The sequence below is a fragment of the Paenibacillus rubinfantis genome (assembly GCF_001486505.1).
Lineage (GTDB): Bacteria > Bacillota > Bacilli > Paenibacillales > Paenibacillaceae > Fontibacillus > Fontibacillus rubinfantis.
The window spans coordinates 1-56,106 of the sequence record NZ_LN909050.1; the positions used below are offsets into that span (position 1 = coordinate 1).

52 protein-coding genes, 1 tRNA gene, 1 rRNA gene, 1 other RNA gene and 1 riboswitch are annotated in these 56,106 nt (G+C 52.2%); of the genes, 15 read left to right on the top strand and 40 right to left on the bottom strand.

The genetic code is table 11. The features are described from left to right. Window positions 1-299: 299 nt before the first annotated feature. The 6 genes from BN3277_RS00820 to ffs form a co-directional block, all read right to left on the bottom strand. Window positions 300-563, bottom strand: coding sequence for a pro-sigmaK processing inhibitor BofA family protein (locus tag BN3277_RS00820; RefSeq protein WP_059040432.1), 264 nt, complete (start codon window positions 561-563; stop codon window positions 300-302). 24 nt (window positions 564-587) lie between these two features. Continuing rightward, window positions 588-878, bottom strand: coding sequence for a hypothetical protein (locus tag BN3277_RS00825; RefSeq protein ID WP_059040433.1), 291 nt, complete (start codon window positions 876-878; stop codon window positions 588-590). 149 nt (window positions 879-1,027) lie between these two features. Continuing rightward, on the bottom strand, window positions 1,028-1,627 hold the full coding sequence (gene recR, locus BN3277_RS00830) for a recombination mediator RecR (protein WP_059040434.1): 600 nt from the start codon (window positions 1,625-1,627) through the stop codon (window positions 1,028-1,030). A 27-nt stretch (window positions 1,628-1,654) separates the two neighbouring features. After that, window positions 1,655-1,966, bottom strand: a complete 312-nt coding sequence (locus BN3277_RS00835) for a YbaB/EbfC family nucleoid-associated protein (protein ID WP_059040435.1) — start codon at window positions 1,964-1,966, stop codon at window positions 1,655-1,657. 98 nt (window positions 1,967-2,064) lie between these two features. Then, complete coding sequence (gene dnaX / locus BN3277_RS00840) at window positions 2,065-3,831, bottom strand: DNA polymerase III subunit gamma/tau (protein WP_059040436.1); 1,767 nt, start codon at window positions 3,829-3,831, stop codon at window positions 2,065-2,067. 127 nt (window positions 3,832-3,958) lie between these two features. After that, window positions 3,959-4,225, bottom strand: an RNA gene (ffs, locus tag BN3277_RS24765) — signal recognition particle sRNA large type. Window positions 4,226-4,706: 481 nt separating this feature from the next. Here ffs and BN3277_RS00845 point away from each other — a divergent pair. Beyond that, entirely contained in the window at window positions 4,707-5,963 is a 1,257-nt protein-coding gene (locus BN3277_RS00845) for a stalk domain-containing protein (RefSeq protein WP_059040437.1), read from the top strand. A 946-nt stretch (window positions 5,964-6,909) separates the two neighbouring features. Here the strand turns inward: BN3277_RS00845 and BN3277_RS00850 are convergent. The 9 genes from BN3277_RS00850 to rpoE form a co-directional block, all read right to left on the bottom strand. Further along, the gene (locus BN3277_RS00850) at window positions 6,910-7,590 is read right to left on the bottom strand and encodes a DUF559 domain-containing protein (RefSeq protein WP_232436293.1); all 681 of its coding nucleotides are present in this window, start codon (window positions 7,588-7,590) and stop codon (window positions 6,910-6,912) included. A 107-nt stretch (window positions 7,591-7,697) separates the two neighbouring features. Continuing rightward, window positions 7,698-7,895, bottom strand: a complete 198-nt coding sequence (rpmE, locus tag BN3277_RS00855; RefSeq protein ID WP_059040438.1) for a 50S ribosomal protein L31 — start codon at window positions 7,893-7,895, stop codon at window positions 7,698-7,700. Window positions 7,896-7,995: 100 nt separating this feature from the next. Further along, window positions 7,996-9,264, bottom strand: coding sequence for a radical SAM family protein (locus BN3277_RS00860; RefSeq protein ID WP_059040439.1), 1,269 nt, complete (start codon window positions 9,262-9,264; stop codon window positions 7,996-7,998). A gap of 65 nt (window positions 9,265-9,329) precedes the next feature. After that, on the bottom strand, window positions 9,330-10,694 hold the full coding sequence (gene rho, locus BN3277_RS00865; protein ID WP_059040440.1) for a transcription termination factor Rho: 1,365 nt from the start codon (window positions 10,692-10,694) through the stop codon (window positions 9,330-9,332). A 112-nt stretch (window positions 10,695-10,806) separates the two neighbouring features. Further along, entirely contained in the window at window positions 10,807-12,063 is a 1,257-nt protein-coding gene (locus tag BN3277_RS00870) for a UDP-N-acetylglucosamine 1-carboxyvinyltransferase (RefSeq protein WP_059040441.1), read from the bottom strand. Between the two features lie 196 nt (window positions 12,064-12,259). Continuing rightward, window positions 12,260-13,114 (bottom strand): class II fructose-1,6-bisphosphate aldolase, encoded by an 855-nt coding sequence (gene fba / locus BN3277_RS00875; protein ID WP_059040442.1) that lies wholly within the window; start codon window positions 13,112-13,114, stop codon window positions 12,260-12,262. A 222-nt stretch (window positions 13,115-13,336) separates the two neighbouring features. Continuing rightward, the gene (locus tag BN3277_RS00880) at window positions 13,337-13,714 is read right to left on the bottom strand and encodes a response regulator (RefSeq protein WP_059040443.1); all 378 of its coding nucleotides are present in this window, start codon (window positions 13,712-13,714) and stop codon (window positions 13,337-13,339) included. Window positions 13,715-13,876: 162 nt separating this feature from the next. Continuing rightward, entirely contained in the window at window positions 13,877-15,478 is a 1,602-nt protein-coding gene (locus BN3277_RS00885) for a CTP synthase (RefSeq protein ID WP_059040444.1), read from the bottom strand. A 339-nt stretch (window positions 15,479-15,817) separates the two neighbouring features. After that, complete coding sequence (rpoE, locus tag BN3277_RS00890; RefSeq protein ID WP_059040445.1) at window positions 15,818-16,384, bottom strand: DNA-directed RNA polymerase subunit delta; 567 nt, start codon at window positions 16,382-16,384, stop codon at window positions 15,818-15,820. A 426-nt stretch (window positions 16,385-16,810) separates the two neighbouring features. On the opposite strand from rpoE, the gene BN3277_RS00895 reads away from it, so the two are divergent. Further along, entirely contained in the window at window positions 16,811-17,959 is a 1,149-nt protein-coding gene (locus BN3277_RS00895) for a S8 family peptidase (RefSeq protein ID WP_059040446.1), read from the top strand. Window positions 17,960-18,071: 112 nt separating this feature from the next. Here the strand turns inward: BN3277_RS00895 and argS are convergent, their stop codons facing one another. The 5 genes from argS to speE all read right to left on the bottom strand — a co-directional run bounded on the left by argS (window position 18,072) and on the right by speE (window position 23,034). Beyond that, window positions 18,072-19,751 (bottom strand): arginine--tRNA ligase, encoded by a 1,680-nt coding sequence (argS, locus tag BN3277_RS00900; RefSeq protein WP_059040447.1) that lies wholly within the window; start codon window positions 19,749-19,751, stop codon window positions 18,072-18,074. Beyond that, window positions 19,752-20,171, bottom strand: coding sequence for a YwiB family protein (locus BN3277_RS00905; RefSeq protein ID WP_059040448.1), 420 nt, complete (start codon window positions 20,169-20,171; stop codon window positions 19,752-19,754). A gap of 234 nt (window positions 20,172-20,405) precedes the next feature. After that, window positions 20,406-20,879, bottom strand: coding sequence for an IS200/IS605 family transposase (tnpA, locus tag BN3277_RS00910; RefSeq protein ID WP_059040449.1), 474 nt, complete (start codon window positions 20,877-20,879; stop codon window positions 20,406-20,408). A gap of 204 nt (window positions 20,880-21,083) precedes the next feature. Beyond that, window positions 21,084-22,013, bottom strand: coding sequence for a hypothetical protein (locus BN3277_RS00915; RefSeq protein ID WP_059040479.1), 930 nt, complete (start codon window positions 22,011-22,013; stop codon window positions 21,084-21,086). Between the two features lie 193 nt (window positions 22,014-22,206). Further along, window positions 22,207-23,034 carry a polyamine aminopropyltransferase gene (gene speE, locus BN3277_RS00920; RefSeq protein WP_059040450.1) on the bottom strand — a complete coding sequence of 276 codons (828 nt, stop codon included), beginning with the start codon at window positions 23,032-23,034 and terminating at the stop codon, window positions 22,207-22,209. Between the two features lie 208 nt (window positions 23,035-23,242). Between speE and BN3277_RS00925 the strand changes: the two genes are divergently transcribed. The 4 genes from BN3277_RS00925 (at window position 23,243) to cadA (ending at window position 28,602) form a co-directional block, all read left to right on the top strand. Beyond that, entirely contained in the window at window positions 23,243-25,318 is a 2,076-nt protein-coding gene (locus tag BN3277_RS00925) for a transglycosylase domain-containing protein (protein WP_059040451.1), read from the top strand. 89 nt (window positions 25,319-25,407) lie between these two features. Continuing rightward, the gene (locus BN3277_RS00930; RefSeq protein ID WP_059040452.1) at window positions 25,408-26,091 is read left to right on the top strand and encodes a DNA-3-methyladenine glycosylase; all 684 of its coding nucleotides are present in this window, start codon (window positions 25,408-25,410) and stop codon (window positions 26,089-26,091) included. 224 nt (window positions 26,092-26,315) lie between these two features. After that, window positions 26,316-26,681: an ArsR/SmtB family transcription factor gene (locus tag BN3277_RS00935; RefSeq protein WP_059040453.1), complete on the top strand. Its 366-nt coding sequence runs from the start codon at window positions 26,316-26,318 to the stop codon at window positions 26,679-26,681. A gap of 4 nt (window positions 26,682-26,685) precedes the next feature. After that, window positions 26,686-28,602 carry a cadmium family heavy metal-translocating P-type ATPase gene (gene cadA / locus BN3277_RS00940; protein ID WP_059040454.1) on the top strand — a complete coding sequence of 639 codons (1,917 nt, stop codon included), beginning with the start codon at window positions 26,686-26,688 and terminating at the stop codon, window positions 28,600-28,602. Window positions 28,603-28,870: 268 nt separating this feature from the next. Here the strand turns inward: cadA and BN3277_RS00945 are convergent, their stop codons facing one another. Further along, entirely contained in the window at window positions 28,871-29,383 is a 513-nt protein-coding gene (locus BN3277_RS00945) for a YwhD family protein (protein ID WP_059040480.1), read from the bottom strand. 145 nt (window positions 29,384-29,528) lie between these two features. Between BN3277_RS00945 and BN3277_RS00950 the strand changes: the two genes are divergently transcribed. From BN3277_RS00950 to BN3277_RS00975, 6 genes are all read left to right on the top strand, one after another. Further along, entirely contained in the window at window positions 29,529-31,529 is a 2,001-nt protein-coding gene (locus BN3277_RS00950; protein WP_059040455.1) for a M1 family metallopeptidase, read from the top strand. A gap of 53 nt (window positions 31,530-31,582) precedes the next feature. Beyond that, window positions 31,583-32,413 (top strand): hypothetical protein, encoded by an 831-nt coding sequence (locus tag BN3277_RS00955; protein WP_059040456.1) that lies wholly within the window; start codon window positions 31,583-31,585, stop codon window positions 32,411-32,413. A gap of 222 nt (window positions 32,414-32,635) precedes the next feature. Next, window positions 32,636-32,772, top strand: a riboswitch (cyclic di-AMP (ydaO/yuaA leader). Between the two features lie 4 nt (window positions 32,773-32,776). Beyond that, on the top strand, window positions 32,777-33,268 hold the full coding sequence (locus tag BN3277_RS00960; RefSeq protein ID WP_059040457.1) for a C40 family peptidase: 492 nt from the start codon (window positions 32,777-32,779) through the stop codon (window positions 33,266-33,268). 856 nt (window positions 33,269-34,124) lie between these two features. Next, window positions 34,125-34,616, top strand: coding sequence for a C40 family peptidase (locus tag BN3277_RS00965; protein WP_059040458.1), 492 nt, complete (start codon window positions 34,125-34,127; stop codon window positions 34,614-34,616). A gap of 262 nt (window positions 34,617-34,878) precedes the next feature. Next, entirely contained in the window at window positions 34,879-35,376 is a 498-nt protein-coding gene (locus BN3277_RS00970) for a GNAT family N-acetyltransferase (RefSeq protein WP_059040459.1), read from the top strand. Window positions 35,377-35,538: 162 nt separating this feature from the next. Next, window positions 35,539-35,898, top strand: coding sequence for a c-type cytochrome (locus BN3277_RS00975; protein ID WP_059040460.1), 360 nt, complete (start codon window positions 35,539-35,541; stop codon window positions 35,896-35,898). 74 nt (window positions 35,899-35,972) lie between these two features. Here BN3277_RS00975 and BN3277_RS00980 read toward each other — a convergent pair whose 3' ends face one another. Continuing rightward, entirely contained in the window at window positions 35,973-36,272 is a 300-nt protein-coding gene (locus BN3277_RS00980; protein WP_059040461.1) for a 4a-hydroxytetrahydrobiopterin dehydratase, read from the bottom strand. Between the two features lie 171 nt (window positions 36,273-36,443). After that, on the bottom strand, window positions 36,444-36,737 hold the full coding sequence (locus BN3277_RS00985; RefSeq protein ID WP_059040462.1) for a hypothetical protein: 294 nt from the start codon (window positions 36,735-36,737) through the stop codon (window positions 36,444-36,446). 190 nt (window positions 36,738-36,927) lie between these two features. Here BN3277_RS00985 and motA point away from each other — a divergent pair, with 190 nt between their 5' ends. Next, window positions 36,928-37,731 (top strand): flagellar motor stator protein MotA, encoded by an 804-nt coding sequence (motA, locus tag BN3277_RS00990; protein WP_059040463.1) that lies wholly within the window; start codon window positions 36,928-36,930, stop codon window positions 37,729-37,731. Further along, window positions 37,715-38,521 carry a flagellar motor protein MotB gene (motB, locus tag BN3277_RS00995; protein WP_059040464.1) on the top strand — a complete coding sequence of 269 codons (807 nt, stop codon included), beginning with the start codon at window positions 37,715-37,717 and terminating at the stop codon, window positions 38,519-38,521. The genes motA and motB overlap by 17 nt, the downstream gene beginning before the upstream one ends. Before the next feature lie 54 nt (window positions 38,522-38,575). On the opposite strand, the gene rluF is transcribed toward motB, so the two are convergent. Together rluF and BN3277_RS01005 are read right to left on the bottom strand one after the other, a co-directional pair. Beyond that, window positions 38,576-39,280 (bottom strand): 23S rRNA pseudouridine(2604) synthase RluF, encoded by a 705-nt coding sequence (rluF, locus tag BN3277_RS01000; RefSeq protein WP_059040465.1) that lies wholly within the window; start codon window positions 39,278-39,280, stop codon window positions 38,576-38,578. A 39-nt stretch (window positions 39,281-39,319) separates the two neighbouring features. After that, window positions 39,320-41,218 carry an ATP-binding protein gene (locus tag BN3277_RS01005; RefSeq protein WP_059040466.1) on the bottom strand — a complete coding sequence of 633 codons (1,899 nt, stop codon included), beginning with the start codon at window positions 41,216-41,218 and terminating at the stop codon, window positions 39,320-39,322. 355 nt (window positions 41,219-41,573) lie between these two features. Between BN3277_RS01005 and tadA the strand changes: the two genes are divergently transcribed. After that, window positions 41,574-42,071 (top strand): tRNA adenosine(34) deaminase TadA, encoded by a 498-nt coding sequence (gene tadA, locus BN3277_RS01010; protein WP_059040467.1) that lies wholly within the window; start codon window positions 41,574-41,576, stop codon window positions 42,069-42,071. A gap of 88 nt (window positions 42,072-42,159) precedes the next feature. Here the strand turns inward: tadA and BN3277_RS01015 are convergent, their stop codons facing one another. From BN3277_RS01015 to rrf, 15 genes are all read right to left on the bottom strand, one after another. Further along, window positions 42,160-43,236, bottom strand: coding sequence for a hypothetical protein (locus BN3277_RS01015; protein ID WP_059040468.1), 1,077 nt, complete (start codon window positions 43,234-43,236; stop codon window positions 42,160-42,162). A 105-nt stretch (window positions 43,237-43,341) separates the two neighbouring features. Further along, a complete protein-coding gene (locus tag BN3277_RS01020) occupies window positions 43,342-44,181 on the bottom strand; it encodes a YitT family protein (RefSeq protein ID WP_232436295.1) in 840 nt (279 codons plus the stop codon). A gap of 293 nt (window positions 44,182-44,474) precedes the next feature. Further along, window positions 44,475-44,630 carry a small acid-soluble spore protein P gene (locus BN3277_RS25245; protein ID WP_089153291.1) on the bottom strand — a complete coding sequence of 52 codons (156 nt, stop codon included), beginning with the start codon at window positions 44,628-44,630 and terminating at the stop codon, window positions 44,475-44,477. A 217-nt stretch (window positions 44,631-44,847) separates the two neighbouring features. Next, a tRNA-Ser gene (locus BN3277_RS01025) sits at window positions 44,848-44,936 on the bottom strand. 62 nt (window positions 44,937-44,998) lie between these two features. Beyond that, on the bottom strand, window positions 44,999-46,285 hold the full coding sequence (serS, locus tag BN3277_RS01030; protein WP_059040469.1) for a serine--tRNA ligase: 1,287 nt from the start codon (window positions 46,283-46,285) through the stop codon (window positions 44,999-45,001). Window positions 46,286-46,426: 141 nt separating this feature from the next. Then, window positions 46,427-47,005 carry a pyridoxal 5'-phosphate synthase glutaminase subunit PdxT gene (gene pdxT, locus BN3277_RS01035; protein ID WP_059040470.1) on the bottom strand — a complete coding sequence of 193 codons (579 nt, stop codon included), beginning with the start codon at window positions 47,003-47,005 and terminating at the stop codon, window positions 46,427-46,429. A gap of 419 nt (window positions 47,006-47,424) precedes the next feature. Further along, window positions 47,425-48,306, bottom strand: coding sequence for a pyridoxal 5'-phosphate synthase lyase subunit PdxS (gene pdxS, locus BN3277_RS01040; protein ID WP_059040471.1), 882 nt, complete (start codon window positions 48,304-48,306; stop codon window positions 47,425-47,427). 87 nt (window positions 48,307-48,393) lie between these two features. Next, complete coding sequence (locus BN3277_RS01045; protein ID WP_232436294.1) at window positions 48,394-49,803, bottom strand: D-alanyl-D-alanine carboxypeptidase family protein; 1,410 nt, start codon at window positions 49,801-49,803, stop codon at window positions 48,394-48,396. Window positions 49,804-49,951: 148 nt separating this feature from the next. Then, a complete protein-coding gene (gene guaB / locus BN3277_RS01050; RefSeq protein ID WP_059040473.1) occupies window positions 49,952-51,409 on the bottom strand; it encodes an IMP dehydrogenase in 1,458 nt (485 codons plus the stop codon). Window positions 51,410-51,783: 374 nt separating this feature from the next. Next, window positions 51,784-52,374: an ATP-dependent Clp endopeptidase proteolytic subunit ClpP gene (gene clpP / locus BN3277_RS01055; RefSeq protein ID WP_059040474.1), complete on the bottom strand. Its 591-nt coding sequence runs from the start codon at window positions 52,372-52,374 to the stop codon at window positions 51,784-51,786. 19 nt (window positions 52,375-52,393) lie between these two features. Then, window positions 52,394-53,215: an RNA polymerase sigma factor gene (locus tag BN3277_RS01060; protein WP_059040475.1), complete on the bottom strand. Its 822-nt coding sequence runs from the start codon at window positions 53,213-53,215 to the stop codon at window positions 52,394-52,396. 693 nt (window positions 53,216-53,908) lie between these two features. Beyond that, window positions 53,909-54,361: a hypothetical protein gene (locus BN3277_RS01065; RefSeq protein WP_059040476.1), complete on the bottom strand. Its 453-nt coding sequence runs from the start codon at window positions 54,359-54,361 to the stop codon at window positions 53,909-53,911. Between the two features lie 141 nt (window positions 54,362-54,502). Next, window positions 54,503-54,808: a hypothetical protein gene (locus BN3277_RS25400; protein ID WP_148500947.1), complete on the bottom strand. Its 306-nt coding sequence runs from the start codon at window positions 54,806-54,808 to the stop codon at window positions 54,503-54,505. Between the two features lie 206 nt (window positions 54,809-55,014). Next, window positions 55,015-55,305 (bottom strand): hypothetical protein, encoded by a 291-nt coding sequence (locus BN3277_RS01070; protein WP_059040477.1) that lies wholly within the window; start codon window positions 55,303-55,305, stop codon window positions 55,015-55,017. Window positions 55,306-55,838: 533 nt separating this feature from the next. Continuing rightward, window positions 55,839-55,955: ribosomal RNA gene (gene rrf, locus BN3277_RS01075) — 5S ribosomal RNA — on the bottom strand. Window positions 55,956-56,106 lie beyond the last annotated feature (151 nt).

Genomic DNA, 56,106 nt, shown 5'->3' on the forward strand with positions numbered 1-56,106 from the left:
CGCCGCCAGCGTTCGTCCTGAGCCAGGATCAAACTCTCCAATAAAGTGTTTGACTTGCTCATTTCAAAACTGACGAGATTTAAAATCTCATTTATTACTCACTCGTTGTTCAGTTTTCAAAGATCAAACGTTATAATTTCGTTATCGCTTCGTTTCAGCAGCGACCTTTATAATATATCACGTCGCCCATTCTTTAGTCAAGGTCTTTTTTATTGTCACCATCTGGAAGTCCTTGTCCGGCTTGTCCCGCCGGCGAAGCGATTTATAATGTACCACAGAAGAACAAGCGGAGTCAACCTTCAGATCATGGTTAATTTTAGGCTAACCAACAGAGCCACTCCAGGCAGGCCCAGGACCAATACCGTGCTTAACGTAACTGGATTTAAAGGGATATACACTTCGGTTAATAATCCCGAGAAATTGATCACATAGATCCCCAGTGCCGCTAGCACAATATGCAACCCAAACCGAGGAAGCCACACCCACCCGATTTTGCGCGAGAACAAAATATAAAGCAGTAACGCCAACGACACGGCAAGAACGCCGATCAGCACGAGCTTCATTTTTTTACCCTCCCCCCTCTAAATTCATGAACTTTCCCCAAAATAGGATCCGTTGCGAAAGGCGTCCCAATCTACCTGAGCCTGCTTCGCCGCCTTGAGCTGGATCTGGTATCTTCGCTCCGCCGCCTCCAGAGTGTAAATGGCCACATCCACCTCGTCATGTCCCACCGCTTCCTCAAAAGCGATACAGGCCCGCTCCCACTCTCTTAGCGCCTTGATAACTTCCTCGTACAACTCTCGCTTATATTCCAACGCAGCATCTCTTCGAATCAGGTTCGAGCGGCCTTCGCCTCCCCAGGGTTTTAATATCTTCAAGCCTGTCGCCTCCCCATCCGGTTTTATTTCATGTTTATCGGGAGAGGGACAAACTTAGAACCGCAAAAACGGCAAACAAAAAGAACTTTAAACCCAAGCAAAAGCGCTGGGCCTAAAGTTCTTTGGTATCCAAACGATAAGAAAAAAATCTAATTTAGTTCTCGACGCCCTTCCAGCGCCTTGGATAGTGTCACTTCATCCGCATACTCCAGGTCGCCGCCAACCGGCAGCCCGTGCGCAATCCGGGTGACGCGAATATCAAAAGGCTTCACAAGACGGGAAATATACATGGCGGTTGCCTCCCCCTCAATGTTCGGGTTGGTGGCCAGGATCAGCTCCTTCACCCGTTCATCGCTCAACCGGTTCAGCAGCTCCTTGAGCCGGATATCATCCGGTCCCAAGCCTTCCATCGGCGAGATAGCCCCTTGCAGCACATGATAGTATCCATCGAACTCCTTCGTCCGCTCCATCGCCACCAAATCCTTGGACTCCTGTACAACGCAAATAACGGAAGCGTCGCGAGTCTTGTCCTGACAAATTCGGCAGGGGTCCGTATCCGTGATGTTGCAGCAGACGGAGCAGTAATGGAGGTTACGCTTCACGCTTACCAGCGCTTTGGCGAAATCGATGACGTCATCTTCCTTCATGCGCAGCACGTGAAAAGCCAGTCTGGCCGCCGTCTTTGGCCCGATACCGGGCAAATGGGTAAAAGCATCGATCAGCTTCGCGATCGGTTCGGGATAATACAATGGGGCCTTCTCCTTCAGTTTGTAAAATTAGAACAGGCCAGGAATTTTCATTCCGCCCGTAAACTTGCCCATGTCCTGGTTCGCCAGTTCTTCGGCTTTCGTCAAAGCGTCATTGACCGCTGTGAGCACCAAATCCTGCAGCATTTCCACGTCGTCCGGATCCACCGCTTCCGGTTTAATGTTCAGGGCCAGTACTTTTTTATGCCCGTTCACTTGGACCGTAACGACACCGCCGCCTGCGCTGCCTTCGACGGTTTTACTCGCAAGTTCTTCCTGCGCTTTCAGCATTTGCTCCTGCATTTTTTTCACTTGCTTCATCATTTGGTTCATATTGTTCACGTTGATCACATCTCCTTAAGTTAGTCTGCATGTACGTCATGCGTTATATAGAAAAAACATAACCCCATTATTACGGTCTATACCTAGCCGGTGTTTAGTTATTCCTTGATGACGACCAGGTCATCCCCGAAAATATTCAACGCTTCGTCCACCCAAGGCTCTTTACCGGATCCGCCATCCTCTGGCGGAGGCTCCAGCTCGAACGGTTCGCCGCCGGGACGTTCACCCGCGCCTTGCAGCGCATCGGTCCAATCCTTCAGCATCATCGTGACCAAATGGTACGGTTTGCCCAATTGGCGCTCTATAACCGTTTCAATCACCTGCTTGTTAGCCGGCTTCTCGGTGGTCTCGCGGTGAATGTCGTTTTTGAATGCGACAAGCACGTTCTCCTCCGATACCGAAACAGGCTCCCCGTTCACAAACCACGCATGAATCGTAATTTTAGCATCCTTAACGGCCTGGAGTACTTGGTTCCATTTCTGCTGGATATCCATGAACTCTGGACTGTTACGGTTCGCAAGATATTGATCCATTCCAGCTGGAATTTTGGCCTTCGAGGCCACGCGTGGTGCGGGGCTTCGCGAAGGGCGATTCCCTCCCGCCGCCGTGCCTCCCGAAGCGGATCCACCTGCGGCAAGCCCGCCCTGCAGCGCACGATCCAGCTTCGCCTCCATTTCCGCCAGCTGACGGCGGAGTTGTTGGACCTCGGAAGCATCGGCAGTCGCCCCGGCCCCCGTTCCCGCACTGCGGGTCAAAGCCGGTTGCTCAACGGCGCCCTCTCCTCCAAACGTGCAGATCTTTAACAAAGCGACCTCGAACAGCGTTTGTGGTTGGACAGCGTATTTCATTTCCGTCTGATAGTGGTTTAGCGTATCGATGATGCGGAACAGTTGGGGTTTCGTAAAGCCCTCGGCAATCTCCGCAAAATCCTGGGGATCCAGCACGCGCTCCGTCAACTTGTCCGCCTTCGGTACCATCTTCACCATCAGCAAATCACGGAAATAGTACAGCAGGTTCTCCATGCATTTGTCCGCGCTTTTGCCTTCCTGCATAAAGCCATCGATCATCTGCAGCATGCCGCCGATATCGCCGGCCAGCAGTGTCTTGGCCAGTTCTGCGAACTGCCGTGAGGCGATGCCGCCGGTCATGTCTAGGACCTGTTGGTACGAGACCTTGCGCCCGGAGAAGGAGGCGATTTGATCCAAAATGCTTAAGGCGTCACGCATGCCGCCGTCGGACAATCTGGCGATATACTCGATCGCTTCCTTCTCCGCCTCGATACCTTCCTGCTCGCAGATCACCCGCAAGCGCTCGCTTTGCTCCTCCAGCGATACGCGGCGGAAGTCAAAGCGCTGACACCGCGAGATGACGGTAGCTGGTAAACGATGCGGTTCGGTAGTCGCTAATATAAACATCACATGCGGAGGCGGTTCCTCCAATGTTTTTAAGAGCGCGTTGAAAGCTTCCGTGGTCAGCATGTGGACTTCATCGATGATATAAACCTTCTGCCGCACTTCCGTAGGGGCATATTTAACTTTCTCCCGCAGATCGCGGATCTCCTCAACCCCCCGGTTGGAAGCGGCGTCAATCTCAAGTACATCCATGACGGCGCCAGCCGTGATCCTCCGGCACGCATCGCATTCGTTGCACGGTTCTGCCGCAGGTCCCTTTTCACAGTTTACGGCTTTGGCTAAAATTTTCGCGGCACTGGTTTTTCCGGTTCCCCGCGGACCGCTGAACAGATAGGCATGCGACAGCCGCTGTTCGCGAATCGCATTCTGCAACGTGCGGATGATATGCTGCTGCCCCACCATGTCTTGAAACGACTGCGGCCGCCAAGCCCGGTACAGCGCAATATGCTCCATTATGCGGCACCTCTTTCTTTCCTTCAAACGACGGTTGTCGTTTCCTTATTATACTATAGCCATTTGCTCTATGTACAAAAAAAACACCCCTGTCCGCAGACAAAGATGTATTCTTATCAAGTATTCACCGTGCACCTGTTATTGATCGTTGCGATCCGAGCGGCACCTTTACGGCATGACTCGGGACAGGCTGCCCTCCGGCACAGGAGTAATACTGCTTATGGCTGCTTCCTTCCGGACCTGACCAGGTTCGCAGGTACTCCTTGCGGAGGACCCGTCCGTCAACATCTGCCGTAAAGACCGGCCTCACATCGACAAGACCTCTAACAGGACTTCAACCTCGCTATAGCGGATTGCGAGTTACAGGGCACCGCTACCTCCCCATCTAGCACGGTGAAACTAAGTATAGCTCATGCCTGTACAAAATGCAACCGGAGGGAAGAAGTTGGCTGGGGTGGCTCATTTGAGCTAGTTGGTGTCTGGTTTGTACTTAATCAGCGCTTGGTCGGTGACTGGTAGGTGCTTTGTAAGTGCTAGTGTCTGGTCGCTGACTGGTGGGCACGATTGGTGCTTGGTCGTGTCTGGTCGGCGCGGTCGGCGTCAAGTATCTTTTCCCGATCCACATCTGTTCATTCTCGTTCTATTCCTGCTTAGTGCCTGTTCGTTTCCCGTTCTCCCCCTGCTCAGTGCGCGTGTCCTCGTTCTGTTCTCTTTCTGCCCTCTTCCTGTTTTGCGCCTGTTCCATATCCGATCAATGCCTAGTCTATGCCATGGCTATCACTAATTTGTGCCTCTCCCACACCATGCAACTCTAGTTCTAGTTTGATATATTAATAGAATAGAACACAGAGTATTAAGTATGAGAGGAGAAACAAATGAGATCCATTGGGAAACTCTTGCTGGTCGCCACCCTTTTCGCCGGTAGCTTGGTGGGAATGCAGCCGTCTCGGGCCGAGGCAGCAGCATCGGTGCAGATTCTGCTGGACGGATATCCGCTGGCCTTTTCGGGCGAACCGATGATTGTGAACGGCACAACGCTGGTTCCGTTCCGCTCCATATCCGAAGCGTTGGGGATTACGGTCACCTGGAACCAAACCTCCAAAACGATCACCGCCGTCAAAGGCACAGGGGCCGAAGCGATCCACGTACAATTAACGCTAAATAGCAAAACAGCGAAAGTGAACAACACTTCCGTTCCATTGGCGGTGGCCCCTCGGTCTGTCGAAGGGAATACGCTGATTCCGCTCAGCTTCTTCAGCCAACAGTTCGGGGCTCAGGTCGGGTGGGATCAAGCATCGCGGACGGTATCCATCGCCTCCCCGCAGGAACGGATGTATACGCTGGGCTTCTACGCCTTTGCCTCCTTCTCGGAGGTCGGGGCCGTTCCTAGTCTGGACGCCGTCGCTTTCGGCTGGAGCCGCATCGACGAGAACGGGAAGTTCACGCAAACAGGCGATCTGTTCAGACTGCCGCAACCTGCTGGGGAAGTTACTGCGGACAGCCTCGTGAACGACGCGGCCTCCGCCCGAACCTTACCGTATCTGATGGTCTACTCCAGCGACGTAAAGGGCGAACTCACCAAAATCGTCGAGGACCCAGACCTACGGCAGCAGGCGATCACCGATATGATCAACGCGGCAAAGGAGAAGGCGTTTCAAGGTATTATGCTGGATTTCGAAGGGCTTGGCTTAACGACGGAGAAAACAGCAACGCGGCAGGCTTTTAACAATTTCGTTAAGGAATTGTCGAAACAAACCCGGGCGGCAGGTCTCAAGCTGTCCTTGGCACTGCACCCGCTGAACTCATCCTATCAAGGTTATGACTATAAAACATTGGGAGCCCTGGCAGACGAAATCGTGATCATGGCTTACGATTACCTCCCGGGAGACAACAGCGGTCGGCCGCAACCTGCGGATAAAGTGGATGAAGCGATCCGTCTGGCTTTGAAAGAAACCAGTGCCAGCAAGCTGATCCTCGGTTTAAATCTGGACAGCGAAGATCAGAACACCGTCAAAACGCTGATCGGACTTGCTAAGCGCTATGATCTAAAGGGTATCGCCTTATGGCGGCTGGGCATTATCAAGAGCGAAGAGTGGACCAGCCTTAAGCAAAGTGTGGAGTTTAAGAAGTAGAAGAAAGAAGCAGTAAGCTTTCAATAATAAGCGGGTTGGGGATTTGAGGGCGGACATACCGATGTCGGCCATCGTCTCCGACCTGCTTTTTGTTTGTACGCCCCTCTCCGACCGCTAAGGGACCGGCTGAAATGTAAAAGTGCAGTTCCTTTCGCCAAATTGGCGTGATTTTGCCGGTTCAACTGTAAAAGTGCAGTCTAATTCCGCCTATTGCAGCCAAACCGCCCCTTTTCCACCTTTCTGAACTGCACTTTTACATCTCATCAAGCAAATTTCCTCATTTTAGCCCGAGTCAACTGCACTTTTACACTTGGCGACGGCGAGGGGACCCATCCGGGGGCGCTAGGAGTCACATGCCTAATTTATTCTTCTCTCTGGTCGGCTAGCAGCGACCGGCTGAAATGTAAAAGTGCAGTTCATTTCGCCAAATTGGCGTGATTTTGCTGGTTCAACTGTAAAAGTGCAGTCTAATTCCGCCTATTGCAGCCAAACCGCCCCTTTTCCACCTTTCTGAACTGCACTTTTACATTCCATCAAGCAAATTTCCTCATTTTAGCTCGAATCAACTGCACTTTTACACTTGGCGACGGGATAACGAGAGTTAGCCATGGGACACAGTGGGTTAGCGTCGGGCGAAGGGGTGGCATCCGTGCACCTAGGGACTAGCGACCAGCCAGCAAGGATCAGCACCGAGGTACCGAGAGCTAGCAGGCAGGCAGCAAGGGTCAGCACTGAGGTACCGAGAGCTAGCGAGCAGGCAGCAGGGGTTAGCACCGAGGCACCCGAGGGTTAGCGGACGGGAAGAAGGTTTGGCGTCAGGACTCCTAGGTCTGGCCACCGGGCATCAAGGTGGCGCCGAGGCATCAAGGGCTAGTTACGTTGCATCTACTGATGGCCGGCCCCCCCATAAAGTGATGCAAGGGGGTCAAGCCCATACGCTCCCCACTCACCAGTCAAACGCCTCCCAATCCCGGCGCACTACCTCATACGTCCGAACCCGGCCCGACTCCCCACTGGAGCGCGGATGCAGCCAGCCCAGCTGGCCCAGCTGCTGTAAATATCGCACCGCGGTCCGATGATTTACGCCCAGCTGCCTCTCTACATCCTTCGGACGAATGGGTTTGCCTAACTGAACCGCCTGTAGTAACGTTGATTTCAACGCCAACTTGGGAAGATCCGCCCTTTGTCCAGACACCTCAAATCGGCTCAACAACATCCGAAGCAGCATAATGCAAACCTCCGGCTGTCGTTCCACATCGTCATAGGACAAGGAAATGACCCGATAACCCATAGTTTGCAGAAAAACTTCCCTGTTCAACTCCCGGCTATACATCGTGCGATCCATATCGCGAACATGCGGCCCGAACCCTTTAACCTCAATGATGAGCTTTACAGCTTCCGTTAACCAAGCAAAATCCGCAAAATACGGCCGCCCTCGCCAATCGGCGATTTCGTATTCCGGATGGAGGTTGTCCAAATTCCCCCGCAAGGGCCACCATACGTTACGCAAAAACAACTGCTCCCCATGCCCATGTCCTCGCTCCAACCGATCTTTTCGTTCGCCGGAACGACGGTTGCGATGCATGTCCAACCATACCTGATGCACCTGATCAAAGTCCATTGCCATTCCCATCCCCCTCCCTCACTTTTACAATGTAAAAAAGAAAAAAACGCCTCCGCCCATCATCAGATCGGCAAAGACGTTCTTCGTCATTTCGCTTGGAAAAGGGTATCTTAGATACCGTATTTCTTTTTGAATCTATCCACACGTCCACCAGCATCCAGGAATTTCTGCTTCCCGGTGAAGAATGGATGGCAGTTGGAGCAAATTTCAACGCGCAGGTCTTGTTTCACGGAACCCGTCTCGAACGTGTTACCGCAAGCGCAAGTTACCGTAGTCACGTGATATTTTGGTTGAATTGCTTCTTTCATCACTTTCACCTCTTTCCGCCCTGAGCCTCAGTCGTGCCCAGAGTTATATGACACACAAACGCATTATAGCACGGGGCAACCTTTCGCGCAATTGCCTGTTTTATCCTCGTACCTTGACGCGGGCCAATTCAGTTGGCGGCACATGCGTATATGATCCGATCACAACGTCCGGAAGCTCCTCCTGAAAAATCTCGATCGCCTGCTTCATGCCGAGAATCTCCCCTTTCGCCTTCGGAATCAAGTCCAGATAGCTCTCAGGGTCAATGTTCAGGTTACGCAGCTGAATCAACTTCAACTTGGTGCGACGCGCGAATTCGATCATTGCTTCCACTTCTTCCTCACGGTCCGTGACCCCGGGAAAAATCAAATAGTTGATGGAGGTATATACCCCTTGGTCCGAAGCATACTTGAGTGACTTCTCCACATTCGCCAGCGTGTATCCACGTGGTTTGTAGTAGGCGTTGTAGTGATCGTCCAACGCGCTGATCGTGCTCACCCGCATCAGATCCAGGCCGGCATCCACGATTCCCCGGATGTGATCGGAGAGACCCGCATTGGTGTTGATATTGATGTAGCCCATATCCGTCCGCCGCCGAACCTCGCGAATCGACTCGATGATCAGCTTGGCCTGCGTGGACGGTTCCCCCTCACAGCCTTGGCCAAAGCTGATGATCGATTCCGGGGTGGTTAGATGCTCCATCATCACCTCCACCAGCTCCTCAACGCGCGGCCGGAAGTTCATCCGCGTCTGCGGTGAGACGAATCCGCTGTCGTCCGGCTGTTCTGAAATGCAGCCGAAGCAACCCGCATTGCAGGAATAAGAGACGGGGACCGCCCCTTCCCAACGGTTCAGGAACGTATTGGAAGCCGTTAGGCATTCATAGCCCAACGCACAATTCGATAAATGCTCATAAAGCCGATTCTCCGGATATCGGGAAGTATAGGCTTTGACTTGATTTTTCAGTTCAAGAGGATCGCAATTCAGCGGGTTCCACTTCTCGGGATCATCCGACAAGCGTGCTGTCACGTAGAACTGACCGTCCTTCCACACAACCGCGGAATACCCAAACAAAGGCAGTTTATAATCCTTGTCGGTCTTCACATACCCCGGCAGACAAAGACGGGTATAGCCTTGCGGAAGCAGAGCACCTACTGCCTGAACATCACCCGGGAGCGGCTTCATTTCGCCGGTATCCGGGTCCATGCCGATCGGTCGGGTGGACGGCAAGCCCACCAAGGTTGCCCCATCCGGAAGCGGAATCAGCTCATCCTCCATGATCTCCACGATCATGTCCGCGCTGCGAGCCAAGCCGTACAGCGACGGATGATCATAGACCTGTCCTTGTTCATCTGCATACACTAAGTACATGTTGTTCTCCTCATAATATTCATCTCAGGAAATGAAGCCCTCCTGAGGGATCTCGTATAAACGTATTAAACCGTAGAGTTCTGCGTGCTTCCGGCACCCGTCGAAGTTGCACTTGTCCGCGAAGATGTTGAGCCCGACCGAACCGGGCGACGCGCCCCGCCGTTGCCACCACCTGAAGGGGTGTTGCCGGAAACGTCGAAAGAAGCCAAGAATTCGGCATTGGTCTTGGAGTCGCGCAGTTTTTTCAGGAAGCCTTCCACAAAGTCGTAAGAATCGTTCATGTTTTTGCGGATCGACCAGATCGTATCCAGCTCTTCCTTGCTCAACAGTACTTCCTCGCGGCGCGTACCGGAGCGGCGAATATCGATGGCCGGGAAAATCCGGCGTTCCGCCAGCTTGCGATCCAAATGCAGCTCCATGTTCCCGGTGCCTTTGAATTCCTCATAAATAATATCGTCCATTCGCGAACCGGTATCCACCAAAGCCGTTGCCAAAATCGTCAAGCTGCCGCCCTCTTCCACGTTCCGGGCCGAGCCAAAGAAACGCTTCGGACGATGGAAAGCCGCCGGATCGATCCCCCCGCTGAGCGTACGCCCGGACGGCGGAACCACCAAGTTATAGGCACGAGCCAGACGCGTAATGCTATCCAGCAAAATCACGACGTCCTTCTTGTGCTCCACCAGCCGCAACGCGCGCTGCAACACAAGTTCCGCCACCTTGATATGATTCTCCGGCAGCTCGTCAAACGTAGAAGCGATGACTTCGCCTTTGACCGAACGCTGCATATCGGTGACTTCTTCCGGACGTTCGTCGATCAACAATACGAATAACTCAATGTCGGGATTGTTGGTGGAGATGCTGTTGGCGATTTCCTTCAGCAGCAAAGTCTTCCCTGCTTTAGGCGGCGCCACGATCAAACCGCGTTGGCCGAGTCCGACCGGGGCAAGCAAATCCATAATGCGGGTGGATAAATGATTTGGGGAAGTTTCGAGCACCAATTTGGTCTGCGGATAGAGTGGAGTCAGCGCTGGGAAATGCAGACGTTCCGCCGCGATGGACGGGTTCTCGCCGTTAACGGCATTGACTTGCAGAAGGCCGAAATATCGCTCGTTTTCCTTCGGTGTTCGACACTTCCCGGAAACGAGATCCCCGGTGCGCAGATCAAACTTGCGGATTTGCGAAGCGGAGATGTAAATATCCTCCGTGCTGGGCAAATAATTTATCGGTCTCAGGAAGCCGTACCCTTCCGGCAAAATTTCGAGTACGCCTTCCATAAACATGAGGCCGCTTTGTTCGGCCTGTGCCCTTAGAATAGCGAAAATCAATTCTTTCTTCTTTAATTGGCCGTAATAAGGGATCTGATATTGCTTCGCCAGCTTGTACAGCTCGGTAAGCTTCATCCCTTCCAGATCGGCGATTTGTAGATCCATATTAAAATAACCACCTATTCAATTTTATTGAAATCTATGAAGTATGGCGTAATGATAGACTCATTGGCCTATTATGCCCTATCCTTGGCAACTTATGCGCCGGAGCGGCAAGTTATTCTTCCGTCTCCCGCCAAACATCGGCACCCAACGCACGCAGATTCGGCACCAGATGATCATACCCCCGGTCGATGAGCTCAACGCCAAAGACCTCGGTAATCCCTTCTGGCACGGTGAGTCCAGCTACGACCAGCGCCGCACCCGCGCGCAGATCGGCCGCTTTCACTTTGGCTGCATTCAGCGGTCCGCCTTCGATGATCGCCGAACGACCTTCTACGCGGATTTTCGCGCCCATCCGTACCAGCTCCGGCACATGCTTAAATCGGTTGCTGTACACGAAATCGCTTAGTACGCTGACCCCTTTGGCCTGGGTAAGCAAACTGGTCATCGGTGACTGAATATCCGTCGGAAAACCGGGGTAGACTAACGCCTTAACGTCGACATGATGGTAATCCGGGCGGCCAATGACGCGAATGCTCTCATCCAGTTCTTCCACCTCAGCCCCCATTTCCAACAGCTTGGCGGTTAACGCCTCCAAGTGTTTCGGAATGACGCCGTCAATCACCACATCGCCCCGCGTTGCCGCAGCCGCGATCATATAAGTTCCCGCTTGAATACGGTCAGGGATAATAGAATGACGGCAGCCTTTCAGCTCATTAACCCCTTCAATCCGGATCGTCTCCGTACCGGCCCCTTTAATCACGGCTCCCATGGAGTTTAATAAAGTGGCCACATCTATAATTTCAGGCTCTTTCGCCGCATTTTCGATAATCGTAGCGCCTTTGGCTCTGGTCGCCGCCAGCATAATATTAATCGTCGCTCCCACGCTGCTGACGTCCAGGTACACCTTTGCGCCGCGCAGCTCTTTTGCATGCAAATGAATGGCACCGTGTTCATTGGTTACGGTGGCCCCTAACGCCTCAAACCCTTTGATATGCTGGTCGATCGGACGAGGCTCAAAGTTACAGCCTCCCGGCATGCCGATGATCGCTTCCTTAAAACGTCCTAACATCGCTCCCATCATATAATAGGAAGCCCGTAATTTCTTTACCGGCCCATTGGGCATCGGAATCGAACGAATATGGGTGGGATCAATGCGCATTTGACTGCCATCCCACATGACGCGGGCACCCAGCTCCTCCAAAATCTCCGAGTATACCGCCACGTCGCTCAAAATCGGCAAGTTATCCAAAACCACTTCGGATTCTGCCAAGATCGCAGCCGGAATCAACGCAATCGCGCTGTTTTTTGCGCCGCTGATCGAAACGCTTCCGCGCAGCGGACGTCCGCCACGGATCATCAATTTCTCCATAAGTCCAGGATCCCCCTACGTATTTGCGTCGGTACACAGCCCATGATTTTTAACGGCAGAAATGGAAAGACACCGTCTAAGCGGTGTACTCTCCAAGTCACCTTATTCAACTGGACGGTCCAAGGCCTTGTCCGTCCTAAAGCTTGCGCCGTATCTACCCTAATGGCAGTACGGCGCAAACGCTTGGCGTTGATCCTTAAGCTTTGTTGTTGGAACCAAACTCGCGGATTTTGCCAACAACCGTAGCCTTGATCGCGTCACGGCCAGGAACGATGTATTTACGAGGATCGTATGCGTCCGGTTTTGCAGCCAGGACTTCACGAACCGCTTTCGTGAACGCGATTTGGTTCTCGGTGTTCACGTTGATTTTGGATGTACCCAGCGAAATCGCTTTGGTGATATCATGCGTCGGAATGCCTGTCCCGCCATGAAGCACCAGCGGAAGCTTAACCGCGTCGCGGATTTCTTCCATTTCTTTGAACCCGAGGTTCGGTTCGCCATGGTAAGGACCATGCACGGAGCCCAAGGCAGGAGCAAGGGTATCGATACCGGTCTCTTTAACGATGCGAACACACTCGTTCAAGTCAGCGTATTGAATACCGCCGATCACGTCGTCTTCTTGACCGCCAACCGTGCCAACTTCGGCTTCAACCGAAACGCCTTTGGCATGAGCGTATTCAACGACTTTCTTCGTCATCGCGATGTTCTCGTCGATCGGATGATGGGAACCGTCGATCATTACGGATGTAAAGCCCGCATCAATCGCTTCTTTACATTTATCAAAGCTCGAACCGTGGTCGAGGTGAATCGCGACAGGAACCGTAATTTTCATGTCATGCAGCAAGCCTTCCACCATTTTAACAACGGTGTAGAAACCGCCCATATGACGGGCAGCGCCTTCGGAAACGCCCAGGATTACTGGGGATTTCTCTTCTTCGGCTGCAGCCAGAATACCTTGTGTCCATTCCAAGTTATTGATGTTGTACTGGCCTACGGCATATTTGCCGGCAAGGGCTTTGTTCAACATGTCAGTCATTGATACTAATGGCATGGGTTTCAATCCTCCTAAGGATGTGGGATTTTATCTTATTTAGCCGACATTCACACACTTTCTTATTATACCACAACCTGTCAAAAATACTATTCATGCTTTCCTTTCGTTTGTGAACGCCTTGTGCGAATTTGCCCCACAAAAAAGAGACCTTCTTTAGGAGACCGCGTGATTCCACGACGCTCTTCTAAAGAAGGCCTTCTTTTCATCGCGGCCATCCCGCTAAAGACGAGCTCCGCCTTTAAGCTGCATGTTAACCGCTGCGCGCATTTCATCAATGTCAAAGGGTTTCGTAAAATGCATCAGAGCGCCAAGGTCTGTGGCTTCCTTGATCATATCGAGCTCGCCGTATGCCGTCATCATAATGACCTTGATCTCCGGATTCGCCTCTTTGATATGCTTAAGGATTTCCAAACCGTCCATCCCCGGGATTTTCATGTCGAGAAGCACCAAATCCGGCGAATCGCTGCGGACGATTTCCAAAGCCATTTTGCCGTTGGCCGCCTGAAACGTTTTATACCCTTCACTGCTGAACACTTCCATCAATAAAATGCGGATACCGTTCTGATCATCGACAATTAACACTTTCTTCTCTTCCACCGAAAAGCCCTCCTACAAGTCCACCCTGTAATCCTTGTCATAACTAATTACTTCGCTCCCGATTTGCAAAACCCTTCTCCACTGGAAAAAAGAGCCTTAAAAAATCGGACGACCCAAAAATGACAGGGTGTCCCGAGGTTGGGACTCAACGTCCATCCGCGTTTAGGACAAGTGCGCGATCGAAGCTTTCACGAACTCGCGGAACAGAGGCTGCGGGCGGTTCGGCCGGGAAGTGAACTCCGGATGGAATTGCACGGCCAGGAACCAAGGATGATCCGGAAGCTCGACGATTTCCACCAGCCGGCCGTCCGGCGAGGTCCCGGAAATCCGCAGGCCAACACGCTCCAGTGTCTCGCGGTACGTATTGTTGAACTCATACCGATGACGATGGCGTTCGTATACCAGCTCGTCGTCATAACATTGCATAGCAAGCGATCCCGGTGTCAACTTACAAGGGTACAGTCCCAGCCGCATCGTACCGCCCAGATCCTCGATATCCTTCTGTTCCGGCAGCAGGTCGATCACCGGATATTCGGTGGACGGGTTGATCTCCGAGCTGTTGGCGCCTTGAAGTCCGGCGAGCGAACGGGCGTATTCAATCACCGCTACCTGCATCCCCAAGCAAATGCCGAAGAACGGAATCCGGTTCTCGCGGGCATAACGGATCGTCGTAATCTTGCCTTCGATACCACGGTCACCGAAGCCGCCCGGCACGAGAATCCCGCCAACGCCTTGCAGCAGCTCAGCCACGTTCTCATCCGTCACTTCCTCGGCATTCACCCAGCGGATCTTCACGTCTGCGTTAGCGTCGAAGCCGGCGTGGGACAACGACTCCACCACACTGAGATAAGCATCATGCAGCGCCACGTATTTACCGACGATGGCGATTTCTACGGTTTTCTCCAGCTTGTTGATACGCTCTACGAGGCTCTCCCACTCCCGCATATCCGGAGTCGGCGTCGTCAACTTCAGATGATTCACAACGATCTCGTCGAGCCCTTCGTCGCGCAGGTTCAGCGGCACCTCATACAGCGTATCGGCATCACGGCACTCGACAACCGCGCTAGGATCCACATCGCAGAACTGGGCGATTTTCCCCTTGATGTCATCCGAAAGCTCATGCTCCGTACGGCATACGATCACGTTTGGCTGAATCCCGATGCTGCGAAGCTCTTTTACGCTGTGCTGGGTCGGCTTCGTTTTCACTTCACCGGCTGCCTTGATATATGGAATTAGCGTCACGTGAATATACATCACGTTCTCGCGTCCGATGTCGCTCTTGATTTGACGAATCGCTTCCAGGAACGGTAAGCTCTCGATGTCGCCGACGGTCCCGCCGATCTCGGTGATCACCACGTCCGATCCGGCTTCACGCCCGGCGCGGAAGACACGCTCCTTAATTTCGTTCGTAATATGAGGGATAACTTGAACCGTTCCGCCGAGATACTCGCCGCGGCGTTCCTTGCCGATGACCGAGGAGTAGATTTTCCCAGTCGTCACGTTGCTGTTCTTCGAAAGATTGATATCGATAAAACGCTCATAATGGCCCAGATCCAAATCGGTCTCGGCGCCATCGTCCGTGACGAACACTTCCCCGTGCTGATACGGGCTCATCGTTCCCGGATCGACGTTGATGTATGGATCGAATTTCTGGATCGTTACCTTCAAACCTCTGTTCTTAAGCAGCCTGCCCAGCGAAGCCGCCGTAATGCCCTTCCCCAGTGAGGATACGACCCCGCCTGTCACGAAAATGTATTTTGCCACAGCCCAAAACCTCCTAAAGTAGTACGTGTTCACAAAAAAATCAGATTCCAGAAATTCAGGCAACTTAGATCATTAGCGTAACCTATTATCCGGTAAAACATAGCCAAAATGGCTATAAAAAAAACAAAAAAGTGACACCCGAATAGGTCGGGGCACTTTTAAAAAATGCATATGTTATAGGTTTGAATCATAAGCCCATGCAATAGTTTACCCGTTACCCCAGCCCGTGTCAAGTCAAGTCGGAAGGCAACTCTGAACAAAATAAGACTTAAAAAAGGACGGCTTAGGCCGTCCCTTTTTCCTCATCCAAAACCCGTATAATCTCTGTTTCGCGACCTATTAATCCTCGTCGCTATCGTCGAAATCCTCGTCGGACTCCAGTTCTTCCTCTTCTTCGGCGAGTTCGTCCTCGTCTTCAAGCTCCTCTTCCGGAAGCATTTCGTCGTCCTCGACTTCTTCTACTTCTTCCTCATCGTCGTCCGGGAACAGCTCGTCTTCGGAATCCTCGTCGATCGCATCGTAATCCTCTTCATCGTCGGCTACGTACGTATCGTCCTCTTCCACGAAGTCGTCGTCCAGATCGTCGTCATCATCGTTAATAATGCGCGGACGCTTGGAGTTGCCAACCGGATCCTCCGAACGCTCGATGGGATACCAACGCTTCAGGCCCCACAGGTTGGTGCCGACGCAGGCAAAACGTCCATCGATATTTATTTCCGTATAAAGCTGCGCAATCGCCTCGTTAATTTGTTCCTCGGTCATGCCGCGAAGCTGGGCAACCTCATTCATCAGGTCGCGGTAGTAATACGGCGTATTCGCCGCTTTCAAGATCATAAAGGCCAAGTCGACCATCGGGATTTCCTGGACCTTCTCCGGGTCGATTTTCAAGTTCAGCGGGGTACTCACGTTACGGACACTTCCTCTCACGCAAATAGTTCACTATAAAGCAAAGATGAAACCTTCACCATCCGGCCGGTTTCCTTCACTAACATATCCATATCACACAATAGTAAAACCTATTTGGACTCAAATTGCAAGTTTTAAAAACACACCAAAGCCCCGCCCGGCAAAAGGGAAGGAGCGGAGAACCCTCGGTTCCCCGCTCCTTGACTGTATCCTTCCCCAAAGAAGGCCCCGGCCCTCTCCTGGGTTGGCGAAAGCCGCAAGGCCTTCCCTTCATCCTATGTCCAGATTTGCACTTTGACACGACGGATTCGCGCCAAATGCAGCAAGCCGGGCCCATTTCCGCAAAACAGGGCCGCTTCCCCATTCAACGAAAAACGGACCGTCATACTATACTGCAACACGCTTCGTAGGAGGGGCTACTTATACATGGACTACTCCGGATTCCTCAGGTATTTGAACGATCATGTCGACGCCTCCGGAAAAAGCGGTCGGATCATTATCCGCTTTGCGCACCCGGCTGATTTTGCCGAATGCGTACGTCAATTGCTCAAGCACAAGCGCCAGCATCCCGCGCTGCGGCATGTCCGCTCTTCATCGCTGCTGCAGGCGCTGATCTGCCCCCTCGGTTTGCGGGGGGAGGCCGCCCGCTCCCGCTTCGGCCTTTGGGTCGAAGAAGACAGCATCGTCAGCGTCCATAGCCCGGCCCCGGCCAACAAGGGGCAAACCACCTCGATCCCTTGGGGGGTTCGACGCATCGGCGCCCCGGATACCTGGTCCGTGTCCACAGGCTATCGGATTCGTATTGGCGTCATCGACACAGGGGCCGATTTCAGCCACCCGGATCTTCGCCATTCCTTGGCCCGAGGGATCAACCTGCTGAATCGAATCAGCCTGCCGTATGACGATAACGGACACGGCACGCATATCGCTGGAACCATCGCCGCCTCTGGCGGCTCGCAAGGCATGATGGGGGTAGCCCCCCGGTCCTTGATTTTCCCAATCAAGGCTTTTGACCATAACGGCTCCGCTTTTGTTTCCGACATTATCTTGGGCATCGACTGGTGCGTACGCAACCGGATGCACATCGTAAATATGAGCTTCGGCATGAAAAGCAACAGCACTTCGCTGCAGAACATCATCCGCAAAGCCCATAACGCGGGCATCGTCGTTGTCGCCTCCTCCGGAAACGACAAAAAAGGCCGCGGTGCCGATTACCCGGCGCGCTACCCGCAGACGATCTCCGTAGGAGCGACCGGTAAGGACGGCAAAATCGCCTCCTTCAGCAACCACGGTCCCAATATCGATATCTACGCCCCCGGCGAAAAAATCAGCTCCGCCTGGCTGGGCGGTGGCTACCGCGAAATGAGCGGCACGTCCATGGCGACTTCGCACGTCAGCGGGGCCATAGCCCTGTTGCTGGCGATGAAGCCGGACATGAAGCCCGGCGAGATTAAGCGCCGCCTGCGCCGCACCGCCAAGCCTTTGCCCGGCACCGCAACAAGGGCCAAAGGCGGCGGCGCCGGCGAGTTGAGCGCATTACGCCTGCTGCGCTCCAAATCGGGGCGCAGCAGCTAAGCGCCAAGCCGAACAAAGCCGCGCCAGAGCCGGCAACGCCGGATCGGGCGTGTCGTCTCTAGCGCGGCTTTGCATCATGATCCCTTTGGGTCAGGGAGCCCCCACCCGGGAATTACATCTTGTCCGGCGCGGAAACGCCGATCAAACGAAGCACGTTGGCGAGCGCTGTGCGCACTCCGCCAAGCAGTACCAACCGCGCCGCCGTTTGGTCCGCGTCCTCCGTGATGACGCGCTCCGCCCGGTAGTAGCTGTGGAACAGCGCCGCCAGTTCATACACATAGCGCACCAGCCGGTGCGGTGCGTAGCTCTCCGCAGCCACGCCGATTTCCTCTGGCAGCTCGCCGAGCTTCCGCAGCAAATCGTATTCGTGCTCGGCCGTTAACTTGCCTAGATCCACGCTTTCGGCAGCCGGGATTTGGATCCCCTGCTCCTCCGCCTGGCGGAAGATGCTGCAGATCCGCGCATGTGCGTATTGCACGTAATAGACGGGGTTTTCGTTCGAAGTCGAAATCGCCAAGTCCATATCGAAATCGAGATGCGAATCCATGCTGCGCATCGTAAAGAAATAGCGAATCGGGTCGACGCCAACCTCGTCCATTAAGTCCACCATCGTAACCGCCTTGCCGGTCCGTTTGGACATCTTAACCTTCTCGCCATCCTGGAACAAGCTGACCATCTGCGCGATCAACACCGTCAGCTTCTCCGGATCCTTGCCGATGGCTTCCATCGCCGCCTTCACCCGAGGAATATACCCGTGGTGGTCGGCTCCCCAAATGTTGATAACCCGGTCGAAACCGCGGTCATATTTATTCCGGTGATACGCGATATCCGGCGTCAAATAGGTGTATGTCCCGTCATTTTTTACCAATACGCGGTCTTTGTCGTCTCCGTACTCCGTTGTTTTCAGCCAGGTTGCCCCGTCCAACTCATACGTCTGCCCTTTATCGCGCAGCTCCGCAAGCGAAGCTTCCACTTGACCGTCCTGATATAGGGAAGTTTCGCTGAACCAGACATCAAAGCGAACCCGGAAACGCTCCAGGTCGCGCTGGATTTTGGCGAGCTCCTTGTCCAGACCAAATTTGCGTAGGAATGCCGTCCGCTCTTCCTCCGACATACTCAGCAGCTTATCGCCTTGCTCGGCGACGAGCTCTTTGGCGAACCCTTTGATATCCTCGCCGTGGTACCCGTCCTCCGGCATCTCCACGTCTTGTCCCAGCTCCTGGCGGTAGCGGGCCTCAATCGATTTGATCAGATTGACGATCTGATTACCGGCATCATTGATGTAGTATTCGCGCGTTACGTCGTAACCGGCGAAATCCAGCACATTGCACAGCGCATCGCCCACGGCTGCGCCCCGGGCATGTCCAAGGTGGAGGCTGCCCGTCGGATTGGCGCTAACGAACTCGACCTGTACTTTTTTTCCATTGCCCAATGCCGTGCGGCCGTAATTCTCGCCTTCGCGGTACACCTGCAACAGAATCGGGTACAGATAGCTCTTGCTTAACGAAAAATTGATGAACCCCGGGCCGGCGATTTCCGCCTTCTCAATCCCGGCTTTCCCGTGATCCAGCTGCGCGAGAATCTCTTCAGCGATTTGACGCGGGTTCTTCTTCGCGATCCGCGACAGCTGCATGGCCGCATTGGTGGCGAAATCGCCATGGGCTTTGTCCTTCGGCACCTCCAGCACGATTGCCGGAATTTCCTCCCGCTGCGCCAAGCCTGCGGATACGATCGCATCCAGGATCGCTTCCTTCAGCGCCTGGTTCATTTGTTCCAACGGATTGTGTGGCATTTAAACGTCCTCCTGTATATGTAAACTGAGTTCAAAACGTCCGGATAGTTCCTCAAACACGTACAAATCGTATTGCCAGACCACCTGGCCCGCCGCCCCATCCCATCGGGATTCGAGCTTTAGGGTGTCGGTAGACAGGCTAAACCGGGTGAAGGGCGAGCGGTAAAATCCCGGAACACGGCAGCCGCTGCGGAAGGTCTGCTCGGCCTCCACGCCTCCGTGGCGCATAATTTTCAGCTCATTACCGGATATTTTCATCATCGTGCGCGTCTTGGCGCCATCCGGTCCCGGTTCAGGTTCCTCATAGCGGATGTACAAGGTGTCGCTCCGGCGGACGATATCTCCCCGCAGATGCTGCACCGTTTCCTCCGTTCCCTGTCGACTCGTCAGCACAAGGCTCACCGGCTTGGTCTCGGGCATACGGCAAATCTCCTTCCGACTTCGATCCTTACTGTACTACTATAGCCAGTTCGCCCCGGCAATTCAATACATACGCGGCACAGCGCCCCCGCAATCATAACCACCCGTCCAACGGGTGGTTTGCTCTTGGGGTATAACCCCCTGTTACCAAACTGCGCCTAAAGACGCCAGCCTGACAACATGGTTGTTCAGGCTCAATGTAATTTGTCACCTTCACTCACCCGTTAAACGGGTTTATTTCTTTTTGCTGCTATTACTGCTAAACGGATCTTCGTATTCTTTTACACTCAATTTATCTATGGCTTGGTCGTGTGCTTCTTGTTCACGAATGTATTTGGCTACTGTGGCTTCATTTAGGCCTACTGTACTCACATAATAGCCCTCTGCCCAAAATTTTCGATTCCCATATTTGTACTTCAGTTGGGCATGCTTTTCAAAGACCATCAGCGAGCTTTTCCCCTTTAGGTATCCCATGAACGATGCTACCGATATCTTTGGTGGAATCGCGACCAGCATGTGCACATGATCTGGCATCATGTGACCTTCTAAAATTTCCACCCCCTTGTATTTACATAGACGTTTGAATATTTCGATCAAATCTTTTCTCACTTGATTGTAGATCTCTTTCCGTCTATACTTCGGGGTGAACACAATGTGGTATTTACACATCCACTTTGTGTGAGCTAGACTGTAATTCTTGTTTGCCATCTAAGACCATTCCTTTCATTTTGAGCCTGAACATCTCAATTTTATCGGAATGGTCTTGTTGGTCAAACCCTAGGTCCCTCCACCCGCATAGCGGGTGGTTTTTTGTTTCGCACGCTTCGCGAGCTCAACCGGCTAAAGCCGCAACCAAAAAGAAGCCGCTGCTTCAGCGGCTCCTTCTCCTAACCCAACCTGGCTATCTAAGGCCTACAGAGGTTGGCTTAATGCGAGGTATTTCACTTTGCCATTCGCAAAGTACACATGAAATCGAAAATAATCGCCGACTTTATAGCTCCACCGGCTGACCAGCTTCAACGCCTCCGGCCCCAGCTTCGCCGTAACGTCGTCCGTACCGCTCCCCGTCTTCACACCGTCCGCGGATTGATGTTCTGGGCGGGTAAAAACGATTATCCGATTTAAAGCCAGTACCCCATCCTTAAATAAACGGGCTTCCTTCACCTGGCCGGTACCATCGTCATAAAACGGCTTCGCCCACACGACCTCTTCAGACGGGGTCTTGGCCAACCGCTGCTCCCAGCCGTCGTAATCGAGCCCGTCCACCTGTGCGGCCTCCGCCTCCAAAGGAGCAGGGTCAACCGTCCCCGCCTGCTCCAGCTCAACCCTGGCTTGCTCCAGCAAGGCGTCCAACGATGCCAAATCCTCCCGTTCGTGGAACAGCCCCTGCATCAGCAGCAGCACCTGGTCATCCGCGTAGTAATATTTCCCTTGGTACTCATAAGCATTGCCGGTTAAATCATAGGTCAGCTCGTAGTTGGTGTCCGCCAGCTTGAACTGCAGGACGATCGGCTTCCGGGAAGCCGCCGGAATCGGACCTGCCAACGCGCTCTTCATATCCGTATAGCGCAGCGATTGGAGAAGGACGAACTGCCTCTCCACCGGAACGTTGGCGTGCAAGCCGTTCCCACCGGCGGTAATCGCCAGGACCTCCTCTTCCTTAAAGGGGAGATGATCTAGCAAATACGGCGATTCGGCGGCGGCTTCGTTGTTCGTCCCTTCTGCCGCTTCTCCCGCTTCTGCCGCCGGTGCTTGCACCGGCGCGTTCGTCGTAACGCCGGATGAAGGAGTATCCGGGCGGCCGTAGAAGATCCAGCCGGCCACCATAACCACAATTATCATTGTAAGGCCCGCAAGCATGCTTCGGGCCGGGTTGTTCGTTTTGATAAAAATCCCGCCTTATCCCATGAGAAAGTAGTGATATTAATCATACTAACATACTTTATACGGGCCATTTATAGTTCGAACGGCATATTTTATTTCACAAACTTCAGAAGGCGGGATTGGGTTTCACAGGCTTTACTCATCCCATCCCTTACTTCACGAGGTCTTCCACGAATTTGGGCAGCACGAAGGCAGCTTTGTGGATTCGCGGCGTGTAATATCTCGTGTCCAGTTCGGGGATCTTCGTCTCGTCCACCTGCAGCGGATCATACACCTTGCTGCCCATCGTGAACGTCCACAACCCGCTGGGGTACGTCGGGATGTTGGCGCCGTAAACGCGGACGATCGGGAAAATCTCTTTGACGTCCTTGTTCACCTTTTGGATGAGGTCCGCTTTGAACCAAGGGTTGTCCGTTTGCGCTACGAAGATGCCGTCGTCCTTTAATGCTTCATAAATCCCTTGATAGAATCCGCGCTCAAACAGAGGCGCCGCCGGTCCAACCGGCTCGGTCGAATCAACCATGATGACGTCGTATTGATTTTTGCTTTCAATAATATGCATGTAGCCGTCGGCCACTTGCACATCAACCCGCGGGTGATCGAGCTCTCCGGCGATTTCCGGTAAATATTTTTTGGAGTATTCAATCACCTTGCCATCGATCTCAACCAGCACCGCTTGTTCGACTGCGGGATGCTTGATCACCTCGCGAATCACCCCGCCGTCCCCGCCGCCAACTACCAGCACGCGCTTCGGATGGGGATGGGTGAACAGCGCCGGATGCGCTACCATTTCGTGGTATACGAACTCATCCTTGATCGTTGTCATGACCATGCCGTCCAAGACGAGCATTCGGCCAAACTCCTCCGTATCTAACATCGCTAAATCCTGAAACTCGGTTTGTTCCGTAACCAATGTCTCTCGTATTTTTGCCGTAATCCCAAAGACAGGCGTTTGTTTCTCCGTAAACCATAATTCCATGCGCTCAACCTTCTTTCCCTATGATCAGCGTAGTGTCCGCCATAATTCATTTCCTATATTGTACCAAACGAAAAAATAATAACACATCTCCCGAGAAATCGGCACAGGCGACCCTTCCGCGTGAATGATCTCTCCCAAACTTTCCCATACTAAAACCAAAATGATCCTATGCACGGATTCGCTTGAAAATAGGAAAGGAGAGTCTTTCTTGCAGAAACTCGTTCGCAGTGACCGACATCAACATAAGCGCAAACCCCGCCGTCCGTGGCTTCTGCTGTTTAAACTGGCGATTGGCGCCGGGTTTCTTTGCCTATGCGCTGCCGGCATCCTGCTCCTCTACTTGTATCAAGCCGAGCTGCCGCTCGCCGATTCGGATCGAAACTCGCAGCTGATCAACAGCCGGGGAGAGACGATCGCGGTGTTCTCCGATGGCGGAAAGAACCGGGAAAGCGTCGAGCTGGCGAACATCTCGCCCTGGCTGGTCAAGGCGACGCTGGCGACCGAGGACCGGCAGTTTTACAACCATTTTGGCTTTGATATGAAAGGGATGGCTCGGGCTGTTCTCGTGAATATTAAGGAAATGGGCACCGTCCAGGGAGCAAGCACCTTAACCCAGCAGCTGGCACGAAATCTGTACCTCTCGCATGAAAGGACCTGGTCGCGGAAAATCAAAGAAGCGATGTACACCGCCCAGTTGGAGATGAAGTACTCCAAGGACGACATTCTGCGCATGTACCTGAACGAGATTTATTACGGACATGGCGCATATGGGATCGAAGCGGCTGCTCAAATGTATTTTGGGAAGCCGGCCAAGGACTTAAGCCTTGCGGAAAGCGCGATGTTAGCCGGAGTTCCGAAAGGCCCAACCTATTACTCACCGTTTAATCATATGAAAAACGCTAAGGACCGCCAGCGGACCGTGCTGTCGGCGATGGTCACCACGGGCGAGATCACGCAGCAGGAAGCCGATCAGGCTTACGAAGCCATGCTGAGGTTCCAATCGCCGAAGCAGCAAAGCCCAACCGACAAGGCCCCTTATTTCCGCGATTATATCCGGAATGTGGTGGTCGGCGAGCTTGGCTTCGACGAGACCTTGCTCGAGCACGGCGGGCTGAACATCTACACGACGCTGGATCCCGATGCCCAGCAGGCCGCGGAAGCCGCGGTCGCTTCCGAGCTCGGGAACGCGCCGGAGCTAGAGGCCGCCTTAATCTCTATCGATCCGCGTAACGGCTACGTTAAGGCGATGGTGGGTGGCGCCAATTACAAGGAGAGTCAGTATAACCACGTCTTCGCCTCCACCCGGCAGCCCGGATCCAGCTTTAAACCGATCATGTATCTCACGGCGCTCTCTTCGGGAAAAATGACCAGCGCCAGCAAGTTCAGCAGTCAGCCAACCCTATTCCATTACGACGATAACCGCAAAACGTACAGCCCCAAAAACTTCGGTGACAAGTATCTGGGCGAAATCGATATGCGTCAGGCGATCGCGGCTTCGGACAATATTTATGCCGTCAATACGATCCTGACGGTTGGGGCGGAGCAGGTTATCGAGATGGGCCGCAGGATGGGCATTACCAGCCCGCTTCAAGCCGTTCCGTCATTGGCGCTGGGCACGTCGCCGGTCAGTCCGTTCGAGATGGCCACGGCGTTTGCAGTGATCAGCAATCAGGGCCGCAGCGTCAAACCGGTGGCGGTGCTGAAAATCACCGATGCCAGCGGACGTGTGTTATACGAGGCCAAGCCGGTCAAAAGCGAGCAAGTCGTCGAGCCCTCCGCAGCTTATGTGCTGACGCATCTGATGGAAAGCGTGTTTGAAACGGGGGGGACGGGCAACCGCGTATCGAACGAAATCAAGCGGCCGGTCGCCGGCAAAACCGGGACAACCAGCACGGATGCCTGGCTTGTCGGCTTTACGCCGGAGCTGTCAACGGCGGTGTGGGTCGGCTATGACAAAGGCAAGACGCTCGGCACCACCGAGTCGCGCAAAGCCGCGCCGATCTTCGCCAAATATACGGAGAAGGCGTTGGCGAAGGTGCCTCCGAAGATTTTTCCGATTCCCGACGGCGTCGTCAGCGTGTATATCGATCCGGGGACAGGGCTGCTCGCCACGAAGGATTGTCCGGACAAGAAGCTGGAAGTCTTCATCCAGGGAACGGAGCCCACGGAGTTCTGCACCGTACATGGGGAAGGCGAACCCGAGCCGTTGCCGCCTCCGGCCGAGGAGGAGAAGAAGGGAAGCCACTCGTGGTGGAACGACCTGAAGCGCTGGTGGATGGACTAACCCCGGCAGGGTTGGACATCACGCGAAAAAGCTCTTACGATAAAGGAAGCAAACCCGAGTTAAAAATGGTGTAAGGAGACTTCCTTTATATGGACCCTATCTTGGAACAGATCAAACCGGGGGCGCCGTTGCCCCCGGCTTTTTATCGATTGACGGCCCTGGAGGCCGCTCCCCGCCTGCTTGGACAGACACTGGTTCGCCGTACGGAAGAAGGCGATATCCGCTGTCGCATCGTGGAAACCGAGAGCTATGGCGGCGTTGAGGACAAGGGCAGCCATGCTCATGGCGGGCGCCGGACGGCGCGGACGGAGATCATGTTTGGGCCCGGCGGAACGGCCTACATCTACTTGATCTACGGCATGTATAACTGCCTGAACGTTGTGACCGGCACGGAAGGCGATCCGCAAGCCGTGCTCATCCGCGCCGTAGAGCCATTGTCGCCGGCAGACGAAGCGCGGATGCGCCGCTACCGCGGCACAGCGGCCCGCAAGCCGGTTGATCTGTCCGGCGGACCGGGGAAGCTGTGCCGCGCGATGGACATCAGCAAGGCGTTAAACGCTATCCCGCTCGATCAGCCCGGTGGACCGCTTTGGCTGGAAGGCGGACCGGTGACGGGGGGCTCTGGAGCGGTGGAGACAATCGTAGAGGCCCCGCGAATCGGCATTGCGTATGCTGAGGAATATGCGGCGAAGCCGTGGCGTTTTTATTTTCAAGGCAACCCTTATGTGTCGGTTATCGACAAGCAGGCCGAGGTTTGGGCGGGAGCAAATTGAGGTATTGTGACTATTGGGATTCGAGATTATTGAGGTTATTGAGGCTATTGAGGCTATTGAGGCTTGAGTGAACAGAGCGCCGGAAGGCGCTTTTTCATTTTACATTTTCATACGTACTCTACGCGCCGTAACATTCAAATGGATCTTTGAATATTCTGAAAGATCGAATATACTTAAATCACATACATTCAAACGTTGATTTGAATAAAGGAGGTCGACAAGCCATGGCCGATCCGGTGGAGATCACGGAGGTGTGCGAGCAGTATTGTACGGGAGCTTCCCGCACAAACGGGCTCCGGGACAGCCTGGAGGAGCGGGACGTGAACGGGATGGTCCAGCTGTTTAAAGCTTTGTCGGATCCGAATCGGGTGAAGATCGCATATTATTTACAGCATCAGGAGCTCTGCGTCTGCGACATCGCCGATTTACTCGACGTCTCGGTGGCAACGGCTTCCCATCATCTGCGCCAGTTGAAGGCCCTTCATATCGCCAAATCGCGCAAAGAAGGCAAAAACGTCTACTACTCGTTAAGCGATCATCATATTCAGACGTTGGTGGCCATGACGCTGGAGCATCAAAAGGAGCGATGATCCAATGAATCCGACGATGACAAGCCATCGCGGGCCCGACGGTGAGAGCCGCCGCGTAGAGTATCGCGTGCAAGGACTGTCCTGTCCCAACTGCACCCGGGAGATGCAAGAGGAAATTCAGCGATTGGAGCACGGACAGAACGCCTCTCTTCTATATAACAGCGGCCGTCTGCTGATCGATCCCGCCGTGGATCTGCAGCAGGTGGAGCGGATTCTGAAAGGGGACGGAGCGAAATTGATCCAACCGGATCTCCGTTCCCCTGACGAGACGGCTGTGTCGGCTAATGCGGCGGATGAAGGGCCATCCCCCCAGGCTGCCGCCGAAACTGCGAGTGCTGGTGAGCCGGAAGAAGAACACGAAAACCGCTTGGGATTGTGGCTGCTCGTGTTATCCGCCGTAATGTACGGGGTGACGTTTGTTCCCGCTATTCCCGGCACGGTGGGAATTGGCCTAGATCTTGCCGCTATTGTATTCAGCGGGTATTCCACGTTCCAACGTGGGCTCCGTAACCTGATTCGATTGAAATTCAACATGGATACGCTGATGACCGTAGCTTTAACCGGTGCAGTGATCATCGGCGAGTGGAAAGAGGCAACGCTGGTTGCGATCCTGTTTGGGTTAAACGAGCTGTTGGAGGGTTACGGCATGAGCCGCGCCCGCCGCTCGCTGTCGGCGTTGCTGGAAGCTGCACCCAAGGAAGCGGTCGTTGTTCAGGACGGTCGGGAATCCGTTGTCCCGATTGCGCGGCTGAAGGTTGGGGACGTCGTGCTCGTCCGGGCCGGGGAGAAGATCCCTTCGGACGGCACCGTTTTGGAAGGGAGCAGTGCTGTCAACGAAGCCGCAATTACGGGGGAATCGATTCCGGTGACGAAAGGGCCTGGACAGCCGGTATTCGGCGGCAGCATCAATAGCGAGGGCTTGCTGCGGATCCGGATCGATAAGCCGTACGAGGACTCCTCTTTGGCCAAAATCATGCAGCTCGTCCAGGAGGCGCAGGATAAGAAAACCCCCACCGAGCTGTTTATCGATCGATTTGCGAAATGGTATACGCCCGCCATCATGGTGTTGGCTGCATTGGTCATGTTCGTCCCGCCGCTGCTGTTCGGACAGCCGTGGATGAACGGGGTGTACGACGGCCTGGCGATCCTGATCGTCGGCTGCCCTTGCGCCCTTGTGTTGTCTTCGCCGATTGCGCTGGTCAGCGGGATGACCCGCTGCGCCCGGCTCGGCGTGCTAGTCAAGGGCGGCGTACATCTGGAGCAGCTCGGGAAGGTGAGCGCGATCGCGTTCGATAAGACTGGCACCCTGACAAAGGGGCAGCCGGAAGTGCAGCGCGAGATCGCGTATGACCCGCAGCGGTTTCACGCGGTAGCCGCCGCTCTGGAGAGCGGCTCCTTGCACCCGCTGGCCGCTGCGGTGGTGCGCTACGTCGCCGCCCGCAGCGGCATCGCCGCCCGCAGCGGCGTCACCGAATGGCATGCCGGCCTGCTGCCGGAGCAGAAGGTCGCGCAGATCCAGGCGCTGTCCGGCCACGGGACGGTGGCGATGGTCGGCGACGGGATCAACGACGCTCCGGCTTTGGCCGCGGCCGATCTGGGGATCGCCATGGGCCAAGGTACGGACAGCGCCGTAGAGACCGCCGACATCGTGCTGATGCAGGATCATCTCGGCCAGCTGCCCCGCGCGATCCGCATCGCTCGGCGGGCCGGGCGGATCATCGCCTGTAACATCGGCCTCTCCCTCTCGTTGAAGCTGATCGCTCTGCTGCTTACGATCCCCGGCTGGCTAACGCTGTGGATTGCCGTGATGTCCGATATGGGAGCGACGATTATTGTGACGCTGCTAGGTCTGACGGTTTTGCTTGGCAAGGATCCAAAGGCCGGAAATTCACCGGCCGTCGAGGTAGCTTCACGTAACTGATACCACCGATTGTTGTATTACGTATAACATTTTTGACGCAATATCGCTTGTTTAGTTAGAAATGTTGTAGTTCATACAACTTTTTGGGGCCAATTGGACTTTCTGCATGAGGAAATGTTGTAACTTTTACAACATTTTCGGCTTGAACTCCTGGGATCCAGTTCAATTGTTGCACAGAATACAACCTTTCACCCTACAACCTAAAAAAGCGCCCCCTCCGGCATCAAACCAGAGCAGGGCGCTTCTCCTTTTGCAATCGTCTATTCGGTTACGCGTCCAGCGCCGACTTCAGCTCTTCCGGCGAGCGGTCCCACCACTCCGCGTTGGTCTCGATCAGCAGCCGTTTCAGGCTAGCCTTCTGATCCTCGCCTAAGCCCTCCAAGATCACTCTGCGCTTTAACGCATAATCCATTTTGTTTACATGGTCGGCGAGAATTTTCCAGCCGCGACGCGCCTCGGTGTCGATCCACATCTCGCAGGCCGTCATGCCGCCGTAAAACTGCCCTTCCGGGTCGCGATCCACCGCCACCCAAACGATCCAGACCTGACGGCCGTTCGGGACATCCTCGCGGTTGGTCGAGAACTTAATACCCTTTTCTACCTTACTTTTGGCGTGCATCGCCCCAACGTCGATGTACGCCTCGTCGCCATCGATAATGACCGGGGACATGCTGTTCAAATCGATGGACCCTGCGCCAAAGCCTTTATGTTTGCTCTTTTCGTCGTTGCTGATAATATTGAGGGCAAAAATCTTTTTACCCGTTTTTGGTGTCTGATCCATAATTCCCTCCATTTTCCCGCGATCTTGCCACTGCATTCGTTTCATTCAGCCTTCTTTTTGAACTACCTCTCAATTTTAGCTAATAATCTTCCAATTGCAAACATATACATGCTGTAGATGCTTGTCAACGGGAGGTATCCATTGTATGACCCGACGTACTATTGTCTACAGCATATCCATCCTTGCCCTGTGCCTCACCCTCGGAACCGCCTGGCTGACCCTGCGGGGAGGCGGGGATTCGCTGGCTTCGCTCGCCCCGGCCAAGGCAGGGCCCAAGGCGGTCCAAAAAACCGGACAAACCCCTGCGCCGCCGCCAGCGGAAAGCATTCAGCAGCCAACCGCTGAAGTGCTCAGCAATCGGGTCGCCGAATACCACATCGACGTGACACTGAACGAGAAGGACGGTACGTTAACCGGCTCGGAAACGCTGACCTGGACGCATCCCGGCAAAAAAACGATCAACGAAGTGTACTTGCATTTGTACCCCAATGCGTTTGCTTCCGAAGATACGACTTTTATGAAGGAATCAGGCGGGAAGCTGCGGAACGACATCATGCCCAAAGACGGCTGGGGATCGATGGAGATCACCGAGCTGCGGACGACCGACGGTATCTCTCTGCTGCATCGGATTCAATACGTCCAGCCCGATGATGGCAATACGAAGGACAGAACCTTGGCTAAGGTGCGCTTGCCCGTGTCGGTCCAAGGCGGCGAGAGCTTGACGCTGCGAATGAAATTCACCGTAAAGCTGCCGAAAATCTTCGCCCGAATGGGCGTAGCCGACGATTTCGTTATGGCGGGGCAATGGTTCCCTAAAATCAGCGTATACGAACCGGTTGGTACCCGGGGGCGAACGTCAGAGGGCTGGAACCTCCACCAGTATCACGGAAACTCGGAATTTTACTCCGACTTCGGAATTTTCAGCGTAAGGGTCAACGTTCCCGAGTCGTACTCTGTGGCGGCCACCGGTTTTCAGACTAAAAAAGCAGTAGTGAAAGACGGACGAAAAATCATCCAATACTACGCCGACGATGTTCACGATTTCGCTTGGTCCGCCTCGCCGAACTTCATCTATGCGGAAGAACCGTTCTCCTCTGCGGAGGTCCCGGGGGTGCGCATCAAGCTATATCTCGATCCCGCCCACAAGGATCTGAAGGAACGTTACTTCTACGCCGCCAAGGTGGCGCTGGCAAACTACAGCAAATGGTACGGCCGCTACCCGTATTCCACGCTGTCGGTTGTTGTCCCGCCGGCCAGCGGCAACGGAGCGGGGGGGATGGAGTATCCGACCCTCGTGACGGCATTCGGAGCGACCAGCGACTCGCCCGGTTATGACGAACTGGAGCGGACGGTCATTCATGAAATCGCCCACCAGTTTTTCTATGGAATGGTCGCCAACAATGAATTTGAGGAAGCTTGGCTGGACGAGGCCTTTGCCTCCTATGCCGAGGATAAGCTGATGGAACAGGAATTCGGGATCGCCCCGAACCTGCCGATTCAATCCGCTTTGATTACATCTCCCGCCTCCCTGACCCAATACGCCTGGAAATACGGCTCCGGGGACGGGTACGCTAAAAACGCGTATTACCGCGGGAAGCTGATCCTGCTCGATATCGAGCGGCAGGTCGGCGCCAAAACGATGAAGCGGATTCTGAGCACTTACAGCCATAAATACCGATTTAAGCACCCGACGACCGCCGACTTCCAACGGATCGTGGAGCAAGTGACCGGCCGGAGTTGGAAGGCTTATTTTCAGCAATATGTATATGACGGGAAAATGGCTGATTTTGCAGTAGACCGTATTCAAATCACACCCGTTGGATCAGAGGATAACCGCCAGTACGAATCAAGCGTAGTCTTCTCCCGAAAAGGCGCAACGCATCCAAAGGTTCCGCTGCTGTTTACCTTCACCGATGGACATACCGTGCGTAAGCAATGGAACGGCGAGGACAGCCGAATCGAAATCAAGCTGCAGTATAAGGCTCCATTAGCTTGGGTCCAAATTGACCCCGACTACACCTTGACGGTCGAGAATATGCACATCAACAACTATCTGAAGGCGGAAATCCCGGAAACCACGTTATCCCGCTCCAACATGAGCGTAACCAAATTGCTTGAAGCGATCCTCGGGGCGTTCTTATGGTAGGCCGGCCCGTTGCGTTCTAACTTTGTTAATCCACCTCTAAAGGAGGGAAAAAAATGAGTTTCGTTCGTTTAGGGTGGACCACCCTGAAAAGCCAATTTCCCTCGGTCATCATCTTGTTCCTATACCAGCTTCTATGGGGATTGTTCCTGTACCGCTTAGTCGACTCGGCTGTGACAGCGTTGCTGCAAAGATATCCCGACCCGCCGCCCACTGCGCTGTCGCGAATTCTGTTCCTGCTGGAGGGACAGATCAATGTGTGGAACAATCCGGATGTCCGGTTGTATGGCTGGCTGCTGGCGGGGATGGTGGTGCTGCGATTGTTCCTGACCCCCTTGATTCAGGCCGGGATTCTCTACGGCTTCGCACCGGCCGACAGTCGAAGCCCGGGCTTCCCGCTATTCCGGGGAATGAAGGAGTTCGGCAAGCCGGTGATCCTATTTTATGCGCTGGAACTTCTATTGACGTTGCTGCCCGCCTTCTGGATTGTGCCACGGCTGCTCTCGCTCTGGCCCGCACTCGCAGGGGTAGATACCCCCGTTACGACGTGGTTGGTCGGGCTTGGATGGATCCTAGGCTGGTTTATCTATGGCTGGTTGATTCGGCAGTGCCTGCTCTTTGCCCAGTTTGGCTATTTGTTTAAGGCCGGTATCTGGAACTCCCTGCTGCTTTGTTTCCGGAGTCTCCTGCAGGCCATCGGCATTTCGGCGATTCTCGGGGCTTTTGGACTCCTCCTCTTCTTCTTGTTTGGGACGGTCTCCTGGGTTTGGACCGGCATGCTGGCCCTCATTTTACAGCAAACCTATCCCCTTTTTCGCAGCGCGTTTAAGGTTTGGAAGGTCGCCTCTCAATTTCACCTTTGGCAGACAAAGGCACAAAAAAGTTAAAATTTTTTTACCCCCGATAAACCCCAGAAAAATCAAGGCCTTCACCGATTCGGTGAAGGCCTTGAGCCCTATTTCCCCTCTTAATCTTGTGAATTAACCATTGCCAAAAGATACCTGACTTTGCTACAATAACAGCAACGCAATTTCAGTAACAGTTTTGTAATTATTTTTGTCATCTTTGGCAGGAGAATGACGCCGGATGTCGAATATGTAAATTCAGGTGTGAAATCAAAGCCGAATTCCCTTCGCCAGGGAAACGGGGGAACCACTTTGGGTGAATTGATCTCGCTTTAGAGGGATCATAGGGAACCTTCAACCGAATCCTTAAGCTAACCTCGTAGGCATTGGAAGGAGCATAACTTCTTGAAAAAGCGTTTGATGGTAGCAGCAGTAAGTTTTGCCTTGCTTTTCACCATTGGAACTGGTAGCGTTTTCGCCGATTCCAAACTGGACACCGTAATCGACGGCGCGCTTGGAAGCGACTACGTTTCCGGCGGAACCACCACAGCCGGCTTCGATTGTTCCGGATTTACCATGTATGTCTTCTCTAAGATCGGCATCAAGCTGCCGCACCAATCCGGCTCTCAGTACAAAATGGGAACCGCGGTTGAGAAGAGCGAATTGATCGCCGGCGATCTGGTCTTCTTCAATACTTCCGGTAAAGGCGTTTCTCATGTCGGCATCTACGTCGGCGACGGCAAATTTGCTCATGCCTCCTCTTCCAAAGGCGTAGTCATCAGCAAATTAAGCGAGAAGTATTACGTCGAGCGTTACGTTGGAGCCAAACGGATCATGAGCACCGACAAGTATGAAGATGTAACCGGTGAAATTGCTGAACACGATGATGTTCAATAAGAACCGCCACGAACCCGTGGGGATGTTGATAACAACGTCTCTGCGGGTTTTTTCTTATCCCAAGCCCCGGCCCCTTAGGAACCATTACCCACGATAGCCTTCGTCAAAACAGGCCAAAAGAAGCCTTTTTCCCTACAAACTTGTCAACTCTGGACGCCTTTGGTAAAATGAGCAACGTAAATGGTAACAACTTTGTAATTAATGTTGTAACTGTTCCTGCGCAACATCTTGGGTGCACACTACAATGAAATTGCCGAATTCCCAGCACCCGGGAAACGGGGGACCCACCATAGGGTGAATTGATCCCGCTATAAGAATCTAGGTTCAAAAGTCAGGCCCGGCTGAGTTCAAGATTCGATGTCGAGCTACCTACATCTCCGGCTTCGTGATCCAAGGATGACTTTTTAACCTACCTCTTCAATCAAGGTAAAAAGTTAGGTTTGGCGCACCGGGAAGGTTGGATGAAGCTCAGGGACTGAGCAGCGCAGCGTAGCTGGAGGCTACGTGAGCAGCGGAAGGCCCGGCTGAATTCAAGATTCGATGTCGAGCTACCTACATCTCCGGCTTCGTGATCCAAGGATGACTTTTTAACCTACCTCTTCAATCAAGGTTAAAAAGTTAGGTTTGGCGCACCGAGAAGGTTGGATGAAGCTCAGGGACTGAGCAGCGCAGCGTAGCTGGAGGCTACGTGAGCAGCGGAAGGCCCGGCTGAATTCAAGATTCGATGTCGAGTTGCCTACTTTCCCGGCTTCGTGATCCAAAGATGACTTTTTAACCTACCTCTATAGCAGATCATAGGGAACCTTCAACCGAATCCATAAGCTAACCTCGTAGGCCTTGGAAGGAGTATGACATCTTGAGAAAGACTTTGACAGCAGCGGTAACGAGTTTAGCCCTTCTGTTCACCTTGGGAGCAGGGAGCGCCTTTGCCGACGCGAAGGTTGAGGAATCAACGCCGCTAGCCAGCATCGTGGATTCCGTGTACGGAACGCCTTACAAATTTGGAGGCACCACGACGTCGGGATTTGATTGCTCCGGGTTTACCCGGTACGTGTTCAGCCAAATGGGCATCAAGCTTGCACGCGTGTCGGCCGCCCAGTATAAGCAAGGAACGCCGGTAGCGAAGAGCCAACTTCAGGAAGGAGATCTCGTCTTCTTCAAAACCACCGGGGCCGGCAAGGTCTCGCATGTCGGCATTTATGTTGGCGACGGCGAATTTGCCCACGCGTCCTCATCCAAGGGCATCCGCGTAGACAAGCTAAGCAATAGTTATTACCAGAACCGCTACGTTGGTGCGAAGCGAGTTCTCAGCAAATACGGGTATTCCGTCTACGCTGCGGAATCTTGATCTGATCGGGTTTCATCAAGTTCATCATCTCTCGCCGCAAGCTTCGTTTCCGACTCGGAACAGCTTGCGGTCTTTTTTTTCGCAGCCTTATTTATATAACGTGACATCCGGCAAAAAGGTTACCGGAAAGTTGGAAATCCCATTGAAAATCCATAAACTTCCTCCCATAGGCAAAGGCCTTTACAAGCTGCGTAAATCCGGCTATTGTGAGGGTAATAGAAGAAACCCCGACGGATTTACCTCTAACCAAAGGAGGGGCAATATGGATCAAGCGATGTCTACGTTTCGGATCGTGCCGATGGAAGAAGCGCATGGCGCGGAAATTTGCACCTGGCGTTACGATTCCCCCTATGATATCTACAGCTGGCTGCCCTGGGATCAAATGAAAGCGCTCGATGTGGAGTTTGGGAACCCGGCGATCCGGGCTGAGCAATACGTCTGTGTGTTGAATGAAGCCGGCGACTTGGCTGGTTTTGCCCAGTACTTCCCGATGGAGGGGGTGACCCGGCTCGGCATCGGCATGAAGCCTGAACTTTGCGGTCACGGTCTGGGTAAGTTGTTCGTAAGAACCATCGTAGAAGAAGCTCTGCGCCGCAAACCGACGAACCAGATCGATCTTGAAGTGTTGACGTGGAACACTCGAGCGATCCGGGCCTATCAGAACGCCGGATTCACAATAACCGACCTGTACGAAAAAATGACACCCGGTGGGGTGTCCAAACCGTTTTACTGCATGGTCTATAAGGGGCTGCCCGAATAAGGGCGGCTCTTTTTACACCTCGTTTCGTATAGCGATATGATTTTAAGCACATATTTTAATCAATATGACTTATTTTCGTTCCTAATTTTGACACAAAGACTATGATCGGACAGCGTGTTCCGTTATAATGTATAGGTAGCATACATAGGAGGGGCGATTGGAATGCAAAAGTGGATCATGAGCGGTTTGTTCGTTATCGCAGGCGCTTTGGCCCTTGTACTGATGTTTACCTTGCCTAGCCGGGAGCAGGCCGAGCAAGAGGCCAAGCCGCAATTGCCTGAAATTACGATGAATGCGGAACAAGCGGAAGTTACCGTTAAAGCGAACTGTATCAGCTGTCACGGCGACCAACTGCAAGGGGGAGCCGGCCCGAATCTGCAGAAGATCGGTTCAGAATTGTCCGCTGATCAACTCTACTCGATCATTACCAAAGGAAAAGGCGGCATGATGCCTTCGTTCAAGGATCGCTTGAAGGAAGATGAAATCGCCAACGTCGCCATGTGGCTTGCAGAGAAAAAATAACGGCATACGAAAAGCACGCCCGCCGGGAATAAATATTCCCGGCGGGCGTTATTTTTCATACTTATCAAATACGGTTAGTCTCCCGAGCGCATCTTCTCGAAAGCCTCGTTATATTGCTGCGCCTCTTTGATGTCGACGGCCGTAATGCCGCCTTCCTCCCACGAGGTCAAACGGAGCGTTACCGTTTTATAGTCAATGGTGATGAACGGATGATGGTTAAACGCCTCCGAGATCGCCGCGACCTCATCGACAAACGCGATCCCCTTCATAAAGTTGGAGAACGTGTATTTGCGGAAAATCCATCGTCCTTCCTCAAGCTCCCAACCTTCCAGCTTTTCCAAATGCGCTTCTACTTCTTGCGGTGTAAACGGCATTCTTCTTCCTCCCCGTTCTCTTCAAGAACTCCTGTATATGTAAGCATCCTCGTCACGCACCAGGATCTGAAGTTGATTTGTCCTAGCCCCGTCTCCATTTATTGTATTCTCCAATCCGTGCCTTCATGCGTACTGGCCGTTCCCGGTCCAAGCCCCAGATAGAGCCTAGGGTCATATCAAGGATACGGACGTCAGTTCTGCATCTCCTATCAGGAAATTGATACGATGGCCCTCAGGATCATAGATCACAATCGCACTGCCCACCTCGATCATCGGTTCCGTCCCTAGCCCAAAGAACAAATCCTCCGCCAGGGCTTCCAGCACTTCATTCCGATCCGCGTCGGATAATCCTTCCCATTCCGAAGGCTCCATTTCGAAGAAAAGATAACTATCTTGAATCCGGCCAACCGCTTGTGTCAAATCAGCCAAAATAAATTCATAATCTCTGCCGTGCTTCACGCCCACTGCGATATCCTCCCTTTCGGCCTTCTGCATTTCAGGCCGTATTCTTATTATACCGGAAAAAACACCTTAAAAAAAAAGGGAATTCTGTCGATAAAATAGATAATCGTTTCAAACGGTGCAGGCGCGCCCCTTTCCGCAAGGATGCGGGAAGGGTAGGTAGGTTCAATTTCTCTCAAGGACGAGGTGTACAATGGAAATTTCAACAATTATTGGTTTGATTCTCGGATTCATCGCCCTTATTTTAGGGATGTTCCTGAAAGGCGCTCCCGTGGACAGCTTGATTCATAACCCGGCAGCCTTCGTCATCATCTTCGTCGGGACGGCGGCGACGTTGTTCATGGGCTTCCCGATGTCCGAGTTGAAAAAGTTTCCGGTTCTGCTAAAACTAACGGTCGTAAAGCCCAAGATGATCAGCAAAGCGGAATTGATCACCCTATTCATGGAATGGGCGACGATCACTCGCCGCGAAGGTTTGCTGGCGCTGGAAGCTAAGGTCGAAGAGATCGATGATGACTTTCTGCGCGGCGGCATGCGGATGATTATTGACGGCAACGATCAGGAATTCGTCCAGGACGTACTGACTGAGGATATCGCTGCCACGGAAGAACGGCATAAAGCCGGTGCCTTGATGTTCTCCCAAGCGGGGATGTACGCACCAACCCTCGGGGTACTGGGGGCGGTGGTTGGTTTGATCGCCGCATTGTCGGATATGAGCGATATTGCTAAATTGTCGCATGCGATTTCCGGTGCGTTTATCGCCACTATTTTCGGTATTTTCACCGGTTATGTGCTGTGGCACCCAATTTCCAATAAACTGAAACGTCTCTCGAAGAAAGAGATGGAGATCCGCCTGATGATGGTTGAGGGTCTGTTGTCCATCCAATCCGGCGTATCTACCATCGCCATCCAGCAGAAGCTGGCCGTGTTCTTAACCCCTGCCGAACGTGCGGAAATTTTAGAAAAGGGGGCGGGTGAAGGTGAGCAAAAAGAATAAGCACCAAGATCACGAAGAACATGCCGACGAAAGTTGGCTGTTGCCTTATTCCGACTTGATGACGCTTATGCTGGCCCTCTTTATCGTTCTCTTTGGGATGAGTACTGTGGATGCCCAAAAGTTTCAGGAAATGAGCGAAGCGTTTAAGAGCGTACTGACCGGTGGAGTTGGGGTTTTGGACCAAACCGCCATGACCAGCAACTCGAATACCTCAAACAGCGACAGCGAGCTGCCTAAGCCCTCCTCGGACGGCTTAATGACTAAGAAAAATGAGCTGAAGCGCCAGGAGCAGCAAAACCTGGAGGCTCTGAAGAAGCAACTGGATACTTATATCAAGGAAAACGGACTAACCGACGACCTGGAAACCAAGTTGAACCGATCCCAACTGATGATCACGATCAGCGACAAAGCGCTCTTCGCTTCCGGGGAAGCGGTGGTGAAGCCAGAAGCCCGTCAGTTGGCCAAAGCGATCTCCACGATGCTTCAGAAATTCCCGGACTACGAGGTGATCGTTTCCGGCCATACGGACAACGTACCGATTTCAACCAGCGAGTTTCCTTCGAACTGGGACCTGAGCTCGGTGCGGGCCTTGAATTTCATGAAAATTCTGCTGATCAATACGAATTTGGATCCGAAAAAATTTAGTGCCATCGGTTATGGTGAATACCATCCCGTAACCGGCAATGATACCGCGGTCGGCCGGTCGCAAAACCGCCGGGTGGAGGTTTCGATCATCCGTAAATACGCTGATAATAGCGAGCAGCTTGGCGTAACGGCTGCACAGGAATAACGCAAAAAGACAGGCCCTTCCGAGGAGAAGCCTGTCTTTTTGATTTTCATTCTTTTAGGAAAGTTCATAGTTTAGGGCCAGGCCCAATTCCCGCTTCTCCGGCTCGGTTAAATCGCGCCAGGTGCCAATCTTCTGCTGTCCAAGATGAATATTCATGATCCGAATGCGCTGCAGTTTCCGGACCTCATACCCCAGGGCATTACACATCCGGCGAATCTGCCGGTTCTTCCCCTCGGTCAGAATCATTCGGAACACGCGGTCCGAGATCCGCGTTACTTGGCATGGCAGTGTCATTTCGCCAAGGATCTTAACCCCTTCACTCATCGCCTTCACAAAGCTTGGCGTAATCGGGCGATCAACCGTCACGATATACTCCTTCTCATGCTTGCCTTCCGCACGCAAGATCTTATTGACGATGTCGCCGTCGCTGGTGAGCAGGATGAGCCCTTCCGAGTCCTTATCCAACCGTCCAATCGGAAAAATCCGCTCCGAATGCCCAACGAAATCCACGATATTGCCTTTCACATGGGCTTCCGTCGTGCTGGTGATGCCAACCGGCTTGTTTAAAGCGATGTATACGTGCTTAGAGCGCTTGGTTTCGATCGGCCTCCCGTTGACCCTAACATCATCCCCCGGCTCCGCCTGGCTGCCCAGAACCGCCTGAACGCCGTTAATGGTCACTTGGCCCGACTCGACCAGCTTGTCCGCTTCCCGTCGGGAACAGAATCCCGTTTCACTAATAAATTTATTGATCCTCATGATGCTGCTCTTGTTCCCTCCGCTTGGCCTAGCGTCCGCTTAATTCGCGATATCCGCTTGCCCTTCGATATGTTCTTCCTCCTCCTGCGCTCGCGGGAGGGTAATGGTTACGGCCGTTCCTCGACCGAGCTCACTGTCGATCTTCAGCGTCCCACGGTGTCCTTCAATGATCCGCTGGCTGATCATCAGGCCAAGTCCGGTCCCTTTCTCTTTGTTCGTGTAGAACGGCTCTCCGAGCTTCTGAAGCCGGTCCTTGGCGATGCCTTCGCCCTCGTCGACCACGCTTAAGACAGCCTGCCCCTTGTTATCCTCCTCCACCTGCAAGAGGATCTTTCCGCCTTTGGGCATAGCCTCCATCGCGTTCTTCAACAAGTTGATGAACACTTGCTTTAATTGGTTCTCCTCACAGTGTACCAGAATCGGGCTGGGGGAGAAATGCACCTCGAATTCGATATTATGTAAATGGGCTTCACTATCCAACAAGGATACCACGTCCCCCATCGTAAAACGGACGTCCTTGGTCTGGAACTGCACGGCCTGCGGCTTGGCTAAGATCAGAAATTCGCTGACGATCAGATTGATCCGATCCAGCTCTGCGAGCATGACGTCGGTATGCATCACATTAACCACCCGGGTACGCTGCTGCATCTGCAGAAACCCGCGAAGCGTCGTCAGCGGGTTGCGGATTTCATGCGCCACCCCGGCGGCCAGCTGCCCCACTGTGGTGAGCTTCTCTGAGCGACGGAGCAAATCTTCCATTTTATTGTGCTCCGTCATGTCCCGGGAAATGCTGATCAAGGCGGTGATTTTTCCCCCTTGGTCAAAAATAGGAGATACGCTGATGCTCACTTCAACCTGGCTGCCGTCCTTACGCAAACGGACCGTTTCGGCCAATACGGATTCAGCGGTTTCGATCACATCCGTCTCCGGACGCCAGATCGTCCTTCCATCCATTTCGGACTCCGGTAGAAATTCGAGAAAATTCCCGACGATTTCATCGCTGCTCCAGCCGTATAACCGCTCGAAGGCAGCATTGACCTGCAGCACCCGCCCCATGATATCCGTGATATGGATCGCATCGGCGGTCTGACTGATGATCGATTCCAAATACTCCTTCATTGAACGGTTCTCTTCGTTCCTCTGCTTCAGCTCGGTCGTATAACGGCCTAAATTGTCTGCCATAATGTTGATTTTGTGGGCCAGCAGGCCAAGCTCGTCAAAACTTCCGATTTTAAGCCGGGTCTCCAGCTTCCCCGAAGCCAGGACATTCACCTGGTCCAAAATATGGCGAATAGGACGAATCAACCGTCCCGCCATCCAATAGCTCGCCGCAATCATGAATCCCAACAGGCTGAGGGAAACGATGATTTGGCTAACCATCTGTTTCGAGATCGCCTCCTTGATTGGGGCATAACTCGAGATGATTCGAATGACATAGGGCCTCTCACCGCCATTGGTGATGGGGACATAGCTCTCAAGGACGCGCTCCCCGTTAATCTGGGTATCCACCATGAGACTTCGGTCTTGGGCAATCGCTTCCGCAACGGAGCGTCTCAACTGTTGATTGTTTTTGTAATGATACGTCCCAAACAGCAAATGCCTCTCATCAAAGTGTTCGGGATCAATGCCTGTGATCTCTAGCAGACTGGGATTGGTGCTTCTCGATTTTTGAGACACGCGCTCCGGACTAGTCATCGTTAGAATGGCGTCCGTCATATCGCTGCTCATTTTGCCGCCTAATGTGAGTTTGACATAGTTATATACTGAACGACTTTGTTCGACAGCAATAGCAATTTGATTGGCCGTCAGCATCATGTTGGCTTCGCTGTCCCTGCGCAAATTATCCCGTACCGTGAAATAGCTTAAAACGATGTTCAGAGACAGGATAATCAGCGCAAAACAAGATATAATCAAAGCAAGCTTTGTTTTTATAGTCAAGCGTTTATCCCACCTCTGGAGCCAATTTATGGATATAAATGGAATCTTAATTTTCTACATCCATCATACCTTTTACGACATGTTTTGCAAAGACGTTGAAATTCCCAGATCCTTTCCCTACAATATGTAGAAATGCCTAGGCAACTGGTTCTCCAGACTCAAGTGGGTCCATCGAAGTCACAAACCAAGTTATCCACAGGATATTCACATACTCACAAATCATTTGGTTAATATGTGTATAATAATGGGGATATTCCTGCGGTTATGCACAATGTTACCCACAACATGTTAACAACGAATGCTTGTTCGTTGGACAAAACATGTGGATACGCTGATAAGGAGTTGATTTGCTCACATGTCATCCTCATTCCCTTTGATTCCCGAACCCCCCGCCTCAACTTATCCCCATGAATATTGGATGGCCGAGGCCATTCGCGAGGCCCGTAAAGCGGAAGCGATCGGCGAAGTTCCCATTGGCGCGATCATTGTCCGGGGCGACGACATTGTGGGACGGGGCTATAATCTCCGCGAGAGCTCCCTAGATGGTACGGCTCATGCGGAGATGATCGCCATCCGTGAGGCCAGCGAGCGGCTTGGGGCCTGGCGGCTGCTCCATTGCCGCCTCTATGTGACGCTGGAGCCCTGCCCGATGTGCGCCGGGGCGATCGTGCAATGCCGCGTCCCTCACGTAATATACGGCGCCCCCGATCCAAAAGCGGGTTGTGCCGGAACCTTGATGAACTTGTTGCAGGAACCCCGGTTTAATCACCGCACCGACGTCACCGCCGGCATTTTGCAAGAAGATTGCGCTTCGCTGTTAACCGAGTTTTTCCGCCGGCTCCGCAAAAAATGACCTTTCTGCAACGCAAAACAACCTCCAGCCCATGAGACCATGGAACTGGAGGTTGTTTACGTTAAAGCTTAAGGATTTAATTGTGTGCTTAGTAGCCGTATTGGCCCATTTCCTCTTGCAGTTGCTCCAAAGTCAACGTGTCGGTCGGAATGCCGATTTCGAAAGCCGGCTTCTCGTTGATTTGGGTAAAGCGACTGGTCATTTGAACGGCCACCTTGACATTGGTTTGCGTATCCGGATCGTTCACGGCGACATCCGCCTGAACGTTGTAGTACGCTGGGTAATTGTTCTCGTCAATCGCGGTATCCACAGTAAACTTGTTGATTTGAAGATTATTTTTCATCTCATCCAATGCTTTGCCCAGTTCGTCCTGGTTACCCTCTTGCAGCTCTTTCTTCGCCTGCTCGAGTTCCTCCGGCGTCAGTTGCAGCATCGAACGGTACTCTTCTTTAGACAAAATATCCAGCATCTTCGGCAACGCCTGATTGACCAGAATCGTCACCGCTTCTTTGACATTCTCATTCGTAATGGCAAACTGGACCACTTGTTTCGCTTTAAACCCTTCCGGAAGCGCAGCCTCCTTCGGATCAATGTTGCTGAAGTAAGCACCCGATTCATACTCGGCGAACAAAGCCCCCATCAATTCCGTACCCAGCTTCTGGCTCTTCTCCGGATTCAACATATCCGGATTAAACTCCTCGCCCGCCTGCTCCGCCAGCTCTTTCAAGTCAAGCTCCAGGAATTTCCCGGTCACCGACTCCGGCATCGGCAGGAACGGAATGCTTGGAATTTTCACGTACAGCTTCTCCGGCGTTATGACAAGCGGAATCGTAATCGTTGTCGTCATATCCCCCGTCAGCTTGACCTCCAGCGTTGCCTCGGTTTGTATCGGATCCTTCTGATAAATTTGCTTGATATTGATCTCGGCGTTCTTGAACATGGATAACACCGCGCCCACTTCCGGCGACTCCATTTCCTCTGTCCCCTCTACGGAGAAATCCAAGATCTTAATTTGGTTCTCCAGCACGTACGAGTTCATCTCAAGCGCCTTCACAGCTGCGCTGCTTAAGGCTTCCTTCGGTTCCTTCTTGCTGCTGCAGCCGGACAATACCAACACGACGGACAGCATCACCAGCAAGCAGGAAGTCCACAACTTTTTAGACATACCTTCTCCTCTCTCCTACCCATTCATCAGCAATAACAGCTAATTTTTTCTAAACATAACATATCATAAACCATTCGTAAGGATTTCGGAATACGTTTCGCAAATCTAGTGGATTGCCTTTTTCTTGAAACGTCCGCCCTTTACGTCATGTATATTTCCGACTGCCAAAAATGCGTTTTCATCGTAATGATTCACAATTTCCTTCAGCTTGGCTTCTTCCAAGCGGGTGATGACGCAGAAGATCACTCTTTTGGGATCGCCGGAAAAACCGCCTTCCCCCGACAAATACGTAACGCCACGCCCCAAACGGCTTAAGATGGCGTCGCCGATTTCATCGATCTGATCGCTGATGATCCATACCGATTTCGATTCATTTAAGCCCTCAACAACAATGTCAATCGACTTATAGGCAATATAATAAGCTAACAGCGAGAACAACGCGCGCTCCCAGCCAAAGACGAAGCCTGCGCTCAACAAGATAAAGAAGTTAAAGAACATAATAACTTCGCCAACCGAAAATGGGGTTCTGCGCGAAATCAGAATCGCCACGATCTCGGTGCCGTCTAAGGAGCCCCCAAAGCGGATAACTAAACCGGTACCTAAACCTAGCAAAATTCCGCCAAACACAAAGGCTAGCAACGTATCCGTCACGAATGGATCCACGTGGTGCAGCAGCGTTGTGCCGGCTGACATGACGGTAATGCCCAACAGGGTCGATATCGCAAACGTCTTGCCGATTTGCTTATAACCAACAATAAGAAAAGGGAGGTTGAAAAGGAAGAGGAATACCCCCAGTGGGAGTCCCGACAAATAAGACGTCATTACGGAAATACCGGTTATACCGCCGTCCGTAATTCGATTAGGCACCAGAAATAGTTCCAACGCAACGGAGACGATAATCGCCCCAATCACGATAAACAAAGACCTGAATAAGTTGCTTTTCAAGGTACGTTGTTTATGTTGGCGAACTTGGGTAGCTGTAGGTTGAGTCAGTTGGTTTGGATTAACCGCGTTCAAATGGCATCACGATCCTTTCAGTACGTTTTATAGTTCTTCCCTCTCACCATTCCTTCAAGAAATTTCATGTTACCCGTATGGGACACACCCTATCTTTATTATGACATTTTCTCCGCTCGTTGTCTTGTTCTACTTCGTAATCATTCCGTTTGATCCCACAAGAAAAAAACCCCAGCCAAGGCTGGGGCAGAAAAGTCAGTGATCCTTCGAAAAGGTTGGGTTTACCCTTCCGGATTGAAGTTGCCGTCTTGTTTTCTGATTTTTGCCTTTTTTGACCCGGACAGCGGTTCGGGTCCACCTTTGCCTTCGTTCCGATGGCGATCCCGGTTCTGGCCGTTGCCGGAGCCCGAGGTTTGGTAGGTTTGCGGTTTCGTCATAACGAATGAAGCCTCCCTGTATTTGATCAACAGGGTTAATTTGCGAAGAAGCGGCCTTCCTTATGCATGAAAAAGGAGCGCATCTCTGTGCCACTATCACGCCGGGGCCTACGAACATGCCTTAGGGCATGTCCGCTTCACGGCCCGTTCGAATCCCACCATTGCCATATGCAAAAAACCGACTCCTTCTCAGGAATCGGTTGATTTTTGGTATGTATGGCGGAGAGGGTGGGATTCGAACCCACGTGGGCTTGCACCCTAACGGTTTTCAAGACCGCCCCGTTATGACCGCTTCGGTACCTCTCCACAGGTGAATCCGATTTAGCGTAACAAATCAGATTCTACCATATCACCGGCAGGTTCGCAAGCTATTTGCGCTTGGTAATCTTCTGCAGATTCCCCATATATGGCCGCAGAACCTCCGGAATCTCTACACTGCCGTCCTCCTGCTGGTAGTTCTCAAGGATAGCGGCTACCGTACGTCCGACAGCCAGCCCCGAACCATTTAGCGTATGCACGAACTCCGGCTTGGCTTTCGGCTCCGGACGGAACCGAATGTTCGCCCGGCGAGCTTGGAAGTCCTCTACGTTGGAACAAGAGGAGATCTCACGGTACAACCCGCTCTCCGGAAGCCATACCTCCAGATCGTACGTTTTGGCAGCCGTAAAGCCCATATCACCGGTACACAAAGCAAGCACACGGTAAGGCAGGTTCAGCAGTTGCAGAACGCGCTCGGCGTTGTTCGTCATTTTCTCCAGCTCGTCATAAGAAGTCTCTGGGTGAACGATCTTGATCATTTCCACCTTATTGAATTGGTGCTGTCGAATCAAACCGCGGGTATCGCGGCCCGCCGCGCCGGCCTCTGAACGGAAGCAGGAGCTGTAAGCAACATAATATCGCGGCAAGTCTTCCGCATTTAGGATTTCGTCGCGATGATAGTTGGTCACCGGCACTTCAGCAGTTGGAATCAGATAGTATTCATTGCCGCCGGAGAGCTTAAACAAATCCTCCTCGAATTTCGGAAGCTGACCGGTCCCGTACAAGCTGTCACGATTGACGATGTATGGCGGCAGCATTTCTTCATAGCCGTGCTCATTGCTGTGCAGGTCCATCATAAAGTTGATCAACGCACGCTCCAGGCGGGCACCCAGCCCTTTATAGAACGTGAAGCGCGAGCCGGTAACCTTTGCCGCTGCCTCGAAATCCAGGATCCCGAGATCCGCTGCGACTTCCCAATGCGCCTTTGGGGTAAACTCGAACTTCCGTGGCTCACTCCAGCGGCGGATCTCAACGTTCTCCTCTTCCGAAGCACCTACTGGAACGCTCGCGTGCGGAAGGTTTGGAATAGAAAGCATCAGCTCGTCAATTTTCGACTCCAGCTCCCGTACCTCTTCGTCCAGCTCCTTGATGCGGTCTCCGACTTGGCGCATTTCCACGATCAGCTCATCGGCGTTCTCTTTATTTTTCTTGCGTTGTGCGACTTCTGCGGAAACCGTGTTCCGGCGATTTTTGAGCGCTTCGCTCTCTTGAAGCAGCTCCCGGCGTTTCTCATCCAACGGTGCAAAACCGGAGATCAGATCGAGCGATTTCCCCCGATTCTTCAGCGCTTCCTCAACGCGTGCATATTCGTTTCGCATGATTTTCACATCTAACATGAATAGTCCCTCCTAGAATGATCCCGCACAGACCTGCCGACCTTCATCTGGGGAGACCCGCGGACGGAAAGGCTGCTATCGGAAGTTCAAAACGCCGTTAAAACAGATAAAACCTTAACCCGCAAAGGAGTCAAGGCCTGCTTACGGCTGCTTGGTTTGCTTGATCATCTCTACAAAATAAGTATGTAACGAGAAGTCATCGGTCAATTCCGGATGGAACGACGATACGAGCAAATGCCCCTGACGTGCCGTCACGATTTCATCCTTATAGGTCGACAACACCTCGACTCCTTCTCCAACCCCCGTGATCAGCGGAGCGCGAATAAATACCGCCCGCAGCGGAACGTCAAGCCCCTTCACGTCAAGATCGGTTTCGAAGCTTTCGCGCTGACGTCCAAACGCATTCCGCGACACCTTGATGTCCATCAGGCCAAGATGTGCTTCCTCGCCGCCTTCGATCTCCTTAGCCATCACGATCAGTCCCGCACAGGTCCCAAACACCGGTTTACCTTGTCCGGAAAAATCCCGAATCGCTTCAATAAAGTTGTACTTACGCATCAGTTTGCCGATCGTTGTGCTTTCACCGCCAGGGATGATCAGCCCATCCAACTCGGCAAGTTGTTCGGCGTGCTTGACGGCTACGCCTTCAACACCGGTCTTCTCCAAGCTGCGGATATGCTCCGCAACCGCGCCTTGCAGCGCCAACACCCCTACTCTCATGACAAACCTTCTTTCTCTATATAGGTAGTTCAAAAAGTCAACTTTCCATCACGAAGCTGGTTCAAGTAGCTGGTTCGACATCGAATCTTGAATTCAGCCGAGGCTTCCGTTGCTCACGTAGGTCTGCCTACGCTCCGCTACTCATCCTCTAGCTTCATCCAACCTTCTCGGTGCTGAAAACCTGACTATTTGAACATTCATTAAACGGTAGTTCAAAAAGTCAACTTTCCATCACGAAGCTAGTTCAAGAAGCTGGTTCGACATCGAATCTTGAATTCAGCCGAGGCTTCCGTTGCTCACGTAGGTCTGCCTACGAATCGACATCGAATCTTATGATGTACCCCGGCCATCGAAAAGAGACGGCCGGGGTGAAGGGCTTGCTTTATTTCCTGCAGTGCTCCATCAAACTTGCGCGCTGATTACCAGCCGCGATCCGACATGCGCTCTGCCGCTGACAGTTTCGAAATCTCGATGCCTTTCATCGGCGTACCCAAATTCTTGGATACTTCGGCAATCAATTTATAATCTGTGTAATGCGTCGTCGCTTCGACGATTGCACGGGCAAATTTCTCAGGGCTATCCGATTTGAAAATACCGGAGCCAACGAACACCCCGTCCGCACCCAAATGCATCATCAAAGCCGCATCCGCCGGCGTTGCTACACCGCCAGCTGCGAAGTTAACGACAGGCAGCTTGCCATTCTCGTGCACCTCAAGGAGCAAATCGTAGGCTACGCCAAGGTTTTTGGCTTCAGCATAAAGCTCATCCTTGGACATATTTTGCACCTTGCGAATTTGGCTGTTGATCAGACGCATGTGACGCACCGCTTCCACGATGTTACCTGTTCCCGGTTCGCCTTTGGTCCGGATCATCGAAGCCCCTTCACTAATCCGGCGCAACGCTTCGCCCAGATCCTTCGCGCCGCACACGAATGGCACGGTGAAATCCCGTTTATCGATATGGAACACTTCATCCGCCGGGGTCAATACTTCACTCTCGTCCAAATAGTCTACCCCAAGCGATTCCAGAACTTTCGCTTCCACGTAATGACCGATGCGCGCTTTCGCCATCACCGGAATGGAGACAACCTTCATGACTTCCTCGACAATCGTCGGATCCGCCATACGGGCTACGCCGCCGGCCGCCCGGATATCGGAAGGCACACGTTCCAGCGCCATAACGGCGGTGGCCCCTGCCGCTTCGGCAATCTTGGCTTGTTCCGCATTCATGACGTCCATAATGACGCCGCCTTTTTGCATCTCAGCCATACCTCTTTTTACACGCGATGTTCCTGTTTCCATGTCCAATCCTCCCGATAATAATCTAACTAAATATTTTACAAGATACGCTTCAAATACACAACCCGTTTACTCGGATTTGAAAGAACCTTAGAAAAGATTTTTAATCCCGTTGAACAGGTCGCGGAAGAAATCCCCGATGGCTCGCATCATCAACGTAAACCAACCGGCTTTCTCTGCATCTTCTGATGTGATCAGGTTCACCGTCTTCTCTAGCGTTTGTTCCATACCTGGAGCTTTAAACGAGTAAGTTACGGTTCCGACCTTCGTTCCTTGCTTCAACGGGGCCGTCAAGGTACCTTCATCGGCCAGCGTTACAGTGGGTTGTACAGCGCTCGTGTCTGCGCCTTTCGGCACAACAAAGCTAACTGCTTGATCCGTCACAACAGGAATTTCCGTGTTCTTGGCCTTCTTCACCGTCACGGTTTCCGTCCCCACAACCGTTGTCTTCGGCGGCACAATTTGTTTCGTTTCGAAGTTGTTGAAGCCGTAGTCCAGAACTTTTCGGGTCTCCACAAAACGAGCTTTGTCCGATGCCGTACCCATAACCACGCTGATCAACCGCATTCCGTTACGTTCAGCCGTACCGGTAAAGCAGTTGCCGGCATTGGAGGTGTGTCCCGTCTTCAAGCCGTCCAGCCCTTCGTACGCAAACTGTTTAAAGTTCGTTACGTCCTTGTTTGCTTCCAGCATCCAGTTCAGGTTCACCATCGGCGCGGTATCGCGTTCGCGGAACTTTTTGCTTTGAATCGTTGTAAAGCGGGTAAAATCCGGGTGATCCGTAACGATATATTTGGCCAAAATCGCAGCGTCGAGCGCAGACATCACGGTTTCCTTCCCATCGGTCGGTCGAAACGCTTCCGGCATATCGGCGATATCCAAACCGGTCGAGTTCGCAAAGTGAGCGGTCGTCATCCCCATCCGTTTGGCTTCATCATTCATCATTTTCACGAAAGCCTGCTCGGATTCGGCCACATGCTCAGCTAAAGCAACCGTTGCATCATTGGCGGAGGCAATTGCCATCGCCGTATACAGTTCTTCTATAGTATGTTGATCCCCTTCAGCCAGAAAAATCCGTGAGCCGATCGTTTGGGCCGCATTTTTCCCAACCGTCACGACGTCGTCCCAACTAAACTTCCCTTGCTTCACAAGTTCAGCCACGATATACTCGGTCATCATCTTGGTCATACTGGCCGGAGGCAGCGGTTCATCCCCATTTACATTCAGCAGGATTTGTCCAGAGACCGGCTCCAGCAAAATAGCGGAGCTTACTTCCAATCCTAAAGACTCCACGGAAGGAATTGAGGTTGCTGTTTGCACTGTCGTCGTTTCGGTGTTCGTAGATTCCGTCGTAGTCGATTCCGTCTGTTCCCCCTCTGCCAGCGCCAAAGCCGGAACGAGAGAGAAACATAATAGATTCAGCAGCAGTACAGAAGCTACGCTTTTGCGCAGGAAACGCCGTTTGGTTGTCGATTTACGTTGTGGTTGTTTGAGTTTCAATGCCCTTAAAGCTCCCCTCATATTCTTTCATTTGCTTTATCTATTCTATCACAGGGGTACCCGCAAAAAAAGACAAGCAGGGCGGAAAACGCCCTGCCAGTGGTGGAAGATTATGGCCAATTGGTTTGAAGGCCTGTTCTGCTCGTTATTACAGTGAGTAGTTTGGCGCTTCTTTCGTAATTTGCACATCATGCGGATGGCTCTCGCGTAGGCCGGCACCCGTGATGCGGATAAACTGCGTATCGTTCCGCAGCTCGTCGAGCGTCTTCGTACCGCAATACCCCATCCCGGAACGCAGGCCGCCAATCAACTGATGGATCGTATCGGAGATCGGCCCTTTATAAGCTACACGTCCTTCAATCCCCTCCGGTACCAGCTTCTTGTCATCGTCCTGGAAGTAGCGGTCCTTACTGCCCTGCTTCATGGCGCCCATCGAGCCCATACCTCTGTACACCTTATACCGGCGCCCTTGGTAGATTTCCGAGTCGCCAGGGCTTTCTTCCGTGCCGGCAAATAGGCTGCCCAGCATCACCGCATGTGCGCCAGCCGCGATCGCTTTCGTGATTTCGCCAGAGTACTTAATGCCGCCGTCCGCGATAATCGGGATCCCATATTCACGGGCAACCGTCGCGCAATCATATACCGCCGTAACCTGCGGTACGCCAATCCCGGCGATAACGCGCGTTGTACAGATCGAACCCGGTCCGATCCCCACCTTCACGACGGAAGCCCCCGCTTCGATCAAGGCTCTTGTCGCGTCGCCCGTAGCCACGTTACCGGCGATGATCGTCAAGTCCGGGTACCGTTTGCGTAACTCGGCTACCGCTTCGATGATATTGATATGGTGACCGTGCGCCGAATCCACAGTAATGACGTCGACGCCGGCTTTGACCAAGGCGTCCGTCCGGTCAAAAGTATCCTTGGAAATCCCGACAGCTGCGCCTACGAGCAAGCGCCCTTGCGCGTCCTTGGCGGCGTTCGGGAATTGGATCGCTTTTTCGATATCCTTGATCGTAATAAGGCCCTTCAATGTATTGTGCTCATCCACCAAAGGGAGCTTCTCGATCTTATGCTGCTGCAGAATAACTTCGGCTTCCTGCAAAGAGGTTCCTACCGGTGCGGTGATCAGGTTCTCATGTGTCATCACTTCGCTGATCTTAATGCTGTAGTCATGCACAAAACGCAAGTCGCGATTCGTCAAAATCCCAACCAGTTTGTGCTCCTCGTTTACGATCGGCACGCCGGAAATGCGGAATTTCCCCATCACCTGCTCCGCGTCCGATACGAGATGATCCGGAGTCAACGAGAAAGGATTTGTGATGACGCCACTTTCGGAGCGTTTCACGCGGTCGACCTCTTCGGCTTGCTGTTCGATCGGCATATTTTTATGAATGATACCGATGCCGCCTTCCCGTGCGATCGCGATCGCCAGCGCCGATTCCGTGACCGTATCCATCCCCGCACTGATCAATGGAATATTCAGCTTCACCTTGTCGCTGAGCCGTGTGGAGACATCCACCTCTTTCGGCAAAACCTCCGATTTACAGGGAACCAGAAGCACATCGTCAAACGTTAAGCCTTCCTTGTCAAATTTACTTTCCCACACCGCGATAAATCCTCCTTCGAATTGATTGGTTTATTGGCTCTTTCCTGAAATCCGGGTATAAAAAAAACGCCTACCGCTGTAATCCCTATGAAGACATAACCCTTATATATCAAGACCGTATAGCCGCTTACGAAAATATATTGTTCCCATCTTAGCAAAGCCCCCCTAGGCTGTCAAGGACAACTGCAAGCAAATAAAACAGCGGCCACCCCGTGGAAACGAGTGTCTTTTTCACGCGTACATTTGATGGTTAGGCACAGATCTTGATGCTAATCCTGCCCCATTCCCCCCGGTTTGATTCGGTAAAAAGAAAAAGGAAGGAGGGGCCGTCAATGCCTCTCTCCATCCTTCGATTAAGGTGCTTCTTATGCTAACTAACGTTTATCGTGCGCAATGACCTGATCGATGATCCCGTACTCGCGAGCCTCTTCCGCGCTCATGAAATAATCGCGGTCCATATCTTTTTCGATTCGTTCCAGCGGTTGCCCTGTGTATTCTGCGGCAATGGAGTTCAGCCGCTCCCGAATCCCCAATATCCGTTTCGCGCTGATCGCAATGTCGCTGGCCTGCCCCTGCGCGCCGCCATGCGGCTGGTGAATCATGATCTCGCTGTTGGGAAGAGCGAATCGTTTCCCTTTGGCCCCGGACAATAATAGAATCGCGGCAAAGGAGGCCGCCATCCCGGAGCAGATGGTCTGCACATCCGGCTTCACATACTGCATCGTATCGTAGATCGCAAAGCCGGCCGATGTCGAGCCGCCCGGGCTGTTAATATAAAAGTAAATATCCTTCTCCGGATCTTCTGCCGCCAAAAACAGCATCTGCGCCATGATACTATTCGCAACCTGATCGTCAATCGCCGAGCCGAGAAACACGATCCGGTCCTTCAGCAAACGCGAATAAATGTCATACGACCGTTCACCCCGGCCAGTTTGTTCAATGACGTAAGGAATAACGGAACTCATGGTATACCCTCCTTTGGGATCAGGCGGCATGATTGAAGGCAAAGAACGTTAGCCGGCTCTCTACCGGATCCACCACAGGAGTGCTTGACTTGCCCCGTAAGGAGGAGCGCCAATACGATTGGAGTGTTAATACCGGAACTACATCCTGTGGCTGGACGTCGTTAAACAGCATCGCAAGTGCAGCAGCATCTTCCCGACGAACCGCATCAAGGTAAGCATGGACCAAGACCTCATGGGAGGCGTCCGCAAAAGCCGTCTCCTCTAAGATCGGAACCCCATCCGAGTTGTCTCCCCCTTCTCCTCGGGAGCTTTCCACTGCGTTTCGCAGCCTCACCCTCGCCCGATGCAAAGCGGCTTTGACGGCCCCTTCCGTCGAGTGAATCAACTTCGCCGCTTCACCTGCCGTATATTGCAAAATATCGATGAGCAGAAACGCAGTTCGCTGAAGAGGGGATAACTCGGAAACCATGGTTTCTACCGCAGCCCACACCGCAGCCGTATCGGTCTGTCCCGGAGCCTGCAACAGTTCTTCTACGGGAAGCGGTTCGGCTGTAAGCCTCTTCTTTCGACCGCAATCAATCCATGCATGCTGGGCGGTGCGATACAGGTACGTTCGCGTTAAACGAAAGCTCTGGCCTTTACCGCGTGCAGCCGACCAAATCTTAAGCCACGTATCCTGTGCCAAATCATCGCCTTCCCAAGCAGATCCGGTCAGAAATCGGCAATAATGACGCAGAGCCTTACCATAGACTTGCACCCACTCCGAGAAGCTCCCCTTCTCAGACTGAAGCCCAGTGCGCTCGTGTTGCCGCAAATGCTTCTCCTTCACCGCCGTAGCCACCCGGGACACCTCCTGTCGTCATTCTAAGTTCAGCTTTACTCAAGCCATCCTAGCCCGTTCGTACCTTCTCAATCGACCTATACCAACCTGGAGTAAGTTAATCCTCACTCACCGGTATAAACGTAAAAATCGGTGAAATCGATACGCGGGATATCTATTTGAATAAAGTCTAACAAATATTGTTTGGATTCACCTAAGTTTTTGGGGTAATGATCATTTTCGAAATTATTTGGAGCAATCTCGAATTTAGTTGGATCAATTCATATTGGGTTTTGTTCAACCGTCATACCTATTGTAGCCCCGATCCGTCCGGCAAAATGCCATAAAATCCTCGCAACGCTGTCCTTATTTTGCGAATAGTTGCAGGTGTACAGTTAATTCTCACCTTTTCGGCAAATCAGGCTCAATAGTTGTCCCTCTGCAGTTAAATTTACTCAAATAGCCGCATTCCCCGAATATCGCCGAAAATAACTGCATACAGGCAACTAATTACCCAAAAACAGCGGTTTCTCCGAAAATAACTGCAGCTCCGCACTTATGGATACAACTAAAAGAACACCGCCGGATCAACGGCAGTGCTCTTTGTCTTTGCTTGGCGGCGTCCTACTCTCCCAGGACCCTTCGATCCAAGTATTATCGGCAGTAGGAACCGCGGGGCAGAATTTACCTGACAAGAGGTTTCGCTTCCTTGACTCATTGTAATTCGTTTATTTTTGCCCCGGAAATAATCGTTCCATATGTCGGAGATGACGGTATCATATCATAAATCACTTTTTCACTTTTAACTACATAATTACTTTTTTCTTTTACAACATAAAAGTTTGTAATTGGCAGTTCTTCCGGAGAACTTTTATACACAACGGCAGCCTGAATTTTGATATTATCAGGATTTGTTATATCTACATCAACAATTCTATAACTCTCTACCGGCGTCCCAAGATCTTTCTCAGGTTTTTTTAGTTCTTCAAAGTATTTATCTATAACCTGCAAGGCTGCCTGCCTCGGCTCTTTCGCTACACTAGAAATAGGAATGCCTTGTTCCTTCCCTAGTGTGTGAAGTACTTGAGCTCCTACAGTAACTGTTACACTACAAAGCACAAATAAACAAGCAGTAATAGTTACCATAAATTTGCCTCTCTTGATCATGGTACACCTCTTTAGTGAATTTTAGTTTATTTTACGCTATTCCCTACAGAAAATCCATGTTTAGTTATTAATTTACTGAAATTGAAAAGCAATTAGCTCGTCTATATTCTATACGAGCTAATTGCCCTCTTCATTTAATTCCTATTCATAAACATTACCAGAAACTACAGCTGTTGAAAAAAACTCATTATAAACATAAACAACACGATTATCGCCTTTTGGAACATTTGTCAAATATGCATTGAGCCAAGTGCCATTCTTAGGATAATCGCCTTTAAAAAGACTGCTTTGCGCCAAACGTTTATAAGAACCAGTAGAAAGCTTCTCTGCAACGCCATATCTTAATTGAATATCTCCGTCACTAGGATTATCCGGGTCAGATGATATTTCTTGCCAGCCGTTGATTGTTAAATTGCTCTTAGTCGTGCTAAAACTACTTCCGATCAAATAGTTATATATTCCGGGCCCAATTATCTGGCTATTATAATAATACGAATTGGGTATTACGGCTTCTATTGAATAATCATTGGCTGAATTTTGATAATCTATTTCATTTACCTTCCCTATTGACACTGTGCCGTAATCTAAAGAACCCGGTATCATATTATATACAATGGGTTCATTCTTAACTTTAAACTCTCCATTTTCCTTAACTACCTTATATGGTGCTGCTGGTAATTTCCCGGAACCTTTAAATTTTGTTTCTCGTATAATTTGATACTTTCCGGATTTGATTGATCCACAGAAACAATTCGAAAATCAATTAATGGAGTTCCATTTTTGCCATCAGCACTTTCTCTAATAATATTCTTAAAATAATTCTCAGCTACTTTAATTGCATCATGATTAGCATCTTCTTCTATTAGTCCAGGTGCGGCTCCCGCTAAACTACCAAAGCAAAAAAATAGAGCGACTACCATCATTAATAAACTACTTCGTTTCATGGTGAATCCTCCTCTTTTTATATAGTTTTACATCCTTTTTCATTATAATCCATTATTATACTATATTTAACATATAACCATTATTATTCATTATTTCTCCATATTTTTCTAGAGTAAAGGAAGACTAATTTTTCTTCGTCTTGCAGATGACCACGAGGTAAGTAACCCGAGGGAATCGCACCCTCAGGCCCTCTCAGAATCGGACGTGGACCTCTTCATCCAAAATACCAAGACTCGGCTTCCTCTTTCCCCCTCGTGGGGCCTTTTTGACGACGCGGCAAATTTCACTTTATGTTACGGCCTGGCATATTGCTCGCCCTATCTCTGGCAGTAATTTCGTCGATACGCTTTTACGTACAGATTTCGCCAAACGCAAGTATCCTAGCTACGCGGGGGCTTGCCCCTCCCACAACTGGACTTTCACCGGCTAGAAGATGCGAGCTTAGCTGGGCACACAATATCAAGAAAACGCACTCAATATAAGTCAATAGTTTCAAACTACCTAACTTATATTGAGTGCGTTTTGAAGTTTTGCTTGGCGGCGTCCTACTCTCCCAGGACCCTTCGGTCCAAGTACCATCGGCGCTGGAGGGCTTAACGGTCGTGTTCGGGATGGGAACGTGTGGAACCCCTCCGCCATCGCCACCAAACGGTTCAAGCGTTTTGATCGCCTGAAAACTGGATACGAAACGAATTTGCGTGTTAGTCTCCTCAAGTGCTCGAATCGGCTTGTTCAGCCTGACGCCACTTTTTGGAGTTGTTTGGATAAGCCCTCGACCGATTAGTACCTGTCAGCTCCAT

Coding starts and splice junctions, on each gene's coding strand:
- BN3277_RS00820 (WP_059040432.1), bottom strand. CDS start 563: ATGAAGCTCGTGCTGATCGGCGTTCTTGCCGTGTCGTTGGCGTTACTG.
- dnaX (WP_059040436.1), bottom strand. CDS start 3,831: ATGGAGCATATTGCGCTGTACCGGGCTTGGCGGCCGCAGTCGTTTCAA.
- BN3277_RS00845 (WP_059040437.1), top strand. CDS start 4,707: ATGAGATCCATTGGGAAACTCTTGCTGGTCGCCACCCTTTTCGCCGGT.
- BN3277_RS00850 (WP_232436293.1), bottom strand. CDS start 7,590: ATGGCAATGGACTTTGATCAGGTGCATCAGGTATGGTTGGACATGCAT.
- rpmE (WP_059040438.1), bottom strand. CDS start 7,895: ATGAAAGAAGCAATTCAACCAAAATATCACGTGACTACGGTAACTTGC.
- BN3277_RS00860 (WP_059040439.1), bottom strand. CDS start 9,264: ATGTACTTAGTGTATGCAGATGAACAAGGACAGGTCTATGATCATCCG.
- rho (WP_059040440.1), bottom strand. CDS start 10,694: ATGGATCTACAAATCGCCGATCTGGAAGGGATGAAGCTTACCGAGCTG.
- BN3277_RS00870 (WP_059040441.1), bottom strand. CDS start 12,063: ATGGAGAAATTGATGATCCGTGGCGGACGTCCGCTGCGCGGAAGCGTT.
- fba (WP_059040442.1), bottom strand. CDS start 13,114: ATGCCATTAGTATCAATGACTGACATGTTGAACAAAGCCCTTGCCGGC.
- BN3277_RS00895 (WP_059040446.1), top strand. CDS start 16,811: ATGGACTACTCCGGATTCCTCAGGTATTTGAACGATCATGTCGACGCC.
- argS (WP_059040447.1), bottom strand. CDS start 19,751: ATGCCACACAATCCGTTGGAACAAATGAACCAGGCGCTGAAGGAAGCG.
- BN3277_RS00905 (WP_059040448.1), bottom strand. CDS start 20,171: ATGCCCGAGACCAAGCCGGTGAGCCTTGTGCTGACGAGTCGACAGGGA.
- tnpA (WP_059040449.1), bottom strand. CDS start 20,879: ATGGCAAACAAGAATTACAGTCTAGCTCACACAAAGTGGATGTGTAAA.
- BN3277_RS00915 (WP_059040479.1), bottom strand. CDS start 22,013: ATGATAATTGTGGTTATGGTGGCCGGCTGGATCTTCTACGGCCGCCCG.
- speE (WP_059040450.1), bottom strand. CDS start 23,034: ATGGAATTATGGTTTACGGAGAAACAAACGCCTGTCTTTGGGATTACG.
- BN3277_RS00930 (WP_059040452.1), top strand. CDS start 25,408: ATGGACCCTATCTTGGAACAGATCAAACCGGGGGCGCCGTTGCCCCCG.
- BN3277_RS00935 (WP_059040453.1), top strand. CDS start 26,316: ATGGCCGATCCGGTGGAGATCACGGAGGTGTGCGAGCAGTATTGTACG.
- cadA (WP_059040454.1), top strand. CDS start 26,686: ATGAATCCGACGATGACAAGCCATCGCGGGCCCGACGGTGAGAGCCGC.
- BN3277_RS00945 (WP_059040480.1), bottom strand. CDS start 29,383: ATGGATCAGACACCAAAAACGGGTAAAAAGATTTTTGCCCTCAATATT.
- BN3277_RS00950 (WP_059040455.1), top strand. CDS start 29,529: ATGACCCGACGTACTATTGTCTACAGCATATCCATCCTTGCCCTGTGC.
- BN3277_RS00955 (WP_059040456.1), top strand. CDS start 31,583: ATGAGTTTCGTTCGTTTAGGGTGGACCACCCTGAAAAGCCAATTTCCC.
- BN3277_RS00970 (WP_059040459.1), top strand. CDS start 34,879: ATGGATCAAGCGATGTCTACGTTTCGGATCGTGCCGATGGAAGAAGCG.
- BN3277_RS00975 (WP_059040460.1), top strand. CDS start 35,539: ATGCAAAAGTGGATCATGAGCGGTTTGTTCGTTATCGCAGGCGCTTTG.
- BN3277_RS00980 (WP_059040461.1), bottom strand. CDS start 36,272: ATGCCGTTTACACCGCAAGAAGTAGAAGCGCATTTGGAAAAGCTGGAA.
- motA (WP_059040463.1), top strand. CDS start 36,928: ATGGAAATTTCAACAATTATTGGTTTGATTCTCGGATTCATCGCCCTT.
- rluF (WP_059040465.1), bottom strand. CDS start 39,280: ATGAGGATCAATAAATTTATTAGTGAAACGGGATTCTGTTCCCGACGG.
- tadA (WP_059040467.1), top strand. CDS start 41,574: ATGTCATCCTCATTCCCTTTGATTCCCGAACCCCCCGCCTCAACTTAT.
- BN3277_RS01015 (WP_059040468.1), bottom strand. CDS start 43,236: ATGTCTAAAAAGTTGTGGACTTCCTGCTTGCTGGTGATGCTGTCCGTC.
- BN3277_RS25245 (WP_089153291.1), bottom strand. CDS start 44,630: ATGACGAAACCGCAAACCTACCAAACCTCGGGCTCCGGCAACGGCCAG.
- serS (WP_059040469.1), bottom strand. CDS start 46,285: ATGTTAGATGTGAAAATCATGCGAAACGAATATGCACGCGTTGAGGAA.
- pdxT (WP_059040470.1), bottom strand. CDS start 47,005: ATGAGAGTAGGGGTGTTGGCGCTGCAAGGCGCGGTTGCGGAGCATATC.
- pdxS (WP_059040471.1), bottom strand. CDS start 48,306: ATGGAAACAGGAACATCGCGTGTAAAAAGAGGTATGGCTGAGATGCAA.
- clpP (WP_059040474.1), bottom strand. CDS start 52,374: ATGAGTTCCGTTATTCCTTACGTCATTGAACAAACTGGCCGGGGTGAA.
- BN3277_RS01065 (WP_059040476.1), bottom strand. CDS start 54,361: ATGATCAAGAGAGGCAAATTTATGGTAACTATTACTGCTTGTTTATTT.
- BN3277_RS01070 (WP_059040477.1), bottom strand. CDS start 55,305: ATGAAACGAAGTAGTTTATTAATGATGGTAGTCGCTCTATTTTTTTGC.